This is a genomic window from Streptomyces sp. VTCC 41912 (assembly GCF_045799175.1).
Classification (GTDB): Bacteria; Actinomycetota; Actinomycetes; order Streptomycetales; family Streptomycetaceae; genus Streptomyces; species Streptomyces albulus_C.
The window spans coordinates 111,611-167,906 of record NZ_JBJMAB010000013.1 but is presented as its reverse complement, the minus strand read 5'-3'; the positions used below and the strand labels follow the sequence as shown (position 1 = coordinate 167,906).

The following is a 56,296-nucleotide window of genomic DNA, read 5'->3' as shown; positions in this document are numbered from 1 at the left end:
GGAAGCACTGTAAGGTGTGGAGTTGACTGGTACTAATAGGCCGAGGGCTTGTCCTCAGTTGCTCGCGTCCACTGTGTTGGTTCTGAAGCCACGAACAGACCAACGGTTGTTCTAAGTTTCATAGTGTTTCGGTGGTTATAGCGTTAGGGAAACGCCCGGTTACATTTCGAACCCGGAAGCTAAGCCTTTCAGCGCCGATGGTACTGCAGGGGGGACCCTGTGGGAGAGTAGGACGCCGCCGAACTAAATGTAAGAGAAAGCCCCGTTGGGAACTCCGGTTCCCGACGGGGCTTTCTTGCGTTCCCGAACGGGGACCCGCAGCGCGGCGAGGTCCGTGGGCCAGGTAAAGTCGGGGGCATCATCGGCATATTTTTCGCACAGGAGGCTTCCGCGTGGAGGTCCAGGAGACGCGGATCCAGACAGATCGTGTCCTCACCATCCCGAATATTCTGAGCATGGCGCGCCTGGTCGGCGTGCCAGTGTTCCTCTGGCTGATCCTCTGGCCGGAATTCGGCGGTCCGAGGGCCGATGGCTGGGCGCTGCTGGTGCTCGCGCTGAGCGGCGTCAGCGACTACCTCGACGGCAAGCTCGCCCGACGGTGGAACCAGGTCAGCAGCCTGGGCCGGATCCTCGACCCGGCCGCCGACCGGCTCTACATCCTCTCCACCCTCGTCGGTCTGACCTGGCGGGAGATCCTTCCGGTCTGGCTGACGGCGGCACTGCTCGCCCGTGAGCTGATGCTGCTGGTCGCGGTCGGGCTGCTCGGACGTCACGGGTATGGTCCGCCCCAGGTGAACTTCCTGGGCAAAGCGGCTACGTTCAACTTGATGTACGCGTTCCCGTTGCTGCTCCTCAGTGACGGAAGTGGCTGGCTTCACTCACTCGCTGCTATTTTCGGATGGGCGTTCGCCGGATGGGGTACGGCGCTGTACTGGTGGGCAGGGATCCTCTACGTGGTCCAGGTCCGCAGGATCATCAGGGCGGACGCCACGGCCGACTGAACAGGCCGAATCGGCAGATCGTGCCAAGGCCCGGCGCCCGCGTTCGGGAAACCAGCGGGCGCCCTTGACAAGTGAAGTCGGCAAGACCGTCGTCTCTTCGAGGAGGACGCTTCCGACATGAAGGCCGTTGTGATGGCCGGCGGCGAAGGAACACGCCTTCGCCCCATGACGTCCAGCATGCCCAAGCCGCTGCTCCCCGTGGCCAACAGGCCCATCATGGAGCATGTACTTCGGCTACTGAAAAGGCATGGTCTCAACGAGACCGTCGTGACCGTGCAATTCCTGGCCTCGCTCGTCCGGAACTATTTCGGCGACGGGGAAGAGCTCGGAATGGAGCTCACCTATGCCAATGAGGAAAAGCCACTCGGCACCGCCGGGAGCGTGAAGAACGCCGAAGAGGCCCTCAAGGACGACGCCTTCCTGGTCATCTCCGGTGATGCCCTCACCGACTTCGACCTCACGGATCTCATCCGCTTCCACAAGGAAAAGGGCGCCCTCGTCACCGTCTGCCTCACGCGGGTTCCGAACCCGCTGGAGTTCGGCATCACCATCGTCGACGAGGGCGGTCAGGTCGAACGCTTCCTGGAGAAGCCCACCTGGGGACAGGTCTTCTCGGACACCGTCAACACCGGTATCTACGTGATGGAGCCGGAGGTCTTCGACTACGTCGATCCCGATGTTCCGGTGGACTGGTCCGGGGACGTCTTCCCACAGCTCATGAAGGAAGGCAAGCCGATCTACGGCTATGTCGCCGAGGGCTATTGGGAGGACGTCGGCACGCACGAAAGTTATGTCAAGGCCCAGGCCGACGTGCTGGAGGGCAAGGTCGACGTCGACATCGACGGCTTCGAAATCTCACCCGGTGTGTGGGTCGCGGAAGGCGCGGACGTGCACCCGGACGCGGTGTTGCGAGGGCCCCTGTACATCGGTGACTACGCCAAGGTCGAGGCGGACGTGGAGATCCGCGAACACACCGTCGTCGGCTCGAACGTCGTCGTGAAGAGCGGCGCCTTCCTCCACCGGGCGGTGGTGCACGACAACGTCTACGTCGGTCAGCAGAGCAATCTCCGCGGCTGCGTGATCGGCAAGAACACCGACATCATGCGGGCGGCGCGGATCGAGGACGGCGCGGTCATCGGGGACGAGTGCCTCATCGGCGAGGAGTCGATCGTCCAGGGCAATGTGCGGGTCTATCCCTTCAAGACCATCGAGGCCGGTGCGTTCGTCAATACGTCGGTCATCTGGGAGTCCCGCGGCCAAGCGCACCTGTTCGGGGCGCGCGGGGTGACGGGAATCCTCAACGTCGAGATCACCCCCGAACTCGCCGTGCGGCTCGCCGGCGCGTACGCCACCACGTTGAAGAAGGGCTCCACGGTCACCACGGCCCGCGACCACTCCCGTGGCGCACGGGCCCTCAAACGCGCCGTGATCTCCGCACTGCAGGCGAGCGCCATCGACGTCCGCGACCTGGAGAACGTACCGCTGCCGGTCGCCCGCCAGCAGACCGCGCGGGGCAGTGCCGGCGGCATCATGGTGCGGACCACGCCGGGGGTGCCCGACTCCGTCGACATCATGTTCTTCGACGAGCGGGGCGCGGACCTCTCGCAAGGGGGGCAGCGCAAGCTCGACCGGGTCTACGCCCGTCAGGAGTACCGTCGGGCCTTCCCCGGGGAGATCGGCGACCTCCAGTTCCCCTCCAGCGTCTTCGACTCCTACACGGGAGCGATGCTGCGGGCGGTGGACACCACGGGCATCGCCGAGTCCGGTCTGAAGGTCGTGGTCGACGCCTCCAACGGCAGCGCCGGACTGGTGCTGCCGAGCCTTCTGGGCCGGCTCGGCGTCGACTCGTTGACCATCAACCCCGGTCTCGACGAGTCCCGGCCCACCGAGACCGTCGAGGCCCGCCGTGCCGGTCTGGTCCGGCTGGGGGAGATCGTCGCCTCGGCCCGGGCGGCGTTCGGCGTGCGCTTCGACCCGGTTGGCGAGCGGCTGTCGTTGGTGGACGAGCGCGGTCGCATCATCGAGGACGACCGCGCGCTGCTGGTGATGCTGGACCTGGTCGCCGCCGACCGACGCAGCGGACGGGTGGCGCTGCCCGTGACCACGACCCGGATCGCCGAGCAGGTGGCGGCGTACCACGGCACGCAGGTCGAGTGGACGACGACGTCGCCGGACGACCTCACGCGGGTGGGGCGGTCGGACGACACGGTGTTCGGCGGCGACGGCATGGGCGGCTTCATCATTCCGGAGTTCAGCAGCGTCTTCGACGGCGCCGCGGCGTTCGTCCGGCTGATCGGTCTGGTGGCCCGCACCCAGCTCACGCTCAGCCAGATCGACGCGCGGATCCCGCGGGCGCATGTCCAGCGGCGTGACCTGGCAACGCCGTGGGCGGTCAAGGGCCTGGTCATGCGGCACGTCGTGGAGGCGGCCGGCGACCGCGACGTGGACACCACCGACGGCGTGCGGATCGTGGAGGCCGACGGGCGCTGGGTGCTGGTGCTGCCCGACCCGGCCGAGGCGGTCACCCACCTCTGGGCGGAGGGCCCCGACGACGCCTCCGCGCAGCAGCTGCTGGACGAGTGGGCGGCCGTGGTGGACGGCGCCGGACGCTGATCCTTCCCCACCGGCGTGCCACCCGATCGGCACGCCGGTGGGGCCATTGGGAGACCATGCCGCCGACGTGCGACGATGTGCGGCATGTCGCAGCAGCGCCCCGATCGGAGCAACCCCCACCCCTCGGCCGGGCGACCCGATGCGTCCATGTCGCTGCTGACCAACGTGATGGACCACAGCCTCGACGACGGGTACGCCGAGGCCGCCGAGCGGAAGTCGGCCGAGGGTGTCAGCGGGCTGCCGCGCACGCTGCGGGCGAAGTTGGGCCTGGCGGCCGGGCTGGTGCTGGCGGCGCTGGTGGTGACCGTGGGGGCGGCGCAGGCGCGGGTCTCGGCGCCGACGCTGGCCAAGGAGCGCGAGGAGCTGATCCACCGCATCCAGAAGGGCACCGGGGAGGCCGACACCCAGCAGCAGCGGGTGGATTCGACCCGGGACACGGTCGATCGGATGCAGCGTGAGGCGCTCAAGCAGCACGGCGACGGCAAGGCCGAACTGCTGGCGCTGCTGGCCGGTTCGACGCAGGTCACCGGGCCGGGCGTGAAACTCGTCGTGGACGACGCCAAGGGGTCCGAGGCCGGCACCGGGGGGCCGCGGGAGAGCAGCGACTTCTCCGACACCGGGCGGGTGCGCGACCGAGACATGCAGCGTGTCGTCAACGGCCTGTGGCAGTCCGGTGCGGAGGCGATCTCCGTCAATGGGCAGCGGCTCACGTCACTCTCGGCGATCAGAGCCGCGGGAGACGCCATACTGGTCGACAACAAGCCGCTGGTGCCGCCGTACACGGTGCTTGCGGTGGGGGACGGGCAGCGGTTGAGCACCGCGTTCCAGGACAGCGCCGACGGTCAGTACCTGCACGTGTTGCAGGAGAACTACGGCGTGCGCACCAAGATTTCCGTGGAGAGCGAGGTCACGCTGCCGCCCGCGCCGAGTTTGACCGTACGTACCGCAAAGCCGAAGGCCGGTGCCGCGAAGGCGGACGGCGCCGACACAGGGAAGGGCACATCGTGATCGCCGTACTGGGCCTCATCGTGGGAGTCGTGGTCGGAATCGTCGTCCGACCCGTGGTGCCGACGGTGGTCGAGCCCTACTTGCCGATCGCTGTCGTCGCCGCGCTGGACGCCGTGTTCGGTGGTCTGCGGGCGATGCTGGACGGAATCTTCGACGACAAGGTCTTCGTCGTCTCCTTCCTCTCGAACGTCGTGGTCGCCGCCCTGATCGTCTTCCTCGGGGACAAGTTGGGCGTCGGCGCCCAACTCTCCACCGGCGTCGTGGTGGTGCTCGGCATCCGCATCTTCTCCAATGCTGCCGCGATCCGTCGGCACGTCTTCCGGGCGTGAGGCCGGTGGCAGCGGACGAGACCCCAGAGCCGGAGCGCACGCCGGAGGAGCGGTCGGAACCACGGTCCGGCCCGGAGCAGGACACTTCTGCGGAGCGCGCCGCCGAGCGGCAGCCGATGCCGCCCGAGCGACCCCGCCGGCCCGGATGGGCCGATGAGCGGCCCCGGGAACCCGAGCCGGAGCCGGTGAAGGAGCAGCAGCCGGAATCGGGACAGAAGCGGGCCGAAGCGGCAGTTGATGCCGACACGGACACGGCTGCGGGCGAGGAGGGCGCGGCAGTGCGGACGACCGGTCGGCAGCGGCTGCGCGCCAGTTTGTGGCCGCCGAGATTGACCCGGGCTCAACTGATCGTCGCGTTGCTCCTGTTCATTCTCGGCCTCGGCCTCGCGATTCAGGTACGTTCCACCAGTGACAGCAGTGCGCTGCGAGGTGCACGCCAAGAGGACTTGGTGCGCATTCTGGATGAACTGGACAATCGCTCCCAGCGGTTGACGGACGAGCAGCGGCGCCTGGAGGGACAGAAGACCGAGCTGGAGAACAGCTCGGACCAGGCTGAGGAGGCCCGTAAGCAGACCGTGGAGAAGGAACAGCAGCTGGGTGTGTTGGCCGGGACCGTCGCGGCGCAAGGGCCCGGCATAAACCTGACCATCGACGACCCCCACCACTCGGTGGAGGCGGACAAGCTGTTGGACACCATCCAGGAGCTGCGGGCGGCCGGGGCCGAGGCCATCCAGGTCAACGGCGTTCGCGTCGTCGCGAGCACGTACCTCTCGGACCTCCGGGGCGGCGTGCAGATCGACGGCAAGCGCGTCACGCCGCCGTACCGGTTCAAGGTCATCGGGAAGCCGGAGGACCTGGAGCCGGCGCTCAACATTCCCGGCGGAGTGGTCCAGACACTGGAAAAGGAGCAGGCCAAGGTGTCTGTGACCCGTGAGGAGAAGATCATCGTGGACGCCTTGCGAGCGGCGAAGCGGCCTGACTACGCTCGGTCGTCATCCCAGTGAGGCATCTACGTATGGTGATGGCCCGGCGAGGGCATGAGGTAGCGGGGGGTCGACGCACCGTGCGTGTGGTGTGTGGTGGAAACTGTCTTGAGGCCACGGACGTTCACAGGATGTCCGGATCGGCCGGTGTGTGCATCGAGGGTTCGTCCTGCCCCACGGGCGGGTCTGTGTCGTACAAGGGGAATCGCCCGTGAAGTTGTTTGGAAAGCTGTTCGGCAAGAGCGCCCGCCAGGAAGGCGACGGCGGCTCTGCGCGGCATCGCGCCCCGCGCCGGTCGGAGGAAGAAGGCGCGTCCGAGAGCCGTCCGCTCTTCCGTGACGAGGTCGGCGGTCCGTCCGGGGGGCACGGCGCGGGTTCTGTTGACCCCTCCGGTGCCGGCCGCATAGGTTCCCAGGAACCATCAGCCGCACACACGGGTGGAGGGTCGACCTTGCCGGTTTGTACGAGGTGCGGGCACCGGAACGCCGAGGCGAGCCGGTTCTGCTCCAACTGCGGTGCGCCCCTGCGTGCGGGTGCCCAGCCCGAGCGGGCCTCCGAGACGACCTCGACGATCTCCATCTCGGGGATCGAGGCGTACGACGCGGAGGCGACCGGGCAGAACCTCTCGCCCGCGCTCTCCCCTGAGGCCCAGGCGGCCGTCGACGCCCTTCCGCTGGGCTCGGCGCTGCTGGTCGTCCGTCGGGGCCCCAACGCCGGCAGCCGCTTCCTCCTGGACGGCGAGCTGACGACGGCGGGGCGGCACCCGCAGGGCGACATCTTCCTCGACGACGTGACGGTCTCCCGCAGCCACGTGGAGTTCCGCCGCGGTTCGGACGGCCGCTTCACGGTCACCGACGTCGGCAGCCTCAACGGCACCTACGTGAACCGCGAGCCGATCGAGTCCGTGGTCTTGGCCAACGGCGACGAGGTGCAGATCGGCAAGTACCGTCTGGTCTTCTACGCGAGCCAGCGGGGCGTCGGCATCTGACCGTCAGGGAAGGCACATGCGCCACACACCGACAGGCGGTGCCGGTTCGTCCGGCACCGCCTCCTCGGATCGCAAACCGTTGAGCATCGGCTCGGTGCTCAACGTGCTGCGCGACGAGTTCCCCGAGGTCACCATCTCCAAGATCCGGTTCCTGGAGGCCGAGGGGCTGGTCGAGCCGCAGCGCACGCCTTCCGGGTACCGCAAGTTCACCGCGGCCGACGTCGAACGGTTGGCCAGCGTGCTGCGGATGCAGCGGGACCACTACCTCCCCCTGAAGGTCATCAGGGAGCACCTCGACGCCCTGGAGCGGGGCGAGCAGGTGCAACTACCCGCTCCGGCGACGCCGCCCAGGGATCTGGTCGAGGGTGTCTCGGACCCGGACGAGGAGCGTCCGACGGCGGCCCGGATCGGCCGATCGGAACTGCTGGCCGCCACCGAGGTGGACGAGACCACGCTCGCCGGCTGGGAGTCGTACGGACTCATCGTCGCCCACGAGGACGGCGGATACGACATCGAAGCGGTCGCCGTCGCCAAACTCGTTGCGGACCTGGGGCGCTTCGGGCTCGAGCCGCGGCATCTGCGTGCCGTGAAGGCGGCCGCCGAGCGCGAGGCGGGTCTCGTCGAGCAGGTCGTTGCACCCCTTCGGCGGCACCGCAATCCACAGACCCGGGCCCACGCCGAGGCCACCGCAAGGGAGCTGGCCACGCTGTCGGTGCGGTTGCACGCGGCGCTGCTGCAGAGCGCGCTGCGCATCCGTCTGCCGTGAGCAAACGAGTGCCCGACTACCCAAACCGGCCGGGCACGGCCTAGGGTTGCTGTGTGAACGAGCTCGACGTCGTGGGTGTCCGGGTGGAGATGCCTTCCAGCCAACCGATCGTGCTGTTGCGGGAGGTGGGAGGCGACCGTTACCTGCCCATTTGGATCGGGCCGGGAGAGGCCACCGCCATCGCGTTCGCCCAGCAGGGCATGGTCCCCGCCCGGCCGCTGACGCATGACCTCTTCAAGGACGTGCTGGAAGCCGTGGGGCAGGAACTCACGCAGGTCCGGATCACGGACCTGCGCGAAGGCGTCTTCTACGCCGAACTGGTCTTCGCCAGTGGCGTCGAGGTCAGTGCCCGCCCGTCGGACGCGATAGCGCTGGCGCTGCGCACCGGAACCCCGATCTTCGGTACCGACGGTGTGTTGGACGACGCGGGGATCGCCATCCCGGACGAGCAGGAGGACGAGGTGGAGAAGTTCCGCGAGTTCCTCGACCAGATCTCGCCCGAGGACTTCGGCACCAACCAGTGATCAGCCAGGTGACCCACCGGTTTCCGGCCAAGCTGTAATCCTTTCCCCGTGACAAGTCACGAGAAACCACTCGTAGGGTGATTATCACTCGGCGTGGCGAGCGCGGCGATCGTTGACGCACCCCGAGTGACTGCATACCGTCGATATGGCAGGTCCCGTCCGGGACGTGGAGGACGGAGGGCGGCGTGGCAATCACCGGCGACGGTACGGCGGCGGAAGGGGCATTGCCGCTCCACACGGGCGCGGCGGCGAACCGCAGTCCGGTACAGGCCGCTGCGATGTCGGGGGACCGCGAGGCGGAGCACGTCGGCTACCGCGGACCGACCGCCTGCGCGGCGGCGGGCATCACCTACCGACAGCTGGACTACTGGGCGCGGACGGGGCTGGTGGAGCCCAGCATCCGGCCGGCCTACGGGTCCGGGACCCAGCGGCTCTACAGCTTCCGGGACGTCGTCGTCCTGAAGATCGTCAAGCGGCTGCTGGACACCGGGGTGTCGTTGCAGAACATCCGCACCGCCGTCCAGCACCTGCGGGCTCGGGGGCTGGACGACCTGACGCGGATGACGCTGATGAGCGACGGCGCGACGGTCTACGAGTGCACCTCGCCCGACCAGGTCGTGGATCTGCTCCAGGGCGGCCAGGGCGTCTTCGGGATCGCCGTCGGGGTGGTCTGGCGGGACGTGGAGGGCGCGCTGTCACAGCTCCACGGGGAGCGGGTGGACACCGGTGAGACGTTGATCGGGAAGAACCCGCAGGACGAGTTGGCGCGGCGGCGCAACCGGGCCGGCTGACGTCGGACCGGTGGTCCGCGGCCCGGGGTCGGGCCGATTGTCAGTGGTGTGCGGCAGCATCAGTGGTGTGAGACGTGCGCCGACGATCCTGCATCTGGACATGGATGCGTTCTACGCGGCCGCCGAGCAGGCGGCCAAGCCGAGCCTGCGGGGCAAGCCCGTGGTCGTCGGCGGGATCGGGCCGCGCGGTGTGGTGGCCACCGCTTCGTACGAGGCGAGGGTCTTCGGGGTGCGTTCGGCGATGCCGACGGCGCAGGCGCGCCGGTTGTGCCCCAACGCGGCCTATCTCAATCCCCGGTTCACGCTGTACCGCCAGGTGAGTGAATCGGTCATGGAGCTGCTGCGGGCCCTGTCGCCGCTCGTGGAGCCGTTGAGCCTGGACGAGGCGTTCGTGGACCTGGAGGCCGGCGGCGTGCCGGCGGAGACCGCCGCGGTGCGGGCCGTGGGGGAGCGGCTGCGGCGGGACATCCTGGAGGTCACCGGGCTGACCGGCTCGGTGGGGCTGGCCGGAGCCAAGATGCTCGCCAAGATCGCGTCCGAGGCGGCGAAGCCGGACGGGCTGGTGGTGATCGAGCCGGGCACCGAGCGGGAGCTGCTGGGGCCGATGCCGGTGCGGACGCTGCCCGGGGTGGGGCCGGCGACGGCGGAGACGCTGCGCCGGGCCGGGATCCACACGGTGGCCGAGACCGCGGAGGCCGGTGAGGCGGAGCTGGTGCGGCTGCTCGGCAAGGCGCACGGCAGCGGGCTGTACGCGATGGCGCTGGGCCGGGACGACCGGCCGGTGGTGGCCGAGCGGGACGCGAAGTCGGTGTCGGTGGAGGACACCTTCGAGGTCGACCTGACCGACCGGACGCGGGTGCGGACCGAGGTGCTGCGGCTGGCCGACCGGTGCGTGGCGCGGTTGCGGGCCGCTGGGCGGTCCGGGCGCACGGTGGTGATCAAGGTGCGGAACTACGACTTCTCGACGCTGACCCGGTCCGAGACGCTGCGCGGTCCGACGGACGACCCGGCGGTCGTCCGGGAGGCCGCCGTGCGGCTGCTGGAGACGGTCGACACCACGGGCGGCGTGCGGCTGCTGGGGGTGGGGGTGAGCGGACTGGCCGACTTCACGCAGGAGGACCTGTTCGCCCAGATCGCCACGGAGCGGGAGGCCGAGGAGCAGGCGGCGGTGGCGGTGGCGGGCGCGGGGCCGGACGTGGAGGCGGCGGGGGAGCCGGAGCCCGAACCTGAGCCGCCGCGGCGCTGGCACCCGGGGTTGGACGTGGTCCACGAGGAGTTCGGCGCCGGCTGGGTGCAGGGCAGTGGTGTGGGGAGGGTGACCGTGCGGTTCGAGACGCCGTGGTCCGCACCGGGGCGGGTGCGGACCTTCGTCGTCGACGATCCGGCGCTGCGGCCGGGGGAGCCGCTGCCGCTGCGGGGCGGACCGGATCAGTCGTCCGCGCCGGCGATCCGCCCGAAGTCGGTGTCGGGGGCCGACGGGGCGGGGTCCGCGTCGGGTGAGGAGATATCCAGGCGGTAGTGGTGGTAGAGCTGGAGTTCCTGCTCGGGGGAGAGGTGGCGGCCGACGCCGAAGTCCGGGGCATCCTTGATCAGCTTGCGGTCGTAAGGGATGTGCAGGCTGTCGCCGACCATCTTGCTCGGTTCCAAGGGGACGAAGGCATCCCGGCTGAACAGGCCGGTGCGGACGGCCGCCCACTCCGGTTCGCCCGTCGCGTCGTCGAGGTAGACCTCGTCGACGGTCCCTATTTTCGCGCCGTTCCGGTCGAACGCTTTGCGGCCGATGAGGCTCCGGGGATCGATATCGGTTTGCACGGTCCCTCCAATTGGTCGCAACTGCCTTGTGACAACTACGAAACGGCACATTTCATGCCTCGGCCACTCGAAGGATCGTTCCAGCAGTGCGCTGGTAGGCTGGCGAATGGCCGTCGACCCCATGCGGGAGAGTCCTTTGTCGTTCGCGACCAGGGCGCCGAAGGAGCAAATCCTCCCCGGAATCTCTCAGGCACACGTACCGCATGGACGAGGTCACTCTGGAAAGCAGGGCGGGCCACGGACAGCACCATGCCGGAACCCCTCCTCACCGACGGTGAAAGCCGGACCGCAGCCCGCGGGCCGGTGAAGCTCTCAGGTTGAGATGACAGAGGGGGAGGCCGTCCGGGCACCAGCGCCGTGGTGCCCCTCGTAGGTCGTGCTGACCAGGAGGCCCCCGCAGATGACCACCAACCGCATCTCCCTGACCGAACTGGAGCGCGACACTCCGTTCGAGCGCCGGCACATCGGGCCCGACGACGAGGCGCAGGCCAAGATGCTCGCGCAGGTCGGCTTCGGTTCGCTGGACGAGCTGACCGCCACCGCCGTCCCCGAGGTGATCAAGAGCACCGAGGCGCTCGGCCTGCCGCAGGCCCGCACCGAGGCCGAGGTCCTGGCGGAACTGCGCGCGCTCGCCGACCGCAACCAGGTCCTGTCGTCCATGATCGGACTCGGCTACTACGGCACCTTCACCCCGCCGGTGATCCTGCGCAACGTCATGGAGAACCCGGCCTGGTACACGGCCTACACGCCGTACCAGCCGGAGATCTCGCAGGGCCGCCTGGAGGCCCTGCTGAACTTCCAGACCGTGGTCGCCGACCTGACCGGACTGCCCACCTCCGGTGCGTCCCTCCTGGACGAGGGCACGGCCGCCGCCGAGGCGATGGCGCTGTCCCGCCGGGTCGGCAAGGTCAAGCAGGGCGTCTTCCTGGTCGACGCGGACTGTCTGCCGCAGACCGTCGCCGTGATCCAGACCCGCGCCGAACCGACCGGTGTGGAGGTCGTGGTCGCCGACCTCGCCGCCGGCATCCCGGACGAGATCGCCGAGCGCGGCGTCTTCGGCGTGCTCCTCCAGTACCCGGGCGCGTCCGGCGCGGTGCGCGACCACCGGGCGCTCATCGAGCGGGCGCACGAGCTGGGGGCGATCGTCACCGTCGCCGCCGACCTGCTGGCGCTGACGCTGCTCACCCCGCCCGGCGAGCTCGGCGCGGACATCGCGGTGGGCACCAGCCAGCGCTTCGGCGTCCCGATGGGCTTCGGCGGCCCGCACGCCGGCTTCATGGCCGTCCGCGAGCTGTACGCCCGCAGCCTGCCCGGTCGCCTGGTGGGCGTCTCCGTCGACGCCGACGGCAACCGCGCCTACCGCCTGGCGCTGCAGACCCGCGAGCAGCACATCCGCCGGGAGAAGGCCACCAGCAACATCTGCACCGCGCAGGTGCTGCTCGCCGTCATGGCCGGGATGTACGCCGTCTACCACGGCCCCGAGGGGCTGCGCACCATCGCCCGGCGCACCCACCGGTACGCCGCGGTCCTGGCCGCGGGGCTGAAGGCCGGTGGCGTCGAGCTCCTCCACGACGCGTACTTCGACACCCTGACCGCCCGGGTGCCGGGCCGGGCCGCCGAGGTCGTCGCCGCGGCCCGCGAGGCCGGCATCAACCTCCGCCAGGTCGACGCGGACCTCGTCGGCATCGCCTGTGACGAGACCACCGGGCGCGCCCAGCTGGCCGGTGTCTGGGGCGCGTTCGGGGTCCGGGGCGACGTCGAGGCGCTGGACGCGGCCGTCGACGACGCCCTGCCGCAGTCGCTGCTGCGCGCCGACGACTACCTCGGCCACCCGGTCTTCCACCAGCACCGCTCCGAGACCGCGATGCTGCGCTACCTGCGCACCCTCGCCGACAAGGACTACGCGCTGGACCGCGGGATGATTCCGCTCGGCTCCTGCACGATGAAGCTGAACGCCACCACCGAGATGGAGCCGGTCACCTGGCCCGAGTTCGGCCAGCTGCACCCCTTCGCGCCGGCCGAGCAGGCCGCGGGCTACCGCACGCTCATCAGTGAGCTGGAGGAGCGGCTCGCCGCGGTCACCGGCTACGACAAGGTGTCCCTCCAGCCCAACGCCGGTTCCCAGGGCGAGCTGGCGGGTCTGCTGGCCGTTCGTGCGTACCACCGGGCCAACGGGGACGCGCAGCGCACGGTCTGCCTGATCCCGTCCTCGGCGCACGGCACCAACGCCGCGAGCGCCGTGATGGCCGGCATGAAGGTCGTCGTCGTCAAGACCGGTGCGGACGGCGAGGTCGACACCGACGACCTGCACGCCAAGATCGAGAAGCACCGGGACGAACTGGCCGTCCTGATGGTCACCTACCCGTCCACGCACGGCGTGTTCGAGGAGCACATCACCCAGATCTGCGCGGCGGTGCACGAGGCCGGCGGTCAGGTCTACGTCGACGGCGCCAACCTCAACGCCCTGGTGGGCCTCGCCGAGCCGGGGAAGTTCGGCGGCGACGTCTCGCACCTGAACCTGCACAAGACGTTCTGCATCCCGCACGGTGGCGGTGGCCCCGGCGTCGGCCCGGTCGCCGTCCGCGCCCACCTGGCGCCCTACCTGCCCAACCACCCGCTGCAGCCGACCGCGGGCCCGGAGACCGGCGTCGGACCGATCTCCGCCGCCCCCTGGGGCTCGGCCGGCATCCTGCCGATCTCGTGGGCCTACGTCCGCCTGATGGGCGGCGAGGGCCTCAAGCGCGCCACCCAGGTCGCGGTGCTCAGCGCCAACTACGTGGCCAAGCGGCTGGAGCCGCACTACCCGGTGCTCTACACCGGCCCCGGCGGCCTGGTGGCCCACGAGTGCATCATCGACGTCCGGCCGCTGACCAAGGCGACCGGCGTGAGCATCGACGACGTCGCCAAGCGGCTCATCGACTACGGCTTCCACGCGCCGACGATGTCCTTCCCCGTGGCCGGCACGCTGATGATCGAGCCGACCGAGAGCGAGGACCTCGCCGAGCTGGACCGGTTCTGCGACGCGATGATCGCCATCCGCGCCGAGATCGACAAGGTCGGTTCGGGCGAGTGGGACAAGGACGACAACCCGCTGCGCAACGCCCCGCACACCGCGGCCGCGCTCGGTGGCGCGTGGTCCCACCCGTACGAGCGTGCGGAGGCCGTCTTCCCGGCCGGGGTCGTCGCCGCGGAGAAGTACTGGCCGCCGGTGCGTCGGATCGACGGCGCCTTCGGTGACCGCAACCTGGTCTGCTCGTGCCCGCCGCTGGACGAGTACGACGTCTGAGCACACCGGCCACCGGTGAGCGGTGGCAACATCAAGGGCCCTCGGCGGATGCGCCGGGGGCCCTGGTGTACGTGCCGGGTGGCTGCCGGATCAGGCGGCGGCGGTGACCCGGGTCGGAGCGATGACCTGCCCGTCCGGCAGCAGCTCACCGGTGTCCTCGAAGAGCAGGACGCCGTTGCACAGCAGGCTCCAGCCCTGCTCCGGGTGGTGCGCCACCAGGTGCGCGGCCTCCCGGTCGGTGGATTCGGCTGACGGGCATGGCGGTTGATGCTGGCACATGGAAGTCGTCTTTCGCTGCGGAGTGGTGAACGTCGTGCGGCTCGATGAGGTGGTCATGGCCGCTCCCCCGTTTCTGTCGGTCCCAGTCTTGCCCCACGGATGGGATTCCGCAGGGATTTCGCAGCAGCGGTACACACTCGATAGTGACGCGTCACCCGTGCGGGCGGTTGCTCCCAAGTGAGCCCGTGACCCCGGGGGTTGACGCGCCACCGGCGCACGGAGGCGGACGACGTGGCGCGCCCCGCGGCCGAGGAGGCCACGGGGCGCATCGGTGCAGCGCGGGCGCGCGGGCGGTGGCCCGCCCCTCAGGCGGGTTCCCGCAGCAGCGGCGCCGGGCCCAGGCGGAGGGTGAGGCGGGGCAGCAGGTCGGCGATCCGCTGCGGGAGGTGGGAGGCGATCCCGGGCGGGGCGGGGGCCAACGGCACCAGCAGGTCACCGGTGGCCGGGACCCCGTCGGCGCCGTCCGCGGCCAGGTCGTGGTGGAGCCACAGCGTCAGCATGTACAGCTCCGGCACGGACAGCAGGCGCGGCTGGTACGGCGCGGTGAGCGATTCGGCCTGCTGCAGGGCCCGTTCCGTGGCGGCCACGTAGGGGCCGTCGCAGAAGTGCGAGAACGTCCAGCCGTCGGCGGTCAGCCGGGCCTCCGCGGCGGCCACGGCCCGCTCTCCGCCGCGGACCAGGAAGCGCCAGCCGGCGAGGCGGGTGCGCGGCGGACCGGCCTGGCTGACGTCGTCCCAGACGTGCACCGGCAGCGGGTGATCGGGACTCAGCGGCCCCTGGTGGGTGCGGAGCGCGGCCGCCGGTGACTCGCGGACCGCGGTGGGCGAGCCGAGGGCGGTGAGGACGCTGCGCAGGGCGGGCGCAGGGGCGGGAGGAACGTGCAGCGGCATGGCGGGTCGCCTCTCACTTCGGAGACACGGTGGAGCGTGGCAGTGCGGACGGCGCTGTCTGCGGGCGGGTCAGAGCCTGGCTGACCGAAGCCGCGGACCGGCGGGCCGGCCGCGGTGCCGGAACACCGTGGGGAGCACCGCAATGCCGGGCGCCAAATCTCTGCCTCGTCTGCGAAGTTTATACGACATATGTTCTGGAAGTGTTTCGGCTACTCGCCTTGCGGATTTCCGGCAAGGCGGAATCCGGACCGGTGTCCCGGGTGATTTCCGCCGCTTTGTGCGGGAACCAAGAGGGGCCACCTCGTAATTCTTCGACGGAGTGGTAGGCCGGAACCCGTCGGTGTTTTTTACGAGCGAATTGCGCACGGCGCTGGCCATCGAGATATGCCGATGGAAAATGCCCCGTGCCGCTCTCCACGAGAGTAACGGTACCGGCATGCCCCTGAGGCGTTATCGATCAGATTGCCGGGGCATCATCGACCGTAGCCCGTGCCCGGGGTGCCGGGGCGGCGCCGCACAGCCCGTGGTCGCGAGCCGTTCACTCTAGGAGGGACCCGCCGATGGGGGAGAAGGTCGCCGCGGACGGGATCGAGTTGGCGGACCGGGAGCATTACCGAAGAAAGCTGCACGACTGTCTGGAGGGATTGCAGCGACTCCTGGCGGAGAAGCGCTTCGACCGACCCAAGAATCTCATGGGTCTGGAGATCGAACTCAATCTCGCGGGTGCCGACGGGCTTCCCCGCATGCTGAACTCGCAGGTCCTGGAAAGGATCGCCAGCGGTGATTTCCAGACCGAGCTGGCCCAGTGCAATCTCGAGGTCAACATCACCCCGCACCGGCTGTCCGGCCGTGTTCTGGACCAGCTCGCCGAAGAACTCCGCACCGGACTCGGCTATGCGGAGCGAAAAGCCCGCGAAGTCGCCGCCCGCATCGTCATGATCGGCATCCTGCCGACCCTGCACGCCGACGACCTCACCGTCGCCAGTCTCTCCGCCAACGACCGCTACGTCCTGCTCAACGACCAGATGCGGGCGGCCCGCGGGGAGGACTTCGCGATCGACATCCAGGGTGTCGAGCGCCTGGTCACCCGCTCTCCCTCGATCGCCCCCGAAGCCGCCTGCACCTCGGTCCAACTGCACCTCCAGGTGACGCCCGGTCGGTTCGCCGCGGTGTGGAACGCCGCCCAGGCGATCGCCGCCGTCCAGATAGCCGTCGGCGCCAACTCGCCGTTCCTCTTCGGGCGGGAGCTGTGGCGCGAGTCCAGGCCGCCGGTCTTCCAGCAGGCCACCGACACCCGCGCACCCGAGCTCCAGGCCCAGGGGGTGCGCCCGCGGACGTGGTTCGGCGAGCGGTGGGTGGACTCCGCCTACGACCTGTTCGAGGAGAACCTGCGGTTCTTCCCGCCGCTGCTCCTGCTCTGCGGGCCGCAGGAACCGCTGCGTGTCCTCGACGAGGGCGGGGTGCCCGACCTCGCCGAACTGGTGTTGCACAACGGCACGATCTACCGCTGGAACCGTCCCGTCTACGCGGTCGTCGACGGCGTCCCGCACCTGCGCGTCGAGAACCGGGTGCTGCCGGCCGGCCCCACCGTCGCCGACGTCATGGCCAACACCGCCTTCTACTACGGCCTGGTGCGCGCCCTGGCCGAGCAGCCGCGGCCCGTGTGGACCCGGCTCCCCTTCAGCGCCGCGGCCGCCAACTTCGACACCGCCTGCCGCCACGGCATCGACGCCACGCTGCGCTGGCCCCGGTCCGGTCGCGCCGGCGGCCTCGCCGAGGTCCCGGCCGTGCGCCTGGTCCAACAGGAACTGCTGCCGCTGGCGGCCGCCGGGCTGGACGCCTGGGGCGTCGAGCCCGCTGATCGAGACCACTACCTGGGCATCATCGAGGCCCGCTGTGCGCGGCGGACCAACGGGGCGTCCTGGCAGGCCGCGGCGTTCCGTCACGCGGTGCGGCAGGGACTGCCGCGGGAGGCCGCGCTGGCGGCGATGACCCGGCGCTACGGCGAGTTGATGCACACCGGGGAGCCGGTGCACACCTGGCCGGTGGCCTGGCCGGTCGGCGGGACCGTGGTGCCGGCGCAGCGGCGGACGGGCAGCGTGTCGTAGCCGCCGCGCGGCCGGTCGGGTGGCCCGTCAGCCGGTGCCGGATACCCGGTGGGCGTGCTGTGGTGGCGCGGTGTCTAACGGGGGCCGTTGCTGCCGGCCGCCATGATGGCCTTGAGGATCACCTCGTGGATCTGCGACGGGTCGCTGACCTGGTGCGCGGAGCCGCCGGTGGGGGCCACGACGCGGTTCAGCGCCGCCAGGTCGGCCTGCGGGCCGATCGCGACGGCGACCAGCGGCACCGGCCGCTTGGGGTCGGCGAGGCGCTTGAGGTCGGCGACCAGGGAGTCCAGGCCGATGCTGCCGATGTCGTCGTTGGCCCCGTCGGTGACGAGCACCACCGTGTTGAACTTCCCGCTCGTGTAGGTCGTGCGCGCCCGCTGGTAGGCGGCCAGGGTGGTGTCGTACAGGCCGGTGGCGCTCCGCGGTACGGGGGCCAGCGAGTTGAAGGCGGTGGCGAGTTCGTCGCGGTGGGTCCCGCCGTGCGCGCCGCGGTCCCCGAGCCGTTCGGTCGGTGACAGCTCGACGTAGTCCCGGTCGCCGTCCAGGTGGGTGGCGAACTTCCACAGTCCGATCTCGTCCTCGGGTGTGAACGTGGACAGCGCCTGGAGCAGGGAGCTCTTCGCCAGGTCCATGCGGGAGTGGCCGCCCTGTCCGGGGACCGCCTCGGCCATCGAGGGCGAGGCGTCCACCACGGTGGTGATCCGGGCGCTCTGCACGGTGATGGTCCACATGCCCAGCAGCGCCTGGAGGTCCTTGGCCGTCGGCAGGTCGGCGGGGGCGGCGGAGTACGGCTGGGGTGCGCGGCCGCCGGCCGTGCCGGTCAGCTTCGGGTCGGCGGTGCCGTTGTCCGGCCGGAAGCCGTGGTCGTGCAGGGTCCGCTGCCCCGGGGTGTCGTCCAGCAGGGTCATGAAGCGGTTGGCGGCGCGGCTCTGGTCGGCGGTCAGCGCGTCCTCGTCGACGAGGGTGTAGGGGTAGGTGAGGCGGGCGGTGCCGTCCGTCGGGTAGAAGAGGTCGAGCGGTGGGCCGCCGTCCGGGCTGGTGTTGTGCGCGTACGCGGCTTGTTCGGAGAGGAGCACCGCCTGGTTGCGGCGCGGATTGCCGAGTTCGGTGCCGGAGTCGTTGCGCGGGAGCGTGGCCAGCACCTGGTCGTCGCCGTCGGCGACCCGCTCGTAGAGGACCTTGGCCGCGGCGGCGGTGCGGGTGGCGGCGTCGTCGGCGCTGTCGGCCTCCTTGCGGTTGGCGGCGTTGATGCGGGCCAGCGCGAGCAGTCCGGTGGCGCTGCGGGCCGGGTCGGCGACGCCCAGGCGCAGGGTGCCGCCGCTGGTCGCGGTGCGGGTCAACGTCGTCCAGGAGTAGGTCTTGCCCGGCCAGCCGAGGGTCTTGGCGGCGCTGCGGATCGTGCCCAGGGCTATGGGGGAGGAGGCGAGGGTGCTGACGGACGTCAGTGCCGAGCCCCGTTCGTCGGTGACCCGGTCCACCCACAGGTCGGAGTCCGGCACCCACACCTGGAACTCCGCCTTGGCGGGGCGTCCGGCGAGCGAGTCGGCGACCTCGGACGAGGGCTGTGCGTTGATCTTGACGTCCAGGCACTTGCCGTCGGTGCGGATCGCGTCCTTGCGTGCCTGGTCCGCGACCGTCTCCAGGGCCGGGGCGATGTCGGGCGAGGCGACCACGGCCAGTTGCACGGCGTCGCCGCCGCACGACGCGCCGAAGGGGAGCAGTCCATTGCTCACCGCCACGACGGAGCCGGCGGCGGCCGCGACGACGACGGTGGTGGCGAGGGCGATCGTCCGGCGTCGGGCGCGCGGGCGGGGGGACCCCGTTCTCGGCGGTGCGGAGTCGTCGGGCAAGCTGTGACGTCCCATGCGGTAGCGCCTCTCCTGATGCTCGGAGTTCCGGAGCCCCGGACCTCCATCGGGATCGATGCGGACGGAAACACCCCGTGCGGAGGGCGCCCGTTCCCGGCCTGTCGCGAGCGATCTTCGTACCTGCTTTCGAGACCCTAGCGGTGCGACGGCGGTGAAGAGGCGGTATTGAGGAAGTGGAGGAACCTTTGCAGTCGGATACAAGTCCCGTGGCGGACGGGGACGTTCCGGGCGCGGGGAACGGCGCCGGACCGTTGCCGGCGGCGGTGGGGGAACCCGCCCGGAGGGTGCTGCGCAACGAGACGCTGATCGTCCTGGCGCTCTCCCTGGGCGCCAGCGCGGTCTCCGCGCTGATCAGCTTCGTCGGTTCGCTGACCCGACCCGGCGGCCTCAAGCACCAGGCGGCGACGCTCAACGCCTCGCACGCCCCCGGACGGCCCTGGCTGGACCTCGCCTGGCAGGTGTTCGGGATCGCGACCGCGCTGGTGCCGGTGGTGCTGGTGGCACACCTGTTGCTGCGTGAACGGGCCGGCGGGCTGCGCGCGATCGGCTTCGACCGGCGGCGGCCGGGCTTCGACCTGGGGGTGGGCACGGCCCTGGCGGCGCTCATCGGGGGCAGCGGCCTGCTGCTCTACCTGGGCGCGCGGGCGGCCGGCTTCAACCTGACGGTGGTGCCCGAGGCGCTGCCCGAAGTGTGGTGGAAGGTCCCGGTGCTGATCGCCTCCGCGGTGCAGAACGCCGTGCTGGAGGAGGTCATCGTCGTCGGCTACCTGCTGCGCAGACTGGGGCAGCTGGGGTGGGCCCCGTGGGCCGCGCTGGCGGCCAGCTCGGTGCTGCGCGGTTCGTACCACCTCTACCAGGGCGTCGGCGGGTTCTTCGGCAACATGGTGATGGGCGTGCTCTTCGCCCTGGTGTACCGGCGCTGGGGGCGGGTGGGCCCGCTGGTCGCCGCGCACGCCCTCATCGACGTCGTCGCGTTCCTGGGCTACGCGCTGCTCGCGGGGCGGGTGTCGTGGTTGCCCACCGGGTGAGGCGCGGCGGGCGGCGGGGGGGGGGGGGGGGGGGGGGGGGGGCCCCCCCCCCCCCCCCCCGCCCCGGCATCCAGGTCCGCGGGCGGACCTGGGCCCCGCGTCACCACGTTCCCTGGGGGACGGGCGAAGCCGGAAGGAGCGAAGCGGGAAGCGGAAACGCGCAGGCGGAAAGTCCGTTGCTCCGGTGCGACGCACCGGAGCAACGGACTTTCCGCGCGCTCAGTGGGACGGAACCCCGCCGGGCGCGCCGTGCTCAGCGGTCGAAGCGGGGCGTGATCTCCTTCCAACGCGCCCGCGAGCGGGGAAAACGCACCGAGGGGCCCCTGACTCGCCGGGTCGCGTCCGCCAGGGGAAACCCCGCGGATGCCGGCCGGGAACAACGGGAACTGCGGGAACTGCGGGAACCACGGGAACCACGGTGCCGGCACGTCACGGTCAACGACGGCGGCCCTTCCGGCAGCGCGCCGGAAGGGCCGTTTCTCCGTACGTTCCCACTGCCGTCCCTCAGCAGTCCGTCTGCGGTCCGTCCGCGGGTCTGTTCGCGGGGCCGTCCGCCGTCCGTTCGTGGTCGGTCCACGGGCCGGGCGTCCGGTCAGGCGACGAGCAGCTTCTCGCGCAGTCGCGCCAGGTCCTGCTGGTTCAGGCCCAGCCCCTGCCGAAGATAGGTGTCGAAGGTGCCGAACTCCGCCTTGACCTCGTCGAAGGCCGTGTTGAGGTACCGGATCCTGGCGTCCAGGATCGGCTTGAGACGGGCGGCCGTGGCAGGCGTCTCCTTGGCGAGGGACTCGGCGTTGTGCGCCGCCATGTAGTCGTTGGTGGCCAGGTAGTCCCGCACGACCGTGTCGCGGTCCACCCCCAGGGCCGTGAGGAGGGCGGCGCTGCCCCAGCCGGTGCGGTCCTTGCCGCCCGTGCAGTGAAAGGCCATCGGGACGGCCTCGGGGGTGTCGGCGAGCCGGAACAGCGTGCGGTAGGCGTCGAGCGCGGAGCCCTTGGAGACGTACGTCCGGTAGACGCCGGCCATCATCCGCGCGGACGCCGCGGCCGTGGCGGGCAGTACAGGATCGACGTCCCCGCCCATGACGTCGGCGGTGACGTAGTGCGCGCCCGCCGGCACCCGGTCCGGGGCCTCGGCGCGCTCGGCGGGCATGCGCAGGTCCAGATCCGTACGGATGCCCAGTCGCTGGAGCACGGCCAGGTCGGCGTTGGAGAGCCCGTGCAGGCCATTGGTGCGGTACAGCACGCCCATCTTGACCCACCGGCCGTCGGTGGTGCGGTAGCCGCCCACGTCGCGGAAGTTGGGCGCGCTCGGCAGGTGCAGCGAGCGGTCGGCGAGGGTGAGCGGGTCACCCTGGTCGGGGACGAGGCGGAACCACCGTCGGTCGACGGCGGGCAGCCCGCGCACGGTGACGCGGGCCTCGGTACCGCCGCGCGCCACGGCCCGGCCGTCGGCGTACACGGTCACCGAGGCGACGCCGGGCGCCCTCCAGGCCACGAGGAACGAGCCGTCCTCCTGCTGGGTCACCGTGGCGTCGGTGAACGGTATTCCGTGTGCGGTGAGCGGCGTCCGCGGGGCGTGCTGGCTGGTTTCGGGGGGTGGCCCGAGGGGATCGGCCGCGGCGAGCGGCGTGGCGCCCCCCACCGCCGATACGGCGGCCACGAACGAGATGGCGATGCGGCGGGCGGACAACACCGCCGCTGTGGAAGGAGAATTCATGACGAGACCATACGGTCCGAAATAGACAGGAATTAGCTAGTTTTGTGCAGCGGTCGGGCCACGCCGGGGCACCGCGTCCGGCGGGCCGACGGGCCGACGGGCAGGCGCTGCCGGCGCTCCCCATGGGCAACGGGCCGTGCGGGGCCCGGTCGACCTAAGGACGACCGGACCCCGCGCCGGAACCCCGGCCTTGGCCGACGGTGGTGGGCGCCCCGGAAGGCGCCTGCCGCACCTGCCCGTCAGCTCTCCGCGTCCATCAGACGGAACAGGTCCTCGTCACTGGCCGACGCCAGGTCCAGCGCCGCACCGGAGCCGGGATCGGCACCACCGTCCGCACCCCGTGCCCCGGCCGTCACCGCCTTCAGCCGCGCCATCGCCTCCGGCGGAACCTCCGCGCCGGCGGCGAGCAGGGCGTCTAACTCGGCGACGAGCGAGGCCACATGACGACCGGGAGCGACCGCCGGCGCTAGGCGTTCGCGCACGAGGCGGACCACGGCGTTCGGCTTGGGGTAGTCGTAGACGAGCGTGGCGGGCAGCCGCAGTTCCGCGGCCGCGATCAGGCGGTTGCGCAGTTCGACGGCGTTCACCGAGTTGACGCCCAACTCCTTGAACGTGCGGTGGCCGTCGTCGGCGGACAACTCCTGGCCGCCGAGCACGGCCGAGGTCTCGGCGAGGACCAGGGCCAGCACGAGCGCGTCCTGCTCGGCGTCGTCGAGACCGGACAGCCGGGACGCCAGGCCCGACGGCTCCGGTTCGGCCGCCGCCGCGTCGCCGGCCGAACCGGCGCCCGCCCCCTCGGCAACGCGGTCCGCCGGGCCCACGGGCACCGGCGCCAGCCAGAACCGCCGCCGCTGGAACGCGTACGTGGGAAGCGGCACACGCCGCACTCCGGGCAGCACCGCGTCCCAGTCGACCGGCACGCCGTGGAGGTGCAGCCGGGCGACCGCGGTGAGCAGGGCCTGCCGCTCCGACGCCCCGCCGCGCAGGCTCGGCAGCACGGCCGCCCCCGGCTGCGCGGCGTCCGACTCCAGGCACTCGTCGATCATCGGTGTGAGCGCCGGCTCGGCGCCCAACTCCAGGAACCCGGTGACGCGCGCCTCCCGGAGGCGGTCGATCGCGTCCCGGAACCGCACGGACTGCCGCACGTGCCGCACCCAGTGCTCCGGATCCCGCGCCTCCGCCTCGGTCAACGGCCGACCGGTGACGGTGGAGACGAGCGGAACGGCGGGCGCGGAGAACGACAGCGCCCCGACGACCTCGCGGAACGCGGCCAGCATGGGTTCCATCAGTGGCGAGTGGGGCGCGGTGCTCACCGTGAGCCGACGGGTCTTGTGGCCGGCGGCCGCCAGCCGGTCGGTGAGGGCGACGAGCGGTTCCTCGGCGCCCGAGAGCACGAGGGAGTGCGGCCCGTTGACGGCCGCGACCGCCACCGAGTCCGCCACCTCCGCGAGCCACGGCAGCACCTCGTCCTCCGTGACGCGCACCGCCACCATCGCACCCCCGGGCGGCAGGGCGCCCATCAGCCGACTCCGGGCCGCCACCAGGGTGCACGCGTCCCGCAGTCCGAGCACGCCCGCCACGTGCGCGGCGGAGATCTCGCCGACCGAGTGCCCCACCAGGTGGTCGGGGGCCACGCCCCACGACTCGAACAGCCGGTACAGGGCGACCTGGACGGCGAACAGCGCCGGCTGGGTGTAGGTCGTGTCGTCGAGGAGGGCCGCCTCGTCGGAGTCGGGGGCCGCCCACATCACCGAGGTCAGCGGCCGTTCCAGCAGCGGGTCCAGCGCGGCACAGACCTCGCGCAGGGCCCGCCCGAAGACGGGGAACGCCTCGGCGGCCGCGCGCCCCATGCCGTTGCGCTGGCTGCCCTGCCCGGAGAACACGAAGGCCAGGTCGCCCGGCGCGGCGTCGTGCGGAGTGACTCCGGAGGAGCCCTCGCCCCGCCCGAACCGGAGTGCCGCGGCGAGCAGTTGGTCCCGGTCGGCGCCGCTGACGACGGCCCGGTGCCGGTGCACGGCCCGGGTGGTGGCCAGGGCGTGGGCGACGTCCTGGGCGCGCAGCGCCGGGTCGGCGGCCACGTGTTCGGCCAGCCGCCGGGCCTGCGCGCGCAGCGCCGCCGGACTGCGGGCGGACACCACCCACGGCACGGCCGGCTCACCGGTCGGCTCCGGGGCCCCGGCCGGCGCGCCCGCCGGCACCTCACCGGTCGGCTCCTGCGCCGCGGCGGCCGGCGGTTCCTCGACGATCACATGCGCGTTGGTGCCGGTGAGCCCGAACGAGGACACGCCCGCCCGCCGCGTCGTTCCGTCCTCGCGCGGCCAGGGCCGGGCCTCCGTCAGCAGCCGCACCGCACCGGCGGACCAGTCGACCTTGGTCGAGGGCACGTCCACGTGCAGGGTCCTGGGCAGCACGCCGTGGTGCAGCGCGAGCACGGTCTTGATGACGCCGACGATGCCGGCGGCGGCCTGCGTGTGACCGACGTTCGACTTCACCGACCCCAGCCACAGCGGCCGCTCCGCCGGCCGCTCCCGGCCGTAGGTGGCCAGCAGGGCCTGGGCCTCGATGGGGTCGCCCAGCGGCGTGCCGGTGCCGTGCCCCTCCACGGCGTCCACGTCCTGCGGCAGCACTCCGGCGTCGGCCAGCGCCTCGCGGATGACGCGCTGTTGCGCGGGGCCGCTCGGCGCGGTCAGCCCGTTGGAGGCACCGTCCTGGTTCACGGCGGACCCCCGCACCAGGGCCAGGACCCGGTGGCCGTTGCGCCGGGCGTCGCTCAGCCGCTCCAGCAGGAGCAGCCCCGCGCCCTCCGACCACGCGGAACCGTTCGCGGCGTCCGCGTACGCCTTGGCGCGGGAGTCGGGGGACAGCGCCCGCAGCCGCGAGAAGTGCGCGAAGGGCGTCGGGGTCGCCATGACGGTGACGCCGCCGGCCAGCGCCAGGTCGCTCTCGCCCGACCGAAGGGACCGGCAGGCCAGGTGCAGGGCGACGAGGGACGACGAGGAGGCGGTGTCGACCGTCAGCGCGGGGCCTTCGAGCCCGTAGGTGTAGGCGATGCGCCCCGAGATCGCACTGGCGGAAGCGCCGGTGATCAGCATGCTCTCCCACGCGCGGGGCACGGCGGACGCCTGCGCGCCGTAGCCGCGGTCCATCGCGCCGGTGAACACACCGGTGCGGCTGCCCTTCAGGGACCCCGGTTCGATGCCGGCCCGCTCGAACGTCTCCCAGGCCGCCTCCAGCAGCAGCCGCTGCTGCGGGTCGGTCGCCGTTGCCTCCTGGTCGGACAGGCCGAAGAAGCCCGCGTCGAAGTCGCCCGCGTCGTGCAGGAACCCGCCTTCGCGGGCGTACGAGGTCCCGGGGCGGTCCGGGTCCTCGTCGAACAGCCGCTGAAGGTCCCAGCCCCGGTCGTCCGGGAACGGGGACATCGCATCGGTACCGCCGGCCAACAGGTCCCACAGCGCCTCGGGGGAGTCCGCCCGGCCGGGCAGCCGACAGGCCATGCCGACGATCGCCACCGGGTCGGCACCGTCGGCCGGCACGCCCCACGCGGCGGCGCGGGGCGGGTCCTCCTGCTGGACCAGTGCGCGGGCGACGGAGCGCGGATCGGGATGGTCGAAGGCCAGCGTGGCCGGCAACGGCAACCCGGTCTCCTCGCACAGCAGGCTCCGCAGCCGTACCGAGCGGAGCGAGTCGAGGCCGAGCCGCCGGAAGTCCGCGTCGGGGGCGAACGGAACCGCCGCGCCCCCCTCCCCGAGCACCCGGCCGACGCAGTCCCGCACGAGGTCCAGCGCCTCCTCGACGGTGGCCGGGGGGACGGCGCCGGGCCGGGCCGACACCGGTGGCGCCGCACCGCCGGCGAGCAACTGCGTGAGCCGCCGCCGGTCGAGCTTCCCGGCGGAGGAGCGGGGGAGCGTGCGCACCGCGACCAGTTCGACGGGGATCTTGTGCTCGGCCACCCCCAGCCCCCGCAGGAACGCCGTCACCTCGCCCAGCCCGAGGGCGCGGTCCGCCTCCTCGGTCACGACCAGGCAGGGATACTGCCCCAGCCGGTCGTCCGGCGCTGCGACCACGGCCACCGGCCCCAGGCCGGCGAGGCCCGCGAGCAGCCCCTCGACCTCCGGGGCGGCGAACTTCCGGCCCGCCGTATTGATCAACTCGGTGGTCCGGCCGTGCAGCACCACCACCCCGTCGGCGTCGACGGCAGCGAGGTCGCCGGTCCGCAGCCACCCGTCGTCGGTGAGGGCCGCACGCGTCAGCTCCGGCTCGCGGAAGTAGCCGCGGAACAGCCCGGGCCCCCGGTACTGGAGTTCACCGGTCTCGCCCGCCGCGCACACCGCGCCGTCCGCGTCGACGCTCCGCAGTTCCACGCCGTCGACCGGGCCGCCCACACTGCCGTCGGGGTCCTGCGCCCGGGTGCGGGTGCCGGTGCCGATCTCGGACATCCCCCACACCACGACCAGTTCGCAGGCGAGCGCCGCCCGCACCCGCTCGGCGAGCGCGGGCGCGACCGCGGCGCCCGCCGTCCGCACCTGGTGGGGGGCGAACCCCGCCGACCCCTCCGACGACTCCAACCGGCCCACGACGTCCCACAGTTGCGTGGGGACGGCGAAGACGACGCGCGGGTCGTGCTCCCGGGCCAGGGCGAGGAAACGGTCCGCGTCCCAGTCGGTGAGCACGACCTGGCGGCAGGCGGTGGACAGCGCCGCGTGCACGGCCTGGAGGCCGAACAGATGGGTCATCGGGCAGGCCGTGAGGACCGTGCCCGCGAAGGCGTCGGCGGCCTCGGCGGTCACGGCCGCGGTGTTCGACAGCAGGCCGTCGTGGCTGTGCAGACACAGCCTGGGCCGCGGCGAGGCCGTCCCGGACGACGGGACCAGGACGAACGGAAGATCGGGGGTGACCTCCACCGGCCGGGGCCCGCTGCCCGCCCAGGCCGCCAGCAGCCCGTCCAACGAACCGATCCCCGGCTCCGCACCGCCGGCCGCCGGCCCGCCGGCCAGCAACACCCCGCGCAGCGACGGCACGCCGTCCAACAGCGCACGGGCCGTCGCCGGACCCTCGCCCTCGGCGCCCGACAGGACGAGGAGGACGGGCTCCGCGCGGTCCAGCAGCGCGCGCACCTCGCCCACCGCGGTGCCCTGGTGCAGGGGCAGCAGCACCGCCCCGACGGCCGCGACCGCCAGGTGCAGGGTCTGCAACTCCCAGCTGTTCGGCAGCCGCACCGCCACCACGTCGCCGGGCGCGACGTGCGACTCCTGGAGGCCGCGGGCCAGCGCGTCGACGTCCGCCCGCCACTCGGCCCACGTCCACGAGCGGTCCCCGTCGACGAGGGCCACCGCATCGGGCGCGGACGCCACGGCGGACGCGAACACCTCGGGGAGCGTGCGGCCCCCCGGTGTGCCGGTGCCGTCGGACGGCGGGTCGATCACATAGTCATCGGTGTGGACGGGCACCATCACTCCCGGATGTCGAGCGCTTGCGTCGGTTGGGGGGATCCGGCAGGTGGATCGCCCGGTGCGGGCGTCAGCCCTCGTGTGCGGTGATCGCCCCGGAGGGGCACAGCGCCGCCGCGATGCGGACCTTGGCCGCCTCGTCGGGGCCGGGCGCGGCGAGCAGGGTGACGATCCCGTCCTCGTCCTGGTCGAAGACCTGTGGCGCGGACAGCACGCACTGGCCGGCGCCCACGCAGCGCTCCGAATCGATGGTGATACGCATGCCGATGTCTCTCCTGCAAGGGGATCGGGGTCCACCGGCGGCCACTGGCGCACCGGGCGGACGGGACTGGCCTTCCGCTGGCGGGACGGTGCCTACCAGCGGACGGGAAGCTGCTCCAGGCCGTAGAGCACGCCGTCGTACTTGATGCTCAAACCCTCATCGGGAACGGCGAGTTGGATGTCGGGAATGCGCTCGAAGAGCTTGCGGTAGGCGATCTCCATCTCGACCCGCACCAGGTTCTGCCCCAGGCACTGGTGGATCCCGTAGCCGAACGCCACGTGATGACGGGCGCTCCGGGAGGGGTCGAACATGTGCGGGCACTCGAAGGCGCTCGTGTCGTGGTTGGCGGCGGCGATCAACGGCACGATGCCGTCGCCCGCCTTGATGAGCTGCCCGCCGATCTCGACGTCCTCGACGGCCACCCGCAGGGACACGATGTCGGCGACCGAGTGGAAGCGCAGGGTCTCCTCCACCGCCCGGTCGTCACCGATCCACTGGGGGTTCCGCAGCAGCGTGACGACGCCCAGCGCGATGTTGTTGGCCGTGGTCTCGTGGCCGGCGATGAGCAGCAGCATCAGCACGCCCGACAGCTCGTGCGGTGCGATCGAACCGGCGGCCAGCAGCCGGCTGATGAGGTCGTCGCCGGGCCACTTCGCCTTGATGCCCACCAGCCGCTTGATGTAGCGCAGCAGCTCCTTGACGGCGGTCTCGCGCTGCGCGTCGGTCGAGGCGCGGAGCGAGACCAGGGTGCGGGTCCGGGACTCGAAGAAGTCGCGGTCGGAGGGCGGCACGCCGAGCAGTGTCGAGATCACCAGGGACGGCACGGGCAGTGCGTAGTCCGCGACGAGGTCGGCGGAGTTGCCCGCGGCCAGCATCGCGTCGAGGCGCTCCTCCACCGTGCGCTCGATCGCCGGGCGCAACCCCCGGATGCGCCGCACGGTGAATTCGGGGATGAGGGCCTTGCGGAACCGGTCGTGTTCGGGGGAGTCCAACCCCACGAACCAGCCGGGGATCTGCTCCTGCGTGGGCACGCCCACCGTCCCGACGTTGGGGAAGCCCTTGTGCGAGGGGTTGGAGCTGATCCTGGAGTCGGTCAGCACGGCGCGCACGTCCTCGTGCCGGGTGACCAGCCACGCCCGGGCGCCGTTGGGCAGGCGCGAGAGGACCAGCCCCTCGTGGTCGCGGTACCCGTCGTAGTCGGGCGGCGGGAAGGGCACGCCGGGTTTGCGGGTGGGGAAGTCCACCACCACCGGGTCCGAGTGCGTCATGAACGGAATTTCCTCTCTCCGACGGGGTCGATCAACGGACGCCGTAGAAGGCCCGGATCTTGCTGACGATGAAGTCCTGGTCGGCGGGGGACAGGTCGGTGTGCGTGGGCAGGTAGAGCCCGTCCTCGGCGAACTCGCTGGCCTTGAGCGACGGCCAGTCGGGGTCGAAGTACATGGGCTGCCGGCTCATCGGCTTGAAGAAGAGCCGGGTCTCGATGGAGTGGTCGGCCAGGAACGCCTGGAGCTCCGCCCGGCGTTCCGCCCGGAGGTCGTACATCCACAGCACGTCCCGCGGGGGCATCAGCGTGATGCCGGGGACGTCGGCCAGTCCCTCGTCGTAGTGCTTCTCGATCCTGCGGCGCACTTCGAGGATCTCGTCGAGGCGTTCGGTCTGCGCCAGGGCCACGGCGGCCTGCATGGCCGTGATGCGGTAGTTGTACGCCAACTTCTTGTGCAGGAAGCTGTGGTCCTTGGTGAAGGCCATCGCCCGCAGGTGCGCGATCTGGTCCGCGAGCTTGGGGTCGTCGGTGAGGCAGATGCCGCCCTCGCCGGCCGTGATGATCTTGTTGGCGAACAGCGAGTAACAGGCGATGTCCCCGGTCGGTCGGACGCCGTGCGCCTCGGCGCTGTCCTCCACGACCTTCAGGTTGTACTGGAACGCGATGTCCATGATCGCGTCCATGTCGCAGCGCCGCCCGTAGACGTGGACCGGCATGAGGACCTTCGTCCGCGACGTGATCTTCTCTTCGATGCGCGAGACGTCGATGTTGAGGTCGTCTCCGCAGTCGACGAACACCGGAGTGGCACCCGTGTACGTCACCGCCCACGCGGAGGCCACCATCGTGAACTCGGGGACGATCACCTCGTCGCCGGGACCGACTCCCAGGGCGCGGAGCGCCAAGGTCAGTGCGGTCGTGCCGGACGAACAGGCCACGCCGTGCGCGGTCCCGTTGTAGTCGGCGAAGGCCTGCTCGAAACGCCGGACCATCGGCCCCTGCGACGATATCCACCCGTCCTCGACCGTCGCGGTCAGGTACTCCAGCTCGCGTCCGTTCAAAGCGGGCCGGGAAACGGGATATGTGAACGACATCCGCTACCTCATCCTCTTCGTATTTCCACACGCCCGACGCGCGCGCACGGGCTTCTTCACTGGTGGGCCCCGGCGAGAACCGGCAGCCCGAGGATCAGGTCGGCGGCTGCCGCCCGACCGCCCGCCGCCCGCTGCAGAGCACCGAGCCGCTCCGCATTCCTGCGGAAGGAGGGGGTTTCCAGCACGCGGGTCAACTTGTCGACCACGTCATTGACGTCCATGTCCCGAGGCTGGTCGAGGGTCAGGCTGATGCCGAAGTCCCGGCCCCGCACCGCCTGGTCGTAGCAGTCCACCCACAACGGCCGGACCACCAGCGGCTTTCCGAAATACATGCCCTCGTTGTAACCATTGCCGCCGGCGTGCGTGAAGAACACCTTCACGTTCGGATGCGCCAGCACGTCCAGTTGGGAGGGCACCCAACTCTCGATGCGCAGATTGCCCGGCAGCGTCTCCTTCGGCGGCAACAGGTGCTGCTGCTCCGACGGCAGCTTCCACAGCACCTGATGCCGTCCGTCGAGGCGCCGGGCCACCTCCACCATGGAACTCACCTGATCCCGGGTCAGCCGGGTGATCGTCCCGAACCCCGCGTAGACCACCGAGGTCTGCGCGTCCAACCAGGTCGACAGCTCCTCGTCGTCCGGAGCCTCCGGCAGGGGCGGCACCATCGTCCCGACCAACCGCATCTGCGACGGAATGCGCACCGGATAATCCAGCTCGGCAATCGAGTTGCACAGCACCAGCTCGGCGCTTTCGATCCGCTCCATCGGGCTCATCGACGACAGCCCGTGTTCCTTCCGCCGCCGGGTGTCCTGCGCCACCACCTTGCTCATCCGCGGCGCCAGGAACAGTGCCAGCGTCCGCCACTTGAACAACTGGTTGCTGATCTGCTGCGCCAACGTCATGCGATACGGCAGTCCGGTGTGCGGGACGGGAAAGCCCCACGGCGTGTACCCCTTCCCGAACGGCGTGAAAGCCGTCAGCACGTTGCTCGGTGCGAACGGCACGCTCAACACGAAGGGAATTCCCCGCGAGATGGCCAGCTCGATGCCGAACCCGCTGATGCAGTCGATGACCATCAAAGCCGGCTGGACCTCGTCGACGATGGCCGCCAGTTTCCGGAACTTCGCATCCTGCGCCGCCGGCACGAACGAGTGCCTGATGACCGCGCGATGCGCCTTGAACCGCGACGACTGGGTGATCTCCCGGTAGACCTCGTCGCTCCACGTCACCGCGGACAGCTCGCTGACGACCTCCCCCAGCGAGCCGAATTCCACCGGGGAGCCCACCGAAATCCGCTTCACGTCCGCACGCCGCGGCTCATCGGTGGCGAACCAGAGGTCCGGCACGTTCCGCCGGGAGAGTTCCTCGGCGAGGACGAGCAGCGGGTTGGCCAGCCCACTTTCCGGAAGACTGACGAAAAGGATCGGCCGTCGGGCGGAGTCCATGGATTCCCTTTCAGCGAGGACGGACGGGGTTCGGCGAGCACGCCCCTGCGCGGATCGACTGGCCGCACCTCTCTTTGATCTCACGCCGGCCACCGGAAAATCCGTAGACCCGGGTTCGGTCCTCGGCCCAGGCCCGGACGCCACGACGCCCCTGGTCGACAGGGGCGTCGTCCGGCGCGCCCTGGGGCGCGCCCGATGGGTCGGCGGACAGAACACCTAGGCGGCGGTGCGCACGTCCTCCGCGATGACCCGTTCGATGTTCCGCTCGGCCAGCGCCGTGATGGTCACGAACGGGTTGACCCCGATGGACCCCGGGATGAGCGCGCCGTCGGTGACGTAGAGGTTGTGGTAGCCCGCGACCCGGCCGTAGTCGTCGGTGGCCTTGCCCAGGACGCAGCCGCCGAGCGGGTGGTAGCAGAAGTCGTCGGCGAAGTTCTTCAGTTGCGGCCCGAACAGGTCGTAGCGGTACATCGTCGTGTTGGCCTTGTTGATCCGGTCGAACAGCGACTTCGCGGCCGCGACCGCGGGCGCGTTCTGCTCGCGGGTCCAGCGCAGCATCGCCCGGTCGGTGGCCTTGTCGTAGACGAAGGAGCCGCGCTGGGGGTTCTTGGTGATCGCCAGGTAGAGGCTCACCCAGGTCTCCAGACCGGCCGGCATCGGCGCGATCTCCGCGAAGACCGGGGCGTCGGGGTTGTCCCAGTCGTCGATCCCCAGGGCGGGGATCGACGACTGGTGGGCACCTGTGGGATTCCACACGTGGTTGGCCCGCCCGGTCATGATGTTGCCGTTGGGACCCCAACCCTCCCCGACCTCGGCGTTGAGGTGGGGCAGCGCGCCGGTGTCCCGGGCCCGCACCAGCAGCTCGGTCGAACCGAGGCTGCCGGCGCCGAGGAACAGGTGACGGCAGGCGATCTCCTTGTGGGCGATGACCGTGCCGTTGGCGTCGCTCTGGTCCACGGACAGCACGTAACTGCCGTCCGCCTGCTGCCGGATCGCGGTGACCCGGTGCAGCGTCTCGATGGTGACCTTTCCGGTGCCGAGCGCGGCGGCCAGATAGGTCTTGTCCAGGCTCTGCTTGCCGTGGTTGTTGCCGTAGATGACCTCGCCCGCCAACGCCGACTTGGGTGCCGTACCGGCCGCCTCGCGCTGCATGTGGTCGAAGTCGTAGACGTTGGGGACGAACGTGGTGCTGAGGCCCGCCTTGCCCGCCTGCTCGCGGGAGACCCGCGCGAAGTTGTACCACTCGGTCTTCTCGAACCAGGCCGGATCGATGTGGTTGACCTTGAGCGCGGCGTTGGCGCGCGGGAAGTACCGCTCGTACATCTGCGCGGCGTCCACCTGCGGCAGCACCTCCTCGAAGTACGCGCGCTTCGGTACGACCGCCATGCCGCCGTTGACCAGTGAGCCACCGCCGACGCCCCGCCCCACGTACACCGACATCTGGTCGAAGTGCACCCGGTCCAGCACGCCCGCGTACGGTTCGATGTCCCGGTTGATCACGTCGAGCCACAGGAACGAGCCGAGCGGGGCCTCGGTGCGCGACTTGAACCAGCTGGAGCGGCGGTCGGGGGTGAGCATGCCGCAGAAGACGTTGCCGTCCTCCGCGGGCTTGTTCCACAGCTGGCCCATTTCGAGCATCAGCGTCTCGACCCCGGCCTCGCCGAGCCGCAGCGCGGACACCGCGGCGCCGTATCCGGTGCCGATCACCACGGCCGGCACGAACGAGCCGCTGTCGGCCCGCGGACTCCGCTTGTCGGCGGCCGCGGCACGCGGTGCCGCGGAGATCGTGGTCAGGCCGGTGACGGCGGCACCACTGAGGGCTGCCAGTCCGAGCAGACGACGCCGCGACAGATGCTGGTTCTGTTGGTTCTCGAACACGTTGCTGGTACCTGGCCTTCGCCGTCAGGGCTGTCCCCGCAGGGCTGGTCCGCGGGGGCCGTCCCGGGGGGACCGCGGGCCGTCCGGCAACCCGAGCCACCGCGCGCCACCATCCTGATCACGAAAGTCTGCGGGAAATGCCAGAGGTTTCAGGGCCGTTGACCGACTAGACTCCGGCGCCCTCCGGCGCCGGGCCAGTGGCCCCGCGCGCGGGCGGCCGTGCTTTATACCGGCTCGCGGTCCGAGGCGGAATGCGAGCTTCCGAACTTGCCCACCAAGGAGTGAAACCGCGGATGCCGAACCGTTTCTCCTGGTGATGCTCTCCGGGTGTTGACCAACGCCTGGTGGCGCCGCGCCGCCACCACCACAGCCCTGATCATCGCAGCCGTCCTCCCCGCCGCCTCGACGACGGCGATAGCCGATCCGGCTCCGCGCCCCGCCCCGGCCCCCGCCGCGACCGCGTTCGACGCCGCTCCGCCGAAGCTCCCCGAACCGCCGTCCGCTGCGGTGGCGCGCGCCGAGCTCGCCACGCTGCACGTCGCCGCACCGCACTCGATGAACGGCTACAGCCGCGCGAAGTTCCCGCACTGGATCAAGCAGCACGGGGAGTGCGACACCCGTGAGGTGGTCCTCGCCCGCGACGGCGAGGACGTCAAGCAGGACGAGAAGTGCCGGGCCGTCTCCGGGACGTGGTTCAGCGAGTACGACGCGAAGGTCTTCCACGTCTCCGGTCAGCTCGACATCGACCACGTCGTGCCGCTGGCCAACGCCTGGCGCTCCGGTGCCGACGAGTGGTCCACCCCCGAGCGCCGGACGTTCGCCAACGACCTGGTGCACTCCCAGCTCATCGCGGTGTCCGCCTCCTCCAACCGGCAGAAGGGCGACCAGTCACCGGACCAGTGGGCCCCGCCGCGGCACGCCTACTGGTGCACCTACGCCCGGGCCTGGACCGACGTCAAACACCTCTACCACCTGAACATCACCGAACCGGAGAAGGCCAAGCTCTCCGAGATGCTGGACACCTGCGAACAGTGACCCTCCCCGCACCCGACGCCCATACCGACCGGGTCACCGCCGGACCCGGCGGTGCGATGACGGTCCAGGTCGGCGTCATCACCGGCGATCTGACCGTCACCACCACCGACCGGGGCGACGGCACGGCCGCGGTCGTCATCCAGTACACCGGCGCCGAGGAGCACTACGACCTCGAAGGCGGCCCGGTCCGGGTGCCGCCCGGCGGCGTGGCCGCGCTGCACCGGTCGGTGCTGGCCGCGGTCCGCGCCGGCGGCGCCGCCCGGATGCCGGGGACCACCCCGGAGCCCTGACCGACACCGAGGCGAGACCCGACGGGGGCCCGGTCGACTGACCGCGCCCCCGTCTTCGCATCCGCGAAGTGCGTCGGCCTCGGGCCGCCGCGACGGACCGCTCGTCGGCGTCCGCCAGTCAGAAGGAGAGCGGCGGCGGGAGGAGTTCGAGGGCCACCAGCGGAACCTGGAACCGGTGCGGCCGGCCGTGCACCAACAGCGACAGTGCCCGGCCCACCCCGCCGAGGCGCCGGTCGCCTCCTCGCCGGGCACCGACGCGATGCCGAGCACGAGGTGGTGGACGCCGATGGCGACCCAGGCCACCCCATCGCCCACGGCGGCGACTTGAGGGCCTTCGCCTGACCCCTGCGCACCGTCCCCTCCTCGTCCCGCGCGCGGTCCTGTCGTGCTGCGGGGCGTTCCGTCCGGTCGTGAAGTGACGGACGCGCCGCTTCCGCCGAGGGGGTTGCCCGGCAGTCGGTCGACTCCAACCACCTTGTTCGGCGAGGTACTTCGACCGAACGGCGGCCGAGGAGCTGCTCGGTGCAGGTGGGTGGTGGGCCGGTGGGGAAGGGGCGGCGCGGGTCGCGTCCGAGGGTCGGGCGACCGGAGGGCGGGGCGGGATTCCGGGGCGGTGGGTTCCGGCTCACGGTCACCCGTTCACCCTGGTTCTCGCGCGGGGTTGAGGTGGCGAGCCGGGGGAAGCGGGGGCGTTGCGGGCGCCCTTCTGCGGGGCGGAAAACCGAACGGGCGTTGCACCCGGAGAGAGATTCGCAATCGGGAAGGTGCCGGCAACCGCAATCGTGCCATTAACCGACCGTAGCGTTGGTGGATCGGATCTGTGACGATGTACCGTCCCGGAACACGAGGTAGCCCTGGCAAGGCGGGAACCGGAGCCAGGGCCACTCGTTCGCATCGCACTCGATCGAGGAGGGACAGATGCCCCCTGACCGAACGCCTCACTGGCGCCCGGAGGCAGCCCAGTTGAAGCGCTACGAAGCTAACATCCCTCACAGGGGCCCGGTTGAAACCGGGGACCGGCGTGACTTCCCGGTCAACGACCCCGTGCAGGCCCGCCACGCGGCCCGGATCGGTATCCGGTGCGACGTCCAACTCGCCGCACCGCTCGCCGCGTTCCTCGCGATCGCGCACCTGGGGAACGTCCTGGTGCAGGGCGCCGACGTCCGCTGGGTGTCGGCCGCCGCGCTGGCCGCGCTGCTCGCCGCCCGCCGCCCCCGACCCCGCCACCAGCGCCGACGCGCCGGCTGACGCGGTCCGGGGCGCACCGCCCCCTGTGGTGGGCGGTGCGCGGACGAGGGGTCGGAACCCGGGCCCGTCGCGGTGCCGGAGGTCCTCTCCGGTGCCGCGGCGGGTTGCCCGGTGCGGCACCGGGGTCGTCCCGTGGTGCCCGACGGCCCGCGGGCCCCGGCCGCCTCTCCGGCCGGCAAACCGCAAATCGCCCAATTCTGCGGCGAGTTCACGGTGGCACATCCCCCCAGAAGGATTACAGCTGATGACTCCTAAGGATCCCGGACCGGTCCCCTGCGCCAGGGCCGGTTGCCGCAACGAAGTGGAGAGCGGGTCCGGTCCCGGGCGGCGCCGCAAGTACTGCAGTGAATCGTGCGGGCGGGCCGTCCGCAAGATCCGCAGTTCGCAACGGACCCCGGACACCAAGGCGCACGACGAGGACGCCCGCCTGGCCGTGGACGACATGGCCTTCCGGGTCGCCCTGCTACAGCACCAGATACGCGACGGCGACGCGCTCGCCGGGCTGCGGCAGGTCGTCGAGCTCTCCAGTGACCTGTCCTGCGTGGCCGCCGCCGTCGTGCAACAGGCCCGCGACCGCGGCCACAAGGGCCCGGCCATCGCCGAGGCCCTGCGCATCACGGTGGACAAGGTCGGCCGGGCGTACACGGCGGAGCGCATCGCCCGGAAGATGACCCAGCGCCGGGCGCGCCGCGCGGCGCTCGCCGGCACGCCGCCGCCGGCCGGCCGGGCGGAGCCGCCACCCGTCCCCGCCCGGCCGGAGCAGCCGGCCGCCCCGATCCGCTCCGACCCGTCGGGGCCGGCTCCCCGGACGGACGGGGAGCGGCGGCGGGTCGTCGTCGTCCGCGCCGTGCCGCCGCGCCGCGCGTACCCGGAGGGCGAGGGCGGCGACGGCGGGGCAAGAGCGGGCGGTGACGCCGAGGGCGGCGGCGCGGCCGGACCGGACGGCGGACCACCGGGCCAGGACTCCCGCACCGCGCTCGCCTCGGCGCTCTCCCACCTCCAGCGCGCCAGCGACAAGACGCTCCGGGCCCTCGCCGTCGAGGCGCGGGTGAGCGCCTCGTACGTCTCCCGGATCCTGTCGGGCGAACGCAGCCCCTCCTGGAAGGTGACCCGCCGGATGGTGCACGCCTGCGGCGGTGATCCGGAAACCGTCCGTCCGCTGTGGGACGCCGCCCACGGACGGCGCCTGGCCCGGGCCGGGAGCCTGCACGCGGCGCTGCGCGGGCTGTACCTGTCCGCCGCGTGCCCGGACCCCGCCGCGATCTGCCGCTCCAGCGGGCACGCCCTGACCGAGTGCGAGGTCAACGGTCTGCTGCACGGCTCCCTGGTGCCGGACTGGGAGACCGTCGGTGCGGTCGTCGGCGTGCTGCACGGCCGCCCCGACGACATCCGTCCGCTCTGGGACCACGCCCGACTCACCCAACTCTCCCGCCTCACCTGCGGGTTGGTCTCCGAGCGCCGTACGCCGCGGGCGGAGGCGTTCGGATGAGGGCGCCGGCCCCCTTCCGCGCGCCGGTCCCGGCCGGCCGCCGTCCCGTCGTCCCGCCCGCGGTCACCCTGCCGCCGGCCTTCGAGGCCCTCTACGCCCTGCACGGCGCGCGCTACCTCGGCTACGCCCTGGCCCACGTGGCGGAGCCGGCGGCGTCCCGGGTCCTGGGGGAGGCGATGGGGGAGGTCGCCATCCGGTGGGCCGACATCGTCCGTCGGCCCAACCCGGCGGCCTGTGCCTGGACCGTGGTGAGCGCCCGGATACGCGCGCGAAGCGGCGGGAGCGGACCGGATCCGGCGGACCTGACGCCGGGGCTCTTCGAGCGGGTGGGGCTGCGCCATCCCGCCCTGGAATACGACGCGTTCGTCCTGCACGACGTGCTCGGCTACTCGGTGGAGGAGACCGCGGAGGCGATGGGGGCGGAGGTCAGCCGGGTCCGCTACGCGCTGCTCGCCGGCCGCGGCCCGGGACGCCCGGAGAGGGTGGCGCGCGGGCCCGCGGGCCGCCTGCCGGCAGCGGCCCGCAATACCCCGCACGAGTGACCCGCGCTGTTCGAGTGGTCGTCGGTGCCCGGTCGCCAGGTCCCCCATGGGCTGCGGTGCGCGAGGGGAACGTGCGTGCATCGACTGCTCCCGGATCACCCGTTACGGGGGCCGGTGGGGTCCGTTCTTTAGGGCACCTGTGCCCCTCGTGCGCCTCGGAGGGCGAGCGGGTGCCGGGCGTTCCGCGTTCGCGCGGGGGCCGGTTCCGTTCGAACGCGTCCGTGGCGGCGCGGGCCGGCGCGGCGCGTGGTTGACGCCGCGGGACCGGCCCGGCCCCGGCCACGGAGCCGGCGGCCCCACCGCGCCGCGCCGGCGGGCACCAGCCGATGACCGTGGAAGGGGAACGAGGACGATGCGGATCAGGCGAGTCGGCGTGGCGGAGCGCACGACGAAGGAGAAACCCGGGCCGGTGGCCGGTGAAGTGAGCGCCAACGGCGAGGAGTTGCAGTACGTCGACCGGACGGGCAGCCGGGAACGGGCGGCGCGGCAGATCCGGCTGGTGGACATGGCCCGGCGGCTGCCGCGGCTGGTGCGCCGCTCGGTCGCCCTGGCCTGGCGGATCGACCGGTGGGCGGCGCTGGGGCTGTTGGTCTGCCAGGCCGCTTCCGGCGCGATGCAGGCGCTGGGACTGTTGGCGGTCAGCGGGACGATCACCGCCCTGCTGTCCGGCGGGGACATCTACGGCCGGCTGCTCGGGGCCTGGCCGTCGGTGGTCCTGCTGGCCGCCGCCGCCGGAGTGCGGTCGGCCCTCGGGATCGTGGTCGTGTGGCTGTCGTCCCGCCTGGGGCCGCAGATGTCCCGGGAAGCCGAACTCCGGCTGTTGCAGGCGGTCACCGAGGTCGAGCTGTCGGCCTACGACGCGCCCGGGTTCACCCACCGCAAGGAGGCGGCGGACCGCGGTGCCGAGATCGTCCAGGACCTGGTGGGGGAGGGGCAGGACCTGATCGCCTCGGTCGCCTCCCTGGCCGCCGGCGCGGCGGTGCTGACCGCGCTGCACCCGGCGCTGCTGCCGCTGTTGGCGCTGGCCAGTCTGCCCCAGGCGGTGGCGCAGGTGGGTGCGGCCCGGGTGCGCTACCTGGCGCGGCTGCGGGCCGGCGGGGACTACCGGCTGCTGTCGATCCTCCGGTGGCACGTCTGCGACCGGTACGCCGCCGACCAGGTCCGGGCCGGCACCATGGCCGACTTCCTCGTCGGGCGCTACCGGCAGATCACCGAGCGCATCAACCGCGCCGACCGGCGCGCGGCGAACACCGGGGCCCGGATGTCCGCGGTGGGCGCGGTGTGCGGCGGGTTGGCGTCCGCGGTCGTCTGGGGCACGGTGGTGTGGCTGCTGGCCACCGGCCGGATGAGCGTCGGGCACGCCGGCACCGCGGTGTTCGCGTTGCAGACGGTCGGGACGGCGCTGCGGGGCCTGGTCGCCGGCGGCGCTCGCATCATGCGCACCGGGCTCTACATGGACGACTGGTCGGAGTTCCTCGCGGAGGCCGGCGGCTTCCGGATGCGCCGCGGCACCCTCGTGCCCGCGGCCCCGCGCGAGATCCGCGTCGAGGACCTCGTCTTCCGCTACGAGGAGGCCGCCAACGACGCGCTGCGGGGCGTCTCGTTCGACGTGCGGCGCGGCGAGGTCGTCGCCCTGGTCGGCTACAACGGCAGCGGCAAGACGACACTGGCCAAGCTGCTCAGCGGGCTGTACCTGCCGACCACCGGCGCGGTCACCTGGGACGGCGTCCCCACCGACGACCTCGATCCGCACGCCATGTGGTCGCACGTCGCGCTGGTGCCCCAGGAGTACGCGCGCTGGCCGCTGAGCGCCCGCGAGAACATCACCCTGGGCCGGCCCACCGAGGGCGGCGACGCCGACGTGCACGACGCCTGCGCGCGGTCCGGCGCCGACGAGGTGGTCACCGAACTGCGATCCGGGCTCGACACGGTGCTGGCCCGCGACTGGCTCGGCGGACAGGAACTGTCCGGCGGGCAGTGGCAACGGATCGCCCTCACCCGGGCGTTCCACCGGCCGGCCGGACTGCTGGTCCTGGACGAGCCGACCTCGGCGCTCGACCCGCTCGGCGAGCACCGCATCTTCGCCGGTCTGCGCCAGATCGCGGCGACCCGCGCGGTGGTCCTCATCACCCACCGGCTGACCAACGTGGCCGTGGCCGACCGCATCCTGGTACTGGACAAGGGCCGCGTCGTCCAACAGGGCACCTTCCCCGAACTGGTCGCGCAGGACGGCCTGTTCCGTGAACTGTGGACCTACCAGCACACCCGGGAGGCGCACCAGCCCGAGCGCTAGGACCGAGCCCGAACCCCGCCGGCAACGACGGCCCTCCGCTCGCCCCGGACCGGCGCACCCGTGTGACGGTCGAGGGAGGGCCGGAGGCGCCGGCGGGGCGGGCAGGGGAAGCCGCGGCCGGACCGCACGGCGGCGCGTGTGGCACGGCCCGGCCGTCCGGCGCGGTGTGCGGCGGCTCACGGGGGTCGCCCGAATTCGCTGGACCTCCGCCCGCCAACTTGGCAGGCTCCCGTCATGGACCTGCATGCCTGGCCCCCGTACCGCCTGCGGATCACCACGCCGCGCCTCGAACTGCGGCTGCCCGATCTGGCGTCGTTGGACGAGCTCGCCGCGGTCGCTGCCGCGGGAGTGCACGACGCCGGCCGGAGCCCCTTCACGGTGCCGTGGACCGACGGCACCCCCCAGGAGCGCGGGCGGGCGACGTTCCAGCACGTGCTCGGCACCGTCGCGAACTGGCGCCCCGAGGAGTGGACGCTCAGTCTGGCCGTGCGCTGCGACGGCCGGGTGGTCGGCCGGCAGGACGTCTCCGCCACCGACTTCGCCGTGACCCGCGAGGCCGAGACGGGTTCGTGGCTCGGCCTGGCTCACCAGGGCCGCGGCATCGGCACGGAGATGCGGGCGGCCGCGTTGCACCTCGCCTTCGCCGGCCTCGGCGCGCGGGCCGTGACCTCCGCCGCGATGACCGACAACCCGGCCTCGCTCCGCGTGTCGGAGAAGCTCGGCTACGCGCCGGACGGGGTGAGCACGGCGGCCGTGCGGGGCGCCGTCCGCACGCTGCAACGGCTGCGCCTGGACCGGGCCTCCTGGGAAGCGCACCGCACGGTTCCGGTCGAGGTGCACGACCTCGACGCGTGCCGGGAGTTCTTCGGGTAGGCGGGCGCCGCCGCGTCAGGCGGTGGACGCTCCGGGGCGGTCCTGCCGTGCCGCACCGCCCGGCGGGCGGACCAGGAGCCAGGCGAGGACCAGGACGCCGGCCCCGCACGCGGTGATGATCCACCAGGCGGGGCGGGCGACGCGCAGGAAGGCCGCCGTGCCGCCGGCGGGGGCGTCCGCCGCGAGGACGGCGCCGATGGCCGCGACGCCCAGCGCGTTGCCGACCTGCCGGCTGGTGGCGGTGAGCGCCGAGGCGACGCCGACCTGTTCGCGGGGCACGCCGGAGATCTCGGTGTGCGTGATCGGGGCGTTGATCAGGCCGAAGCCGATGCCGAAGAGGGCGGAGGCGCGGCACCTCTCCCAGCCGGCCCTCTCGCAGCAGATCGGACAGTTGGAGCGCACCGTCGGCGCGCAGCTCCTCGACCGGTCCGGGCGGACCGTCCGGCCGACCGACGCCGGCGCCGTCTTCCTGCGCCACGCCCGCACCGCCCTGACGGAACTGGACGCCGCCACCCGCGCCGTGCTCGACGTCCAGGACCTCTCGCACGGCAGCCTCCGCCTCGCCCACACCCCGACGTTCGGCACGTACCTGATCGGGCCGTGGGTCCGGCGCTTCCGGGCCCGCTGGCCGGGCGCCACCCTGGACGTCCGGGAGACGACCCAGGACGCCGTCGAGACCCAACTGCTCGCCGACGAACTGGACCTGGGCCTGGCGTTCCGGGGCGACCAACTGCCCGGGATCACCGGCGAAACGCTCTTCGTCGAGCGGCTCGGGATCGTCGTCGGCACCGGCCACCCGTTGGCCGGCCGGACGGATACGGTCGGCATGCGGGACCTCCGCCCGTACGAACTCGCCCTCTTCACCGGCGGTTTCACCACCCGCGCCCAGATCGACGAGCACCTCGCCGGACACGGCATCCACCCGCCCCACGCGCTGGAGACCAACTCCCTCACCGCGCTCATCGACGTCGTCCGGCGCATCACTTTGGTCACCGTGCTGCCGGATCGCGTCACCCGGGAGCATCCGGAGCTGTGCACCGTGCCGCTCGCCCCGCGCTGCCCGCGCGCACCGCCGTCCTGCTCCGTCGCGCGGCCGCGTACGAGAGCACCGCCGGCCGGGCCTTCGGCCGCCTGGTGCGGGAGCACTGCGGCGCCCCGTAGCGATCAGGCCAACGGGGCACTGGTGCGCGGGCGCGCGAGGCGCTTCACTCCTGAGCCATGAGACGAGCGCTTCTCGCATTGTGCGCCGCTGTCCTCGGTCTGGCGCTGGGCGTGGTCCCGGCCGTGGCCGCAGCGCCGCCCGCCGAGTTCGGCAACGACTGGCACGATCCGATCACCGCGGGGCCGCCCGTGCCGGTGCCGGACACGCCCTCCTGCCGCGTCACGGTCGCCGACACCGCCTTCCGCGACTACACGCCCTACAAGGGCACCTACACGCCACCCGGGGGGCGCGGGACCGCCGACCCGTGCGGCCACCGCTGGAGCAAGGTCGTCCTGCGGCTCGAAGGGGCCGTGGCGGGGCGGCAGTTCGACCGCCTGGGCTACCTGCACATCGGCGGGGTGGAGGTCCTGCGCACCTCCACGCCGGAGCCCTCGCCCCAGGGCATCACCTGGCACGTGGAGAAGGACGTCACCCGGTACGCCTCCGTGCTGCGCACCGAGCAGCCCGTCGAGATGCTGATCGGCAACGCCGTGGACGGCACCTACACCGGCGTGATCAAGGTCAGGGTGACGCTGACCTTCTACGCGGCGCAGGGCCGGGCGAAGGCGGCCGCCACCCCCGACGAGGTCCTCACCCTCCAGGACGCCCACACCCAGGACGGCGCGTACCAGGGGAGCCTGACCACGCCGCGCAACAGCGAACGCATCGTCGCCGAGGTGTACGCCACCGGATCGGGCGGCGGTTGCGAGGAGTTCTGGTACTTGACGGTGCCGGACGCGGTGCCCTACTCGTGCCGGGCCGGGAACGGCCCGTACCGCGAGGTGCAGGTGCGGATCGACGGCCGGCCCGCCGGCATCGCGGCGCCCTTCCCGACCGTGTGGACGGGCGGCTGGTCCAACCCCTTCCTGTGGTACGTGATACCCGGCCCGCGGGCCTTCGACGTCCGGCCGTTGGAGTACGACCTCACCCCGTTCGCCGGCCTGCTGAACGACGGGCGGCCGCACCGCGTCGCCGTGTCGGTCACCGGTCTGCCCGCCGGGCAGGACGGCTGGAGCACCCCCACCAACATCCTGGTCTGGCGGGACGCCGGCGCGGCGCGGGTGACCGGCGCGCTCGTCACGGACCGGGCGGACGCGCCGGTCGACGAGACCCGGTACGAGCCGGGCACCGAGCGCCGGTTGACCGCCCGGGGCGGGCACGCGCTCACCGTCGCGGGCTACCTCGACACCTCGCACGGCCGGGTCACCACGACGGTCACCCGCCGGCTCGCCGCCGCCTCCACGCACCGCTGGACCGCCGACGAGACGACGGACGCGCTCCGGGCGCGGTGGCAGGACGCGGAGACGGTCACCGTACGCGGCCGCGGGCCGGCGACGACCCACCGCGCCGAGCGCACCTACACCATGGACGGCGCGACGACCGTGGACGCCGCGGACCGCCTGCGCACCACCATGACCATGGGCGATCACGACCACCGCGCCACCCTGCGCGGCGCCCGGCGCACCGACTGGGTGCGGCGGGACGACACCTACACCGGCGACGCCGCGTACCGCCAGAACGTTCCCCGCGAGCAGCGGCACGCCACCGGTGTCTCGCGCGAGCGCTACCGCCTGCGGGCTCCGGGGTCCTGCTACGACCATCTGTTGGCCACGGCGCAGGGGGAGTTGACCGAGGACCGGTACGCCTGCTGACCGGTGGCGGTGGGACGGGCGTGGCTCATGATGTTTGCTTGGTCGCGAAAGTGAATCCCCAAGGGGCTGACTTTCGGTCAAGTTGGGTCGCGCGTGGCCGGAGGGCCGCCATCCCCTTCCCTCCTGGCGCACGTTCCGTAATAGGTTTCCTACGCACCGCAGTCGGCGGGAGAGGCCCGCCGCCGAGATCTGTCCGTCCACGGAGGAAACGATGCCGCAGGGAACCATCGTGCTGTTCAACAAGAGCGACTGTGTGGGCATCATCGCCGACGAGCGCGGAGAACGGCTCCCGTTCTCGGGGATGGAGACCCAGACCACCGACGTCGGCAAGCAGGTCATCTTCGACGTGCACGGCGCGAAGGCCACCAACGTGATGGCCCTGCGCTGACGGACCGGTGGCCGTGGACGGCGTCGCCCCCGGGCCGTCCACGGCCACTGCCGGGCCGGCGGGAGCCGGCCCGCCCCTGAGATTGCTGACGCACATTCGGGGGCATGGGGTGCCGCCCGGCCCGTCCATCACCGGCGTCCGTCAGGCCACCGCCCCTTCGGGCCAGGCCCGCTCCAGGAGGGCGTCCACCGTCTCGTCGACGGTCTGCCGCGAGGTGTCCAGCCACAGCCCGAGGTCCCGGGGCGTCTCGGACCGCAGCAGCACGTCCAGGTCCCGCACGCTCCAGTCCGGCCCGTACGCGGTCTTGGGGCGGCCGGCCTCCCGTGCGGCGACCGCCTCCGGGTCGGGCAGCAGCGCGACGACGGCCAGCGGGCGGGTCACGATGTCGTCGGCCAGCTGGGCGAGGTGCTCGCCCAGGAGGATGTCCTGCACGATCACGGTGAACCCGGCCCGGGCGTACGCGTCGGCGCAGGTGGCCGTCAGCCGGTGCCGCAGGCGGAGTTGGGCGAGTGCCTCCGGCCCGGCGTCCGGGGTCATGCCGACCTGGCCCCGGACGATGTTCCGGCGGAAGCCGTCGCCGCGCAGGTGCACCGCTCGCGGCAGGCGCTCGGCGAGTGCCTGCGCCACGGTGGACTTGCCGGCGGCCTGGATACCGGTGATCACCACGATGCCGGGTGCCAGCCAGGGACCTCGTGGGGTGACCCGCCCGGAGGCGGTGTCGGGGACGTTGGCGGTCATGGCGCCGATCATGCCCGCCAACGTCCCTCGCCACCCCTCAATTTCGCCGCAGCGCCGTGGCCTCGGCACGCCTCCCGCCGCGTCCGGGCGTGGCGGGCGCGGGCCGGTCAGCCGGTGCGCGCCGGTTCGGCGGCGCGGGCGAGTTCGCGGCGCAGGCGCAGGAAGGGGCGCGCACGGTTGAGGGCGAGGACGGCGGTGGTGCGTCCGTCGCGTTCGTAGCGGGCGAGGAAGCTGCGGTCGTCCGGGGAGCCCTCGACGATGCGCGGCACGTCGCCGGGCGCCCGGTGGCCGGCGAACTGGATGCGGACGCCGTACTGGTCGGACCAGAAGTAGGGAAGTGCCCGGTGGGTGCGGGCGGTTCGGCCGGCGAGCAGGTTGTGCACGGCGGTGGCGGCCTGTTCGGTGGCGCTGGTCCAGTGTTCGGCGCGGGCGCCGGCCACGTGCGCGACGTCGCCGGCGGCCACGATGGTGGGGATCGGCGTGACGCAGCCGGCGTCGCAGCGCACCCCGTCGCCGAGCGGGAGGCCGGAGCCTTCGAGCCAGGCGGTGGCAGGGCGGACGCCGATGCCGGTGACGACGACGTCGGCGGGGAGCAGCCGGCCGTCGGCGAGTTCCACGGCGGTGACCCGGTCGTCGGCGCCCGCCCTGCGCAGGTTCCGGACGCCGGTGCCGGTGAGCAGTGCGACCCCGTGGTCGCCGTGCAGTCGGGCGCACAACGCGGCCATGGCGTGACCGAGTTGGGGAACGAGGGGGAGCGGTGCGGCCTCGACGACGGTGACGTGGTGGCCGAGCGCGGCGCACGACGCGGCGACCTCGGCGCCGATGAACCCGCCGCCGATGACCACGACCCGGGCCTGGCCGCCGCGGGTCAGGTCGGCGCGCAGCGCGCGGGCGTCGTCGAGGGTGCGCAGGGCGTGCGAGCCGGCCGGCGCGGGACCGGGCAGGCGGCGCGGGGCCGCGCCGGTGGCCAGCACGATGCCGTCGGTGGTGAGGGTGCGGCCGGTGGTGAGGTGGAGGGCGCGGTGCCGGGGGTCCAGGGCGGTGGCCCCGGTCCCCAGCAGCCAGTCCGCGTCGAGTGCGGCGACCTCCTCGGCGTCGGTGAGGTCGAGCCGGGTCGCCGCGGACGGGTCCTCGGCGCCGTCCGCGGCGGCCGGCGCGGTGAGGAACTCCTTGGACAGCGGCGGGCGGTCGTAGGGGCGGTGCGGTTCCGCCCCGACGAGCGTCAGGCGCCCGTCGTAGCCCTGCGCGCGCAGCGCCCGCGCGGCGTGGAGCCCGGCCAGTGACGCTCCGATGACGGTGACCGACTTCATGCGGCGGTCCCTTCCTCGGCGGTGAGGTGGACGTAGACCACGCCGTCCGCCACCGTCACGGGGTGGGTGCGGACCGGGCGACGGGCCGGCAGGCAGGTCGCCGCCCCGGTGCGGAGATCGAATGAAGCGGCGTGCAGCGGGCATTCGACCAGACGTCCCTCCAGCCAGCCGTCCGCGAGCGAGGCGTCCTGGTGGGTGCAGGTGTCGTCGATGGCGTACAGCTCTCCGTCGGCGTTGAAGACCGCGATCGGAGGTGCGGTGTCGAGGCGAACGGACTCGCCGGCGGGCAGATCAGCGAGGTGGCAGACGGGTACCACTGGGCCCCCCTGTTACTGTTCGGGACTATCGAGTTTCGTAATCCGCACGACAGAGCGTTATGCGCAACAGAATCCCGACGGGGGACCGGCGCGTCAAGCGGTCTCCGTCAAAGCCGACCCGATCGGGCCGGCTGGCTGGTGGCAGCGAGCTGGGTGGTGACACGGACCTATGACGAAAACGGCCAAGGCGGAGGCGCGGGCGGAGAAGCAGCCGGCAGGCAGGACGGGCCGCACGGCGCACCGGACGGTGGCGGGAAAACCGCCCCGGGGCGCGGCGAGCGCGGTGCAGTCGGTGGACCGGGCGGTGACCGTGCTGGAGATCCTGGCCAGACTCGGCGAGGCCGGGGTGACCGAGATCGCCGAGGAGTTGGGCGTGCACAAGTCGACCGCGTTCCGGCTGCTGGGCGTGCTGGAGAACCGCGGCCTGGTCGCCCAGGAACAGGAGCGCGGCAAGTACTACCTCGGCGCGGGGGTGTTGCGGTTGGCCGGGGCCGCGGCCGTCCGGTTGGACATCTCCCAGGAGGGCGCGGCGATCTGCCGGACGCTCGCCGACGAACTGGGGGAGACGGTCAACATCGCGGTCCTGGAGAGCGACGCCGCGGTCAACATCATGCAGGCCCGCGGCCCGGCCTCGGTCACCGCCCAGAACTGGCTCGGCCGGCGGACCCCGCTGCACGCCACCTCCAGCGGCAAGGCGCTGCTCGCGTACCAGCCGCCACCGGTCCGCGAGGCGGTACTGGCACGGAAGTTGCCCCGGCTGACCGAGCGGACGGTGACCTCCGCGGGGGAGCTGCGCGACCAGCTGGCCGAGGTGGTCGAGCGGGGCTTCGCGGTGGCCGTGGAGGAGCTGGAGCTCGGACTGCGCGCGGTCGCGGCGCCGGTGCGGGCGCACGACGGCTCGGTGATCGGCGCGATCAGCGTGTCGGTGCCCGCGTACCGGCTGGACGAGGAGCGGCTGCCGGAGGTGGTCGAACGCACCGTCGCCGCCGGCGCGGAACTCTCCCGGCGGATGGGGTACGCCCGTTGACCGGGGGCGGGCGGTGCGGGCCGGGTGTCCGCTGACCGCTCGCCGGTGGTCGTCCGCAGCGGGGTCGGGTGCGGCAACCGGCCCCGCTGCCGTGTGCGCGGGGGCGTGCGCGGCCGGCGCACGGCCCGTCGGCACGTGTCACCGGCCCGTTCCAAACCGCCAGCGCGCACCTCTTGACGCTACCGATGCGTGGTTTCCACTATGTCTCTCATCGCGCAACCAGTCGTGCAATGCGCAACACTGAGGGGTAGGGCATGCCACACGAAGTCCATGCCGTCGTCGCGGCGAAAAAGGGCGCACCCGTCGGTCCGCAGCGGATTCTGGTGCCGGATCCCGGCCCGGGCGACGTGCTCGTCGACGTCCAGAGCTGCGGCGTGTGCCACACCGACCTGCACTACCGCGAAGGCGCCGTCAACGACGACTTCCCCTTCCTGCTCGGCCACGAAGCCGCCGGCATCGTCGAGGCCGTGGGCGACGGCGTCACCGACCTCCTGCCCGGTGACTACGTGGTGCTCGCCTGGCGGGCACCCTGCGGACAGTGCCGGTCCTGCCGGCGCGGCCGCCCCTGGTACTGCTTCGACTCCCGCAACGCCACCCGACCGATGACCCTCCTCGACGGCACCCCGCTCACCCCCGCCCTCGGCATCGGCGCGTTCGCCGAGAAGACCCTGGTCGCCGCCGGACAGGCCATCAAGGTCGACCCCTCCGCGCGCCCCGAGGCGGCCGGGCTGATCGGCTGCGGGGTGATGGCCGGGTACGGCGCGGCCGTGCACACCGGCGCGGTCGGCAGCGGGGACACGGTCGCCGTCATCGGCTGCGGCGGCGTCGGCAACGCGGCCGTGGCGGGCGCCTCGATCGCAGGCGCCCGCCGCGTCATCGCCGTCGACGTCGACGAACGCAAACTGGACGGCGCCACCCGCTTCGGCGCCACCCACACCGTCAACTCCCGCCGCACGGACCCCGTCGAGGCGGTCCGGGAACTCACCGGCGGCCACGGCGCGGACGTGGTCGTCGACGCCGTCGGCCGCCCCGAGACCTTCCGGCAGGGCTTCTACATGCGCGACCTCGCCGGCACCCTCGTCCAGGTCGGCGTGCCCGAGCCCGGCATGACGGTCGAACTGCCGCTGATCGACGTCTTCTCGCGCGGCGGCGCCGTGAAGTCCTCCTGGTACGGCGACTGCCTCCCCAGCCGCGACTTCCCGGTCCTCATCGACCACTACCTCAGCGGCCGGCTCGACCTCGGCGGCTTCGTCACCGAAACCCTCGCCCTGGACGACGTCGAGGCGGCCTTCGCCAAGATGCGGGACGGCCAGGTGCTGCGCTCGGTGGTGGTCCTGTGACCAGCCCGCTGCGCAACCCCGTCGACGCCCGGGTCGTCATCATCGGCGCCGGCGTCGTCGGCTGCTCGCTCGCCGACGAACTCACCGCCCGCGGCTGGCGCCGGGTCACCGTCCTCGACCAGGGCCCGCTGCCCGCCCCCGGCGGCTCGACCTCGCACGCCCCGGGCCTGGTCTTCCAGACCTCCCCGTCCAAGACCATGACCGAGTTCGCCGCCTACACCGTCCGCAAGTTCGGCTCCCTCCACGACGACGGGCTGCCCTGCTTCGACCCGGTCGGCGGTCTGGAGATCGCCACCACCGAGGCCCGCTGGGCCGACCTGCACCGCAAGGCCGGACTCGCCGCCTCCTGGGGCGTGCGCGGCGAACTCCTCGACCCCCGGCAGTGCAGGAAGCTCTGGCCGCTGCTCGACGAGGGCAAGGTCCTCGGCGGGTTCCACACGCCCGACGACGGCCTGGCCCGCGCGGTGCCCGCCTGCCGCGCCCAGATGGCCCGCGCCGAACGCCACGGCGCCCGCTTCCTGGGCCGGCACACCGTCACCGGGATCGAGCAGGAAGCCGGGCGGGTCACCGGCGTCGTCACCGACCGCGGGGTCTTCCCCGCCGACCACGTGGTCTGCGCCGCCGGCTTCTGGGGGCCGGTGATCGGCGCCCTCGCCGGCGTCGACGTCCCGCTGCTGCCCCTGGCCCACCAGTACGCCACGACCGCACCGCTGCCCGAGCTCGCCGGCCTCGACGACCCGCACCGGACCGCCACCGGAGCGGCCCCCGCGGCCGGCCGGCCGATCCTGCGCTTCCAGGACCGAGACCTGTACTTCCGCGAACACCTCGACGCGACCGGCGGCCGCCTCGGCATCGGCTCCTACGCCCACCGGCCCCTGCCCGTCGACCCGTTCACCGTCCCCGCCTTCGACGACGCCCCGGTGATGCCGTCCTCGCTGCCGTTCACCCCGGAGGACTTCGCCCCCAGCTGGCGCGACAGCGTCGGACTGCTGCCGGCACTGGCCGCCTCCCGGGTGGCCGACGGCTTCAACGGGGTGTTCTCCTTCACCCCCGACGGGCTGCCGCTCCTCGGCGAGGCCCGCACCCTGCGCGGCTTCTGGCTCGCCGAAGCGGTCTGGGTCACCCACTCCGCCGGCGTCGCCAAGGCCGTCGCCGAGTGGCTGACCGACGGCCGGCCGACCCTCGACGTCCACGCCTGCGACCTCACCCGCTTCGAGGACGCCCAACGCTCGCCCGCCTACGTCGCGGAGCGCGGCGCCCAGAGCTTCGTCGAGGTCTACGACGTCATCCACCCCCTCCAGCCCGCGGAGCGACCCCGCCCCCTGCGCACCAGCCCCTTCTACCCGCGCCAGCAGGAACTCGGCGCGTACTTCCTGGAGGCCGGCGGCTGGGAACGCCCCCACTGGTACGAGGCCAACGCCCCGCTCGCCGAAGGACTCCACCTGCCCGAACGGGACGCCTGGTCCGCCCGCCACTGGTCGCCGATCGCCGCCGCGGAGGCCGCCGCCACCCGCGAACGGGTCGCCCTCTACGACATGACCCCGCTGCGCCGCCTGGAGGTCACCGGTCCCGGCGCGCTGGACTTCCTGCAACGCATGACGACCAACCAACTGGCCAAGAAGCCCGGCGCGGTGACCTACACCCTGCTCCTCGACGAGGCCGGCGGCATCCGCTCCGACCTGACCGTGGCCCGACTGGCGCCCGACCACTTCCAGGTCGGCGCCAACAGCCGCGCCGACCTCGACTGGCTGCACCGGCACGCACCCGCCGACGTGCAGGTCCGCGACGTCACCGCCGGCACCTGCTGCATCGGCGTGTGGGGCCCGCTCGCCCGGGACCTCGTCCAGCCGCTGACCCGCGACGACTTCTCGCACGGGGCCTTCGGCTACTTCAAGGCCCGGCGGACCCACCTCGGCCACGTCCCGGTCACCGCCCTGCGCGTCAGCTACGTCGGGGAACTCGGCTGGGAGCTCTACACCACCGCCGACCTGGGGCTGAGGCTCTGGGACACGCTCTGGGAAGCCGGCCGGGAACACGGGGCGATCGCCGCCGGCCGCAGCGCCTTCAACAGCCTCCGCCTGGAGAAGGGATACCGCGCCTGGGGCCACGACATGACCACCGAACACCACCCCTACGAAGCCGGCCTCGCCTTCGCCGTCCGCCCCGAGAAGGGCGACTTCGTCGGCCGGAGCGCCCTGACGGGCCTCAGCGAGGGGACCGCCGCCCGCCGACTGGCCTGCCTCACCCTCGACGACCCCGCCGCCAACGTCCTCGGCCACGAACCCGTCCTCGTCGACGGCTCCCCGGCCGGCTACGTCACCTCCGCCGCCTACGGCTACACCCTCGGCCGCTGCATCGCCTACGCCTGGCTGCCGGCCGCCGTCGCGGTCCCCGGCACCGCCGTCCACCTCGCGTACTTCGGGGCGAAACTCGCCGCGACCGTCGCCCAAGAGCCGCTCTTCGACCCGAAGATGACCCGCCTGCGCCGCTAGCGGCGGCCGGTCGCCCCTCCGTACCCGTCCGCACGACGAAGGAGCGCCACGCATGGCTCCCACCTACGACGTCATCGTCCTCGGCCTCGGCGGGATGGGCAGCGCCGCCGCCCACCACCTCGCCGCCCGGGGCGCCCGGGTCCTGGGCCTGGAGAAGTTCGGCCCGGTCCACCACCGCGGCTCCAGCCACGGCGGCTCCCGGATCACCCGCCAGTCGTACTTCGAGGACCCCGCCTACGTCCCGCTGCTGCTGCGCAGCTACCAGCTCTACGACAAGCTGGAGCGCGACACCGGCCGGCGGATCGCCACCCTCTGCGGCGGCGTGATGGTCGGCCGCCCCGACAGCCGCACCGTCCGCGGCAGCCTGGACTCCGCCCGGCAGTGGGACCTCCCGCACGAGCTGCTCGACGCCGCCGAGCTCCGCCGGCGCTTCCCGACCCTCACGCCCGCCCCCGACGAGGTCGCGCTCTACGAGGCGCGCGCCGGATTCGTCCGTCCCGAGAACACCGTCGCCGCCCACCTCCAGCTCGCCGTCCGGGACGGCGCCGAGCTGCACTTCGAGGAGCCGGCCACCCGTTGGGAGGAGCTGCCCGGCGGCGCCGGCGTCCGCGTCCACACCGGCGAGAACGCCTACACCGCCGGCCAGTTGGTGATCTGCCCCGGCGCCTGGGCGCCCCGGCTGCTCTCCGACCTCGGGGTGCCGGTGACCATCGAGCGGCACGTCATGTACTGGTTCGCGCCCGACGGCGGCACCGCCCCCTTCGTCCCGGCACGCCACCCCATCTACATCTGGGAGGACGCCCGGGGCGTCCAGGTCTACGGCTTCCCCGCCATCGACGGCCCCGACGGCGGCGCCAAGGTCGCCTTCTTCCGCAAGGGCACCGACTGCACCCCGGAGGGCATCGACCGGACCGTGCACGAGCACGAGGTGCGCGCCATGGCCGACCAGCTCGCCCCGCGCATCCCCGCCCTGCCCGGCCGCTTCCTGAAGGCCGCCACCTGCATGTACTCCAACACACCCGACGAGCACTTCGTGATCGCCCGCCACCCGGCGCATCCGGAGACCACCACCGTCGCCTGCGGTTTCTCCGGGCACGGCTTCAAGTTCGTGCCGGTCGTCGGCGAGATCGTCGCCGACCTCGCGCTCACCGGCAGCACCGCGCACCCCATCGACCTGTTCGCCCCGTCCCGTCGCTCCGCCCGGGAAACCCCCGGCCGGCCCGCCGCCCCGGTCGCCTGAGGAGAGCAGCCATGACGACCACGCCCGCCGCCCGACCGACGGCCGCCGCCCCGCCCGCACCCAGCCTGATCCCCACCCTCCCCGGCCGCACCTACACCGACCCGGACGTCTTCCGCCAGGAGCAGCAGGCGCTCTTCGAACGGCTGTGGTTCTGCGCCGTGCGCAGCGCCGACCTCGGCCGTCCCGGCGCCTTCCGCACCGTCCGGGTCGGCCGGGAGAGCGTTCTGATTACCCGCAACCGCACCGGTGAGCTGCGTGCCTTCCTCAACGTCTGCCGGCACCGCGGCGCCCAGCTGTGCACCGCGGAGTCCGGCGAGGTCCGCCGCAACCTCCAGTGCCCGTACCACGCCTGGACCTACGACCTCGACGGCCGCCTGGTGGCGGCCCCCAACCTCCAGCGGATGCCGGACGTCGACCGCACCGAACGCGGCCTGGTCACCGTCCCGCTGCGGGAATGGCTCGGCTATGCCTGGGTGTGCCTGGCCGACGAGCCGCCGTCCTTCGAGGACACCGTGATCGGCGCGGCCGTGGAGCGGCTGGGCGACGCCGCGGCCATCGACCGCTACCGGACCGAGACCCTGGCCCTGGGTCGCCGCATCAGCTACGACGTGCGGGCGAACTGGAAGCTGATCGTCGAGAACTTCATGGAGTGCTACCACTGCGCCACCATCCATCCCGAACTCACCGACGTCCTGCCGGAGTTCGCGGACGGCTTCGCCGCGCAGTACTACGTCGGCCACGGCGCGGAGTTCGCCGAGGAGGCGCAGGGCTTCACCGTCGACGGCAGCGCCGGCTTCGGCCGGCTGCCCGGCATCGACGACAGCCAGGACCGGCGCTACTACGCGGTGACCGTCCGCCCGCAGGTCTTCATCAACCTCGTCCCCGACCACGTGATCCTGCACCGGATGTTCCCGCTGGCCGCCGACCGCACCCTGGTCGAGTGCGACTGGCTGTACCTCCCGGAGGTGGTCGACGCCGGCGCCGACGTCGCCAAGTCCGTCGAGCTGTTCCACCGGGTCAACGTCCAGGACTTCGACGCCTGCGAACGCACCCAGCCGGCCATGGCCTCCCGCGCCTACCGCGACGGCGGGGTCCTGGTGCCCAGCGAGCACCATATCGGCGGGTTCCACGCCTGGTTGACCGCGCGGTTGGCGGACGGGGACGGCTGACCCGCCGCGCCACCGGCTGCCGCGCCGGGGCGCGGTGCGCCGCCGACGGTCGGGCCGACGCGCCTCAACCGGCCCGGCCGGCGGCCCGCCGCCACGCCGCCTCGCGCAGCAGCCGCAGCCCGTTCAACCCCACGATGACCGTCGATCCCTCGTGCCCCAACACCCCAAGGGGCAGGGGGAGTTCACCGATCAGGTCCCAGGCCGCCAGTCCCGAGATGAACACCGACGCGATCACCAGGTTCTGCACGACCAGCTTCCGCGCCGCCCGGGAGAGCCGCACCACCGCCGGCACGGTGGCCAGTTCGTCGCGCACGATCACCGCGTCCGCGGTCTCCAGCGCCAGATCCGACCCGGCCCGTCCCATCGCGACACCGGTGTGCGCGGCCGCCAGTGCCGGGGCGTCGTTGACGCCGTCGCCCACCACCAGCACCCGTCGCCCGGCCCGTTCCTGCTCCCGGACGGCGGCGACCTTGTCCTGCGGCAGCAGCCCGGCCCGGACGTCGTCGATCCCGGCCTCCTCGGCGAGCCGGGCGGCGGCCCGCGGGTTGTCGCCGGTCACCAGCATCGGCGTGCGGCCGGTCAGCGCCCGCAGTGCGCCCACGGTCGCCGCCGCTTCCGTCCGCAACCGGTCCGCGATCCCCAGCACCCCGACCGGCACACCGTCCCGCACCACCAGCACCGCGGTGTGCCCGGACTCCTCCAACTCGGCCACCGTGGCACGGACGTCGGGGTCGTCGCCGGGCAGCAGCCGGGTCGGCGCCCCGACCTCGACGAGGGCGCCGTCGACCCGGGCGCGGACGCCGGTACCGGGCGTGGCGGCGAAGTCCTCGGCCTCGGGCAGCGCGCCGTCGCGGTCGCGGGCGGCCCGCACGACCGCCCGGGCCAGCGGGTGCTCGCTCGGGTGCTCGGCGGCGGCCGCGCAGGTCAGCAGCGCGTCCGCGGAGAGCCCGGCGCCGGGCAGCGGCCGGATCGCGGTCACCCGGGGCGTGCCCTCGGTGAGCGTCCCGGTCTTGTCCAGGGCGACCGCGTCCACCTGGCCGATCCGCTCCATCACCACGGCCGACTTGACGAGCACGCCGTGCCGTCCGGCGTTGGCGATCGCGGACAGCAGCGGTGGCATGGTCGCCAGCACCACCGCACACGGCGAGGCGACGATCATGAACGTCATGGCCCGCAGCAGCGCCCCGGCCAGCTCGGCCCCCAGCAGCAGGGGAACGGCGAACACCGCCAGGGTCACGACCACCAGGCCCACCGAGTAGCGCTGTTCGACCTTCTCGATGAACAACTGGGTCGGCGCCTTGGTGTCCGACGCCTCCGCGACCATCGCCACGATCCGGGCCAGGACCGAATCCCCGGCGTCCCGTTCGACCCGGACACGCAGGGCGCCCAGGCCGTTGAGGGTGCCCGCGAAGACCTCGTCGCCGGGCTCCTTGGCCGCCGGCAGCGGCTCACCGGTGATGGTGGCCTGATCGACCTCGCTGACCCCGCTCAGCACCCGGCCGTCCGCGCCCACCCGCTCGCCGGGTCGCACCAGGACCGTGTCGCCCACCACCAGGGCGGCGGTGGGCACCGTCTCCTCGCCGCCGTCACCGGTCAGCCGGGTCGCCGTCGCGGGTGCGAGGTCGAGCAGTCCGCGCACCGAGTCCTGGGTGCGGGCCGTGGCCAGCGCCTCCAGGGCGCCCGAGGTGGCGAAGATGACGATCAGCAGCGCACCGTCCATCACCTGGCCGATCGCCGCCGCCCCGAGCGCCGCGACGATCATCAGCAGGTCGACGTCGAGCGTCCGCTCGGTGAGCGCCCGCAGTCCGGCCAGGGCCGGTTCCCAGCCGCCCGCCGCGTACGCGACCGCGTACAGCGGGCCCCAGGTCCAGGCGGGCGCGCCGGCGAGCTGGAGCGGCAGCGCCACCAGGAAGGCGAGGGTGGCCGCGGCGGCCCAGCGGGCTTCCGCCAGCGCCCACACCCGGGTGCGCCGCGGGGCGACCCGGGAAGTGGTGGTGGCCGCTGGTGGCGACGGCATGGTGGTGGTGACAGGCATGACGGAACGACCCTTCGCGGGCAGGGGCGGATGGCACCCTCACCGTACAGGAATAGATGAACAGCTCTTCATTCGTTCCCGTGCATGGGATCCTTAGGATGGCTGCCATGGGCCACGGAATTGATGACAAGAGCAGCGCCACCACCCGAGAACGCCTGGACTCCGTAGGGGCGGACGACGTCGCCGCCACCCTCCAGGCCCTCTCCACCCCCTCCCGGCTCCGCATCCTGGCCCGCCTC

General features: G+C 72.5%; 45 protein-coding genes, 1 rRNA gene and 1 riboswitch (1 of these 47 only partly in view). Of the genes, 30 read left to right on the top strand and 16 right to left on the bottom strand.

The genetic code is table 11. From position 1 onward, the window contains the following. Window positions 1-127: 127 nt before the first annotated feature. The 11 genes from rrf (at window position 128) to ACJ6WD_RS20530 (ending at window position 10,522) form a co-directional block, all read left to right on the top strand. Window positions 128-244, top strand: a 5S ribosomal RNA gene (rrf, locus tag ACJ6WD_RS20580). Window positions 245-392: 148 nt separating this feature from the next. Beyond that, window positions 393-1,001 carry a CDP-alcohol phosphatidyltransferase family protein gene (locus ACJ6WD_RS20575; RefSeq protein ID WP_016578709.1) on the top strand — a complete coding sequence of 203 codons (609 nt, stop codon included), beginning with the start codon at window positions 393-395 and terminating at the stop codon, window positions 999-1,001. Between the two features lie 117 nt (window positions 1,002-1,118). Next, a complete protein-coding gene (locus ACJ6WD_RS20570) occupies window positions 1,119-3,614 on the top strand; it encodes a mannose-1-phosphate guanyltransferase (RefSeq protein WP_233659579.1) in 2,496 nt (831 codons plus the stop codon). An 84-nt stretch (window positions 3,615-3,698) separates the two neighbouring features. Then, window positions 3,699-4,622: a DUF881 domain-containing protein gene (locus tag ACJ6WD_RS20565; RefSeq protein ID WP_233659578.1), complete on the top strand. Its 924-nt coding sequence runs from the start codon at window positions 3,699-3,701 to the stop codon at window positions 4,620-4,622. After that, window positions 4,619-4,951, top strand: coding sequence for a small basic family protein (locus ACJ6WD_RS20560; protein ID WP_016578706.1), 333 nt, complete (start codon window positions 4,619-4,621; stop codon window positions 4,949-4,951). The genes ACJ6WD_RS20565 and ACJ6WD_RS20560 overlap by 4 nt, the downstream gene beginning before the upstream one ends. Window positions 4,952-4,956: 5 nt before the next feature. Next, window positions 4,957-5,955: a DUF881 domain-containing protein gene (locus ACJ6WD_RS20555; RefSeq protein WP_407616311.1), complete on the top strand. Its 999-nt coding sequence runs from the start codon at window positions 4,957-4,959 to the stop codon at window positions 5,953-5,955. A gap of 430 nt (window positions 5,956-6,385) precedes the next feature. Then, a complete protein-coding gene (locus ACJ6WD_RS20550) occupies window positions 6,386-6,922 on the top strand; it encodes an FHA domain-containing protein (RefSeq protein WP_016578703.1) in 537 nt (178 codons plus the stop codon). A gap of 16 nt (window positions 6,923-6,938) precedes the next feature. After that, window positions 6,939-7,688 (top strand): MerR family transcriptional regulator, encoded by a 750-nt coding sequence (locus ACJ6WD_RS20545; protein ID WP_233659575.1) that lies wholly within the window; start codon window positions 6,939-6,941, stop codon window positions 7,686-7,688. Between the two features lie 53 nt (window positions 7,689-7,741). Continuing rightward, window positions 7,742-8,212, top strand: a complete 471-nt coding sequence (locus tag ACJ6WD_RS20540) for a bifunctional nuclease family protein (protein ID WP_016571419.1) — start codon at window positions 7,742-7,744, stop codon at window positions 8,210-8,212. Window positions 8,213-8,397: 185 nt separating this feature from the next. Beyond that, window positions 8,398-9,003, top strand: coding sequence for a MerR family transcriptional regulator (locus ACJ6WD_RS20535; RefSeq protein ID WP_016571418.1), 606 nt, complete (start codon window positions 8,398-8,400; stop codon window positions 9,001-9,003). Between the two features lie 67 nt (window positions 9,004-9,070). After that, complete coding sequence (locus ACJ6WD_RS20530; RefSeq protein ID WP_407616310.1) at window positions 9,071-10,522, top strand: DNA polymerase IV; 1,452 nt, start codon at window positions 9,071-9,073, stop codon at window positions 10,520-10,522. Here the strand turns inward: ACJ6WD_RS20530 and ACJ6WD_RS20525 are convergent. After that, window positions 10,432-10,827: a PRC-barrel domain-containing protein gene (locus ACJ6WD_RS20525; protein WP_174505037.1), complete on the bottom strand. Its 396-nt coding sequence runs from the start codon at window positions 10,825-10,827 to the stop codon at window positions 10,432-10,434. The genes ACJ6WD_RS20530 and ACJ6WD_RS20525 overlap by 91 nt on opposite strands. A gap of 102 nt (window positions 10,828-10,929) precedes the next feature. After that, window positions 10,930-11,027, top strand: a riboswitch (glycine riboswitch). 188 nt (window positions 11,028-11,215) lie between these two features. Here ACJ6WD_RS20525 and gcvP point away from each other — a divergent pair. Next, window positions 11,216-14,101 (top strand): aminomethyl-transferring glycine dehydrogenase, encoded by a 2,886-nt coding sequence (gene gcvP / locus ACJ6WD_RS20520; protein WP_233659573.1) that lies wholly within the window; start codon window positions 11,216-11,218, stop codon window positions 14,099-14,101. 90 nt (window positions 14,102-14,191) lie between these two features. Here the strand turns inward: gcvP and ACJ6WD_RS20515 are convergent, their stop codons facing one another. Beyond that, complete coding sequence (locus ACJ6WD_RS20515) at window positions 14,192-14,380, bottom strand: DUF5999 family protein (RefSeq protein WP_016571414.1); 189 nt, start codon at window positions 14,378-14,380, stop codon at window positions 14,192-14,194. A gap of 305 nt (window positions 14,381-14,685) precedes the next feature. Then, window positions 14,686-15,270, bottom strand: a complete 585-nt coding sequence (locus tag ACJ6WD_RS20510; RefSeq protein WP_233659572.1) for a hypothetical protein — start codon at window positions 15,268-15,270, stop codon at window positions 14,686-14,688. A 560-nt stretch (window positions 15,271-15,830) separates the two neighbouring features. Between ACJ6WD_RS20510 and ACJ6WD_RS20505 the strand changes: the two genes are divergently transcribed. Continuing rightward, window positions 15,831-17,378: a glutamate-cysteine ligase family protein gene (locus ACJ6WD_RS20505; protein ID WP_016576794.1), complete on the top strand. Its 1,548-nt coding sequence runs from the start codon at window positions 15,831-15,833 to the stop codon at window positions 17,376-17,378. Between the two features lie 74 nt (window positions 17,379-17,452). On the opposite strand, the gene ACJ6WD_RS20500 is transcribed toward ACJ6WD_RS20505, so the two are convergent. Beyond that, the gene (locus ACJ6WD_RS20500; RefSeq protein WP_331249865.1) at window positions 17,453-19,243 is read right to left on the bottom strand and encodes a substrate-binding and VWA domain-containing protein; all 1,791 of its coding nucleotides are present in this window, start codon (window positions 19,241-19,243) and stop codon (window positions 17,453-17,455) included. A 254-nt stretch (window positions 19,244-19,497) separates the two neighbouring features. Here ACJ6WD_RS20500 and ACJ6WD_RS20495 point away from each other — a divergent pair, with 254 nt between their 5' ends. Further along, on the top strand, window positions 19,498-20,274 hold the full coding sequence (locus ACJ6WD_RS20495) for a CPBP family intramembrane glutamic endopeptidase (protein WP_376557649.1): 777 nt from the start codon (window positions 19,498-19,500) through the stop codon (window positions 20,272-20,274). A gap of 592 nt (window positions 20,275-20,866) precedes the next feature. Here ACJ6WD_RS20495 and ACJ6WD_RS20490 read toward each other — a convergent pair. The 7 genes from ACJ6WD_RS20490 to ACJ6WD_RS20460 form a co-directional block, all read right to left on the bottom strand. Then, window positions 20,867-21,988, bottom strand: coding sequence for a tyrosine-protein phosphatase (locus tag ACJ6WD_RS20490; RefSeq protein ID WP_233657560.1), 1,122 nt, complete (start codon window positions 21,986-21,988; stop codon window positions 20,867-20,869). A gap of 239 nt (window positions 21,989-22,227) precedes the next feature. Next, window positions 22,228-27,438: a beta-ketoacyl synthase N-terminal-like domain-containing protein gene (locus tag ACJ6WD_RS20485; protein ID WP_407616309.1), complete on the bottom strand. Its 5,211-nt coding sequence runs from the start codon at window positions 27,436-27,438 to the stop codon at window positions 22,228-22,230. A 67-nt stretch (window positions 27,439-27,505) separates the two neighbouring features. Next, the gene (locus ACJ6WD_RS20480; protein WP_233657558.1) at window positions 27,506-27,697 is read right to left on the bottom strand and encodes a ferredoxin; all 192 of its coding nucleotides are present in this window, start codon (window positions 27,695-27,697) and stop codon (window positions 27,506-27,508) included. Window positions 27,698-27,789: 92 nt separating this feature from the next. Next, window positions 27,790-28,965 (bottom strand): cytochrome P450, encoded by a 1,176-nt coding sequence (locus tag ACJ6WD_RS20475; RefSeq protein WP_275465979.1) that lies wholly within the window; start codon window positions 28,963-28,965, stop codon window positions 27,790-27,792. Window positions 28,966-28,996: 31 nt separating this feature from the next. Beyond that, entirely contained in the window at window positions 28,997-30,055 is a 1,059-nt protein-coding gene (locus tag ACJ6WD_RS20470; RefSeq protein WP_016574084.1) for a DegT/DnrJ/EryC1/StrS aminotransferase family protein, read from the bottom strand. Between the two features lie 56 nt (window positions 30,056-30,111). Next, window positions 30,112-31,500 (bottom strand): glycosyltransferase, encoded by a 1,389-nt coding sequence (locus ACJ6WD_RS20465; protein ID WP_331246330.1) that lies wholly within the window; start codon window positions 31,498-31,500, stop codon window positions 30,112-30,114. A 216-nt stretch (window positions 31,501-31,716) separates the two neighbouring features. Further along, window positions 31,717-33,378 (bottom strand): GMC oxidoreductase, encoded by a 1,662-nt coding sequence (locus tag ACJ6WD_RS20460; RefSeq protein WP_233657555.1) that lies wholly within the window; start codon window positions 33,376-33,378, stop codon window positions 31,717-31,719. A 330-nt stretch (window positions 33,379-33,708) separates the two neighbouring features. On the opposite strand from ACJ6WD_RS20460, the gene ACJ6WD_RS20455 reads away from it, so the two are divergent. From ACJ6WD_RS20455 to ACJ6WD_RS20425, 7 genes are all read left to right on the top strand, one after another. Further along, a complete protein-coding gene (locus ACJ6WD_RS20455; protein WP_407616313.1) occupies window positions 33,709-34,413 on the top strand; it encodes an HNH endonuclease family protein in 705 nt (234 codons plus the stop codon). Next, the gene (locus ACJ6WD_RS20450) at window positions 34,410-34,703 is read left to right on the top strand and encodes a hypothetical protein (RefSeq protein WP_233657553.1); all 294 of its coding nucleotides are present in this window, start codon (window positions 34,410-34,412) and stop codon (window positions 34,701-34,703) included. The genes ACJ6WD_RS20455 and ACJ6WD_RS20450 overlap by 4 nt, the downstream gene beginning before the upstream one ends. A 1,044-nt stretch (window positions 34,704-35,747) precedes the next feature. After that, complete coding sequence (locus ACJ6WD_RS20445) at window positions 35,748-35,951, top strand: hypothetical protein (RefSeq protein ID WP_233657552.1); 204 nt, start codon at window positions 35,748-35,750, stop codon at window positions 35,949-35,951. A gap of 244 nt (window positions 35,952-36,195) precedes the next feature. Continuing rightward, window positions 36,196-37,440 carry a helix-turn-helix domain-containing protein gene (locus ACJ6WD_RS20440; protein ID WP_407616308.1) on the top strand — a complete coding sequence of 415 codons (1,245 nt, stop codon included), beginning with the start codon at window positions 36,196-36,198 and terminating at the stop codon, window positions 37,438-37,440. Further along, window positions 37,437-37,982 carry a hypothetical protein gene (locus ACJ6WD_RS20435; RefSeq protein WP_233657550.1) on the top strand — a complete coding sequence of 182 codons (546 nt, stop codon included), beginning with the start codon at window positions 37,437-37,439 and terminating at the stop codon, window positions 37,980-37,982. The genes ACJ6WD_RS20440 and ACJ6WD_RS20435 overlap by 4 nt, the downstream gene beginning before the upstream one ends. 352 nt (window positions 37,983-38,334) lie before the next feature. Beyond that, window positions 38,335-40,275, top strand: coding sequence for an ABC transporter ATP-binding protein (locus ACJ6WD_RS20430; protein ID WP_407616307.1), 1,941 nt, complete (start codon window positions 38,335-38,337; stop codon window positions 40,273-40,275). 234 nt (window positions 40,276-40,509) lie between these two features. After that, the gene (locus tag ACJ6WD_RS20425; RefSeq protein ID WP_407616306.1) at window positions 40,510-41,148 is read left to right on the top strand and encodes a GNAT family N-acetyltransferase; all 639 of its coding nucleotides are present in this window, start codon (window positions 40,510-40,512) and stop codon (window positions 41,146-41,148) included. Window positions 41,149-41,163: 15 nt separating this feature from the next. Here the strand turns inward: ACJ6WD_RS20425 and ACJ6WD_RS20420 are convergent, their stop codons facing one another. Further along, window positions 41,164-41,550, bottom strand: coding sequence for a hypothetical protein (locus ACJ6WD_RS20420; protein WP_407616305.1), 387 nt, complete (start codon window positions 41,548-41,550; stop codon window positions 41,164-41,166). Between ACJ6WD_RS20420 and ACJ6WD_RS20415 the strand changes: the two genes are divergently transcribed. The 3 genes from ACJ6WD_RS20415 to ACJ6WD_RS20405 all read left to right on the top strand — a co-directional run bounded on the left by ACJ6WD_RS20415 (window position 41,540) and on the right by ACJ6WD_RS20405 (window position 44,389). After that, window positions 41,540-42,370, top strand: a complete 831-nt coding sequence (locus ACJ6WD_RS20415; RefSeq protein ID WP_407616304.1) for a LysR substrate-binding domain-containing protein — start codon at window positions 41,540-41,542, stop codon at window positions 42,368-42,370. The two genes, ACJ6WD_RS20420 and ACJ6WD_RS20415, sit on opposite strands and share 11 nt — an antisense overlap. Continuing rightward, window positions 42,367-44,001 (top strand): peptide-N4-asparagine amidase, encoded by a 1,635-nt coding sequence (locus ACJ6WD_RS20410; protein ID WP_407616303.1) that lies wholly within the window; start codon window positions 42,367-42,369, stop codon window positions 43,999-44,001. The genes ACJ6WD_RS20415 and ACJ6WD_RS20410 overlap by 4 nt, the downstream gene beginning before the upstream one ends. Window positions 44,002-44,212: 211 nt before the next feature. Further along, a complete protein-coding gene (locus tag ACJ6WD_RS20405) occupies window positions 44,213-44,389 on the top strand; it encodes a hypothetical protein (protein WP_016574458.1) in 177 nt (58 codons plus the stop codon). Window positions 44,390-44,530: 141 nt separating this feature from the next. Here ACJ6WD_RS20405 and ACJ6WD_RS20400 read toward each other — a convergent pair whose 3' ends face one another. The 3 genes from ACJ6WD_RS20400 to ACJ6WD_RS20390 all read right to left on the bottom strand — a co-directional run bounded on the left by ACJ6WD_RS20400 (window position 44,531) and on the right by ACJ6WD_RS20390 (window position 46,754). Continuing rightward, entirely contained in the window at window positions 44,531-45,127 is a 597-nt protein-coding gene (locus ACJ6WD_RS20400) for an AAA family ATPase (protein WP_407616302.1), read from the bottom strand. A gap of 107 nt (window positions 45,128-45,234) precedes the next feature. Next, on the bottom strand, window positions 45,235-46,437 hold the full coding sequence (locus ACJ6WD_RS20395) for an NAD(P)/FAD-dependent oxidoreductase (protein WP_407616301.1): 1,203 nt from the start codon (window positions 46,435-46,437) through the stop codon (window positions 45,235-45,237). Next, a complete protein-coding gene (locus tag ACJ6WD_RS20390) occupies window positions 46,434-46,754 on the bottom strand; it encodes a bifunctional 3-phenylpropionate/cinnamic acid dioxygenase ferredoxin subunit (protein WP_407616300.1) in 321 nt (106 codons plus the stop codon). The genes ACJ6WD_RS20395 and ACJ6WD_RS20390 overlap by 4 nt, the downstream gene beginning before the upstream one ends. 169 nt (window positions 46,755-46,923) lie before the next feature. On the opposite strand from ACJ6WD_RS20390, the gene ACJ6WD_RS20385 reads away from it, so the two are divergent. The 5 genes from ACJ6WD_RS20385 (at window position 46,924) to ACJ6WD_RS20365 (ending at window position 54,022) form a co-directional block, all read left to right on the top strand. Continuing rightward, on the top strand, window positions 46,924-47,781 hold the full coding sequence (locus ACJ6WD_RS20385) for an IclR family transcriptional regulator (protein WP_016574462.1): 858 nt from the start codon (window positions 46,924-46,926) through the stop codon (window positions 47,779-47,781). 254 nt (window positions 47,782-48,035) lie between these two features. After that, a complete protein-coding gene (locus tag ACJ6WD_RS20380) occupies window positions 48,036-49,121 on the top strand; it encodes an S-(hydroxymethyl)mycothiol dehydrogenase (protein WP_233657543.1) in 1,086 nt (361 codons plus the stop codon). After that, window positions 49,118-51,613 (top strand): FAD-dependent oxidoreductase, encoded by a 2,496-nt coding sequence (locus ACJ6WD_RS20375; RefSeq protein WP_376447416.1) that lies wholly within the window; start codon window positions 49,118-49,120, stop codon window positions 51,611-51,613. The genes ACJ6WD_RS20380 and ACJ6WD_RS20375 overlap by 4 nt, the downstream gene beginning before the upstream one ends. Window positions 51,614-51,665: 52 nt before the next feature. Continuing rightward, complete coding sequence (gene solA / locus ACJ6WD_RS20370; protein ID WP_331246342.1) at window positions 51,666-52,853, top strand: N-methyl-L-tryptophan oxidase; 1,188 nt, start codon at window positions 51,666-51,668, stop codon at window positions 52,851-52,853. A gap of 11 nt (window positions 52,854-52,864) precedes the next feature. Next, the gene (locus ACJ6WD_RS20365) at window positions 52,865-54,022 is read left to right on the top strand and encodes an aromatic ring-hydroxylating dioxygenase subunit alpha (protein WP_233657540.1); all 1,158 of its coding nucleotides are present in this window, start codon (window positions 52,865-52,867) and stop codon (window positions 54,020-54,022) included. A gap of 64 nt (window positions 54,023-54,086) precedes the next feature. Here the strand turns inward: ACJ6WD_RS20365 and ACJ6WD_RS20360 are convergent, their stop codons facing one another. Continuing rightward, window positions 54,087-56,057, bottom strand: coding sequence for a heavy metal translocating P-type ATPase (locus ACJ6WD_RS20360; protein WP_407616299.1), 1,971 nt, complete (start codon window positions 56,055-56,057; stop codon window positions 54,087-54,089). Between the two features lie 107 nt (window positions 56,058-56,164). On the opposite strand from ACJ6WD_RS20360, the gene ACJ6WD_RS20355 reads away from it, so the two are divergent. Further along, window positions 56,165-56,296, top strand: partial view of a helix-turn-helix transcriptional regulator gene (locus tag ACJ6WD_RS20355; protein ID WP_233657538.1) — the 5' portion only. The gene runs 252 nt beyond the window's last position; the window shows 132 of its 384 coding nt (coding positions 1-132); it begins with the start codon at window positions 56,165-56,167; its stop codon lies off the right edge, out of view.

What these genes read in the sequence shown, in the direction of transcription:
- ACJ6WD_RS20570 (WP_233659579.1), top strand. Translation starts at nt 1,119, where the DNA reads ATGAAGGCCGTTGTGATGGCCGGCGGCGAAGGAACACGCCTTCGCCCC.
- ACJ6WD_RS20565 (WP_233659578.1), top strand. Translation starts at nt 3,699, where the DNA reads ATGTCGCAGCAGCGCCCCGATCGGAGCAACCCCCACCCCTCGGCCGGG.
- ACJ6WD_RS20545 (WP_233659575.1), top strand. Translation starts at nt 6,939, where the DNA reads ATGCGCCACACACCGACAGGCGGTGCCGGTTCGTCCGGCACCGCCTCC.
- gcvP (WP_233659573.1), top strand. Translation starts at nt 11,216, where the DNA reads ATGACCACCAACCGCATCTCCCTGACCGAACTGGAGCGCGACACTCCG.
- ACJ6WD_RS20515 (WP_016571414.1), bottom strand. Translation starts at nt 14,380, where the DNA reads ATGTGCCAGCATCAACCGCCATGCCCGTCAGCCGAATCCACCGACCGG.
- ACJ6WD_RS20510 (WP_233659572.1), bottom strand. Translation starts at nt 15,270, where the DNA reads ATGCCGCTGCACGTTCCTCCCGCCCCTGCGCCCGCCCTGCGCAGCGTC.
- ACJ6WD_RS20505 (WP_016576794.1), top strand. Translation starts at nt 15,831, where the DNA reads ATGGGGGAGAAGGTCGCCGCGGACGGGATCGAGTTGGCGGACCGGGAG.
- ACJ6WD_RS20500 (WP_331249865.1), bottom strand. Translation starts at nt 19,243, where the DNA reads ATGGGACGTCACAGCTTGCCCGACGACTCCGCACCGCCGAGAACGGGG.
- ACJ6WD_RS20490 (WP_233657560.1), bottom strand. Translation starts at nt 21,988, where the DNA reads ATGAATTCTCCTTCCACAGCGGCGGTGTTGTCCGCCCGCCGCATCGCC.
- ACJ6WD_RS20485 (WP_407616309.1), bottom strand. Translation starts at nt 27,438, where the DNA reads ATGGTGCCCGTCCACACCGATGACTATGTGATCGACCCGCCGTCCGAC.
- ACJ6WD_RS20480 (WP_233657558.1), bottom strand. Translation starts at nt 27,697, where the DNA reads ATGCGTATCACCATCGATTCGGAGCGCTGCGTGGGCGCCGGCCAGTGC.
- ACJ6WD_RS20475 (WP_275465979.1), bottom strand. Translation starts at nt 28,965, where the DNA reads ATGACGCACTCGGACCCGGTGGTGGTGGACTTCCCCACCCGCAAACCC.
- ACJ6WD_RS20470 (WP_016574084.1), bottom strand. Translation starts at nt 30,055, where the DNA reads ATGTCGTTCACATATCCCGTTTCCCGGCCCGCTTTGAACGGACGCGAG.
- ACJ6WD_RS20465 (WP_331246330.1), bottom strand. Translation starts at nt 31,500, where the DNA reads ATGGACTCCGCCCGACGGCCGATCCTTTTCGTCAGTCTTCCGGAAAGT.
- ACJ6WD_RS20440 (WP_407616308.1), top strand. Translation starts at nt 36,196, where the DNA reads ATGACTCCTAAGGATCCCGGACCGGTCCCCTGCGCCAGGGCCGGTTGC.
- ACJ6WD_RS20435 (WP_233657550.1), top strand. Translation starts at nt 37,437, where the DNA reads ATGAGGGCGCCGGCCCCCTTCCGCGCGCCGGTCCCGGCCGGCCGCCGT.
- ACJ6WD_RS20430 (WP_407616307.1), top strand. Translation starts at nt 38,335, where the DNA reads ATGCGGATCAGGCGAGTCGGCGTGGCGGAGCGCACGACGAAGGAGAAA.
- ACJ6WD_RS20425 (WP_407616306.1), top strand. Translation starts at nt 40,510, where the DNA reads ATGGACCTGCATGCCTGGCCCCCGTACCGCCTGCGGATCACCACGCCG.
- ACJ6WD_RS20410 (WP_407616303.1), top strand. Translation starts at nt 42,367, where the DNA reads ATGAGACGAGCGCTTCTCGCATTGTGCGCCGCTGTCCTCGGTCTGGCG.
- ACJ6WD_RS20405 (WP_016574458.1), top strand. Translation starts at nt 44,213, where the DNA reads ATGCCGCAGGGAACCATCGTGCTGTTCAACAAGAGCGACTGTGTGGGC.
- ACJ6WD_RS20400 (WP_407616302.1), bottom strand. Translation starts at nt 45,127, where the DNA reads ATGACCGCCAACGTCCCCGACACCGCCTCCGGGCGGGTCACCCCACGA.
- ACJ6WD_RS20395 (WP_407616301.1), bottom strand. Translation starts at nt 46,437, where the DNA reads ATGAAGTCGGTCACCGTCATCGGAGCGTCACTGGCCGGGCTCCACGCC.
- ACJ6WD_RS20385 (WP_016574462.1), top strand. Translation starts at nt 46,924, where the DNA reads ATGACGAAAACGGCCAAGGCGGAGGCGCGGGCGGAGAAGCAGCCGGCA.
- ACJ6WD_RS20380 (WP_233657543.1), top strand. Translation starts at nt 48,036, where the DNA reads ATGCCACACGAAGTCCATGCCGTCGTCGCGGCGAAAAAGGGCGCACCC.
- solA (WP_331246342.1), top strand. Translation starts at nt 51,666, where the DNA reads ATGGCTCCCACCTACGACGTCATCGTCCTCGGCCTCGGCGGGATGGGC.
- ACJ6WD_RS20365 (WP_233657540.1), top strand. Translation starts at nt 52,865, where the DNA reads ATGACGACCACGCCCGCCGCCCGACCGACGGCCGCCGCCCCGCCCGCA.
- ACJ6WD_RS20360 (WP_407616299.1), bottom strand. Translation starts at nt 56,057, where the DNA reads ATGCCTGTCACCACCACCATGCCGTCGCCACCAGCGGCCACCACCACT.